This is a genomic window from Streptomyces sp. NPDC029044, assembly GCF_040637495.1.
GTDB lineage: Bacteria > Actinomycetota > Actinomycetes > Streptomycetales > Streptomycetaceae > Streptomyces.
Genome location: NZ_JBEZWN010000005.1, coordinates 1 through 55,295, shown reverse-complemented (window position 1 = coordinate 55,295; position 55,295 = coordinate 1). Strand labels below are relative to the sequence as shown.

Genomic DNA, 55,295 nt, shown 5'->3' with positions numbered 1-55,295 from the left:
CCTTGCGCGCCGCCAGGTCGACGCCGGCCAGCGCCTCGGTCTCCTTGAACCGCTTGACCAGGCCTTCCGCCTCTATCGCGTACGTCATGGGTACCCCCAGGCGTTCGTGGACCCCGGACCGAGCCCACCTCTCCCACAACTGTGACGCACACCACTGACATTCCTCCCGCACCACTTTTACTCGGGAGGAACCGGGGCGAACACCCCGCGTGACGGATCCCACCTCACCATCCGTTCGTACGCCCGTAACAATGGACTGTGATCTCTCCGGTCTCCTCGATGCCCCGGAGCGCCCACCGGCCCCGCCCGGAGGCGACTCCCTACGTCGACCTCACCCGAACCGAGTGGAGCGCGCTGCGTGACAAGACGCCGCTTCCGCTGACGGCCGAGGAGGTCGAGAAGCTGCGCGGTCTCGGCGACGTGATCGACCTCGACGAGGTGCGGGACATCTACCTCCCGCTCTCCCGCCTCCTCAACCTCTACGTCGGTGCCACCGACGGCCTCAGAGGCGCACTGAACACGTTCCTGGGCGAGCAGGGCTCCCAGTCGGGCACCCCGTTCGTCATAGGGGTCGCCGGTTCGGTCGCCGTGGGCAAGTCGACGGTCGCCCGCCTCCTCCAGGCCCTGCTGTCGCGCTGGCCCGAGCACCCGCGCGTCGAGCTGGTCACCACCGACGGCTTCCTGCTCCCCACCAAGGAACTCCAGGCCCGCGGCCTGATGTCGCGCAAGGGCTTCCCCGAGTCCTACGACCGCCGCGCCCTGACCCGTTTCGTCGCCGACATCAAGGCCGGCAAGGACGAGGTCACCGCGCCGGTCTACTCCCACCTGATCTACGACATCGTCCCCGACAAGAGGCTCACGGTCCGCCGCCCCGACATCCTGATCGTCGAGGGCCTGAACGTCCTCCAGCCGGCCCTGCCCGGCAAGGACGGCCGCACCCGCGTCGGTCTCGCCGACTACTTCGACTTCAGCGTGTACGTCGACGCCCGGGTCGAGGACATCGAGACCTGGTACCTGAACCGCTTCCGCAAGCTGCGCGCGACCGCCTTCCAGAACCCGTCCTCGTACTTCCGCAAGTACACGCAGGTCTCGGAGGAGGAGGCCCTCGACTACGCCCGGACGATGTGGCGCACCATCAACCGGCCCAACCTGGTGGAGAACATCGCCCCCACCCGGGGCCGCGCCGCCCTCGTCCTGCGCAAGGGCCCGGACCACAAGGTGCAGCGGCTGAGCCTGCGCAAGCTGTGACGGCAGGGGAAAAGGCGGGTTAGATGGGCGCCATGCTCCACCTGCGCTTGATCACACCGTCCGACCGGACCGGTGAAGTGGTCATGCTGATCGAGAAGACGGTCGGCACCACCCACCTCGTCGTGCTGCCGGGCGCCGCCCGCGACCCCGCCGGTGACGTGGTGATGTGCGACGTCGCGCGTGAGGCGGGCGACGAACTGCTCGCCGGTCTGCGGGAACTGGGCATCGACACCACCGGCTCCATCGCCGTCGAGTCCATCGACCTGTCCCTGTCCGAGCGGGCCGACCGGGCCGAGGCCGACGCACCGGGTGAGGGCGCGGACGCGGTCCTGTGGGAGCAGCTGACCGAGGCGACACACGAGGAGTCGACCCTCTCCGTCACCTACCTCGCCTTCATCACGCTCGCCACCATGATCGCCGCCTGCGGTGTGGTCCTGGACAACGCGATCCTGATCGTGGGCGCCATGGCGGTGGGCCCGGAGTTCGGTCCCCTCACCGGCATCTGCACCGCGATCGTCCGGCGCCGGCCGCGCCTGGCCCTTCGCTCGCTGATCGCGCTGCTGGTGGGCTTCGCGGTGGCGATGGCGGTGACGGTCGGTTTCAGCCTCCTGATGGACGCGGCCGGCCAGTTCACCGAGAGCCGTCTGGAGGCGGACCGCCCCAACACCGGCTTCATCTACGCCCCCGACAAATTCTCCTTCGTCGTGGCGGTCCTGGCCGGCATCGCCGGCACCCTCTCCCTGACCTCCGCCAAGTCGGGCGCGCTGGTGGGCGTCGCCATCTCCGTCACCACGGTCCCGGCAGCGGCGAACGCGGCAGTGGCCCTGAGCTACGGCGACACGAAACAGACGTGGGGCTCGACGGAACAGCTCCTGTTGAACCTCTTGGGCATCATCGTCGCGGGCACGGCCACCCTGCTGATCCAGAAGTGGCTCTGGTCGAGACAACGCGGGAAGGCCAACGCCTAGAGGGGCGCGGGGCTGTGCCGATATATGCGGCTCCGCCGCGTGGGCGCGACAAGCCATGACGGACGGTCAGCCCGCAGCCAACCGCAGCCCCCCACCCCCGAGCCGGTTCCCTAGCCGAGCGCGGACTTCACCGCATCGGCCAACCGCCCCGCGACAGACCGAGCCTGCTCGATATCGGCCGCCTCGACCATCACCCGGACCAACGGCTCGGTCCCGGAGGGCCGCAGCAGCACCCGCCCCGTCTCCCCGAGCTCCCGCTCCGCATCCGCGACGGCCGCCGACAGCTCCGCGGACGTCCCCACCCGCGTCCGGTCGACATCCGGCACATTGATCAGCACCTGCGGCAGCCGCTTCATGACACCGGCGAGATCCGCCAGCGCGCGTCCGCTCCGAGCGACCCGGGCCGCCAGCATCAGCCCGGTCAGCGTCCCGTCGCCGGTCGTCGCGTGGTCGAGGATGATCACGTGCCCGGACTGCTCGCCCCCGAGGGCGAACCCGTGCTCCTTCATCTCCTCCAGCACGTACCGGTCACCGACGGCGGTCTGCACCAGCCGGATGCCCTCGCGCTCCATGGCGAGCTTGAACCCGAGGTTCGACATCACCGTGGCCACGACCGTCTCGGACCGCAGCACGGAGCGCTCCCGCATCGCCAGCGCGAGCACGGCGAGGATCTGGTCCCCGTCCACCTCCGCGCCGGTGTGGTCGACGGCGAGGCACCGGTCGGCGTCGCCGTCGTGCGCGATGCCGAGGTCGGCACCGTGCTCCACGACGGCGGCCTTGATCTTGTCCAGGTGCGTCGAGCCGCACCCGTCGTTGATGTTGAGCCCGTCCGGCTCGGCCCCGATCGTGACGACCTCGGCACCGGCCTGCCGGAACGCCTCCGGCGAGACCCGGGCGGCGGCGCCGTGCGCCTCGTCCAGGACGACCTTCAGCCCGTCGAGCCGGTTCGGCAGGGCACCCAGCAGATGGGCGACGTACCGGTCGGCGCCTTCTCCGTAGTCGCGCACGCGGCCCACGCCCGACCCGGTCGGCCGGTCCCACGGGGCGCCGGTGCGGTGCTCCTCGTAGACGGACTCGATCCGGTCCTCCAGCTCGTCGGCGAGCTTGTGACCACCGCGGGCGAAGAACTTGATGCCGTTGTCGGGCATGGCGTTGTGGCTGGCGGAGAGCATCACACCGAGGTCGGCGCCCAGCTCCCCGGTCAGGTACGCCACGGCGGGCGTCGGCAGCACGCCGACCCGCAGGACGTCCACACCGGCACTGGCGAGACCCGCGACCACGGCGGCTTCCAGGAACTCCCCGGACGCACGGGGGTCACGCCCGACCACGGCGGTCGGCCGGTGTCCCTCGAACGTGCCCGCCTCGGCCAGTACGTGTGCCGCGGCCACGGAGAGGCCCAGGGCCATCTCCGCCGTCAGATCCGCGTTGGCGACACCGCGCACGCCGTCCGTGCCGAAGAGTCGTCCCACAGTGGTGTCCTCCGATATTGCTGAAGAGAATGCGGCTCACATCCCCGATGTGCACCCCTTGAGACTGTCCGGGGGCCGTAGGGGTTGTGTAAACGAAACCGCCCCGGCAGCACAACCGTGCCGCCGGGGCGATCGTTGCGAAGCCAGTCGCAAGGACGGGCGACGCGATTAGCGCTTGCTGTACTGCGGAGCCTTGCGGGCCTTCTTCAGACCGGCCTTCTTGCGCTCGACCGCACGGTCGTCGCGCTTGAGGAAGCCGGCCTTCTTCAGCGGGCCGCGGTTGTTGTCGACGTCCGCCTCGTTCAGCGCACGGGCGACACCGAGACGGAGCGCACCGGCCTGGCCGGAGACACCGCCACCGGCGATGCGGGCGACGACGTCGTAGCGGCCCTCGAGCTCGAGAACCTTGAACGGCTCGTTGACTTCCTGCTGGTGCACCTTGTTCGGGAAGTAGTCCTCGAGGGTGCGACCGTTGATCTTCCACTTGCCGGTGCCCGGGACGATCCGGACGCGGGCGATGGCGTTCTTGCGACGGCCCAGGCCGGCGGCCGGCTGGGGCTCGCCGAAGCGGGACGCCATGGACTCCGAGGTGTACTCACCCTCGACGGGGACCTCGGACTCGGTGGTGTAGCTGTCGATGTCGATCTCTTCGAGCGGCTGCTCGGCAGTGGTCTCGGCCACGATGCTCCTCAGATTCTCTTCAGTCTTAGGGGGTGGCCGGACTTACTGCGCGACCTGGGTGATCTCGAACGGCTGCGGCTGCTGCGCGCCGTGCGGGTGCTGGTCACCCTTGTAGACCTTCAGCTTCGAGAGCATCTGACGGCCCAGCGTGTTCTTGGGGAGCATGCCCTTGACGGCCTTCTCGATGGCCTTCTCGGGGTTCTTGTCCAGCAGCTCGTCGTAGCGGACGGAGCGCAGACCACCCGGGTAGCCGGAGTGGCGGTACGCCATCTTCTGGGTCCGCTTGTTGCCGGAGAGGTGCACCTTGTCGGCGTTGATGATGATGACGAAGTCACCAGCGTCGACGTGCGGCGCGTAGATCGGCTTGTGCTTGCCCCGGAGGAGCGTCGCGGCAGTGGTGGCGAGACGACCCAGGACAACGTCCTGAGCGTCGATGACGTGCCACTGGCGCGTCACATCGCCGGGCTTGGGGCTGTACGTACGCACGGTTCGTAGCCTTCGCTTCGAGTGAATGGTCCATAACTGGTCACCGAAACGATCACGACAGCCTGGACCGCACTGCGGCGACGCATACCGCGTACGTGGGGTCGCTGGTCATCGGCCCGGTGGACCGGTGTAAGGGCCCGTCCCGTGAGAATGAGCAAGCCAATACACAACGAACAAGCAGAATACCGGGGTACACCACAAGGGTCAAAACGCGGGATCACCGAAGCCGCTCGGTCACGGACACGTACAGGACGGCGCAGAGCGTGACGGCCCTGCGCAGCGTCCGCCGCCGCGGCGGCCGTACGTACGGGAACACCACCGAGACCGCGACATCCACGGCGAGGCCCGCACCCCACCGCACCACGGACCGCCCGGCGCGCGGACGACGGCCCGCCCCCAGTGCCCCCACCAGGACCGACGGCCACACCCCGGCCGCGAGGGCCGGCCAGGACAGCAGACACCCCAGCAGCACCACCGCCGGCAGCACTCGCCCCAACCACCCGGAGATGTCGCCTTTGCCCGTGCGCATGGGAGGAACGCTAGGGGCTTCAGAGCCCGTCCGGGCGGACCAGCACACCCCTTGTCCCGTCTAAGATGCGGCCCATGAGCTTTGGGCAGCAGGGGGGACCTCAGTCCCAGTGGGATCCCTGGAAACCGCAGTCGCAGCAGCCCTGGAACAGCGGGGGCGGCCAGTCGCCGGACTGGGCGGCGCTCGCTGAAGCCTCAGAGGCCCGCAACAAGCGACGCCGGCTGCTGCTGATCGGCGGCGGCGCGTTCGCCACCGTCGCGATCGGCACCGCCGTCGCGGTGGCCGTCGTCTCGGCGGGCGGCGACAAGCAGGGGAACCCGACCTCCCTGCCGTCGGCGGACATCCCGAGCCAGACCGCATCGGCCCCGTCCTTCGCCCCGACCAGCGCCCCTCCCCCGCTGGACCCGAAGGACTTCATCGCCAGCGCCAAGAAGGACAAGGCCCCGCTCAGCCCCGACACCCTGTTCCCCGGCACCCAGCTGACCGAGGCCGGGACGCTGTACAAGAAGGGCCCCACCGCCGACACCCGCAACTGCGGCTCGGCGGCCGGCGGCACGCTCCCCAAGATCCTCACGGCCAACGACTGCACGCGCCTGATACGCGCCACCTACGTCAAGGACGGCATCGCGGTGACGGTCGGCGTGGCCGTCTTCGACACCGAGGCGCAGGCCGTGAAGGCCAAGGGCCAGAGCACCAAGAAGAGCTTCGTGAAGTCGCTCTCCGGCGGCGGCGTGAAGCCCTTCTGCGAATCCGGGTTCTGCCGCTTGACCACCAACTCCTACGGCCGCTACGCCTACTTCACCAACGCCGGCTTCACCAACGGCAAGGACGTGACGCCCAAGGACATCCCGGTCTACAAGACCGGGGACGACCTGGCCCAGTTCACGTTCGACCAGATCCGCCGCCGCGGCGAGGTCCAGGCCTCGGCCGCAGCGAACGAATAGCCGGACGTCAGCAGCAGCCCGCCGACGGCAGCGACCGCTTGTTCCGCGCCTCCTTGTTGCGCGCGGCGAGCAGGTCGTCGGCCGGGTAGCCGACCTCCTCCAGCGTCAGCCCGTGCGGCCGTATGACGTGCACGGCCGAGTCCCGCACGCCGGCCGCCAGCACCTTCCCCGGCCAGTCGGCGGGCCGGTGCCCGTCCCCCACGAACAGCAGCGCCCCGATGAGCGAGCGCACCATGTTGTGGCAGAAGGCGTCGGCCCGCACGGTGGCGGTGATGATCCCGTCGTCCCCCCGCACCAGGCTCAGCTCCTGGAGCGTGCGGATGGTGGTCGCGCCCTCCCGCTTCTTGCAGTAGGCGGCGAAGTCGTGCTCGCCCAGCAGGCCGCGGGCCGCCTCGTTCATGGCGTCCACGTCGAGGGGCCAGTCGTGCCACAGCACATGGCCGCGCAGCAGCGGGTCGACGCCCCCGGGGTTGTCGGTGACCCGGTACGCGTACCGCCTCCAGACCGCCGAGAAGCGGGCGTTGAAGCCACTGGGCGCCTCCCTGAGGGCCCAGACCCGGACGTCCCGCGGCAGCCGCCCGGCGAGCCGCTTCAGCAGCTTCTGGTGGTGCTCGTGCCACACCTCACGCGGCAGGTCGACATGGGCGACCTGCCCGCGCGCGTGCACGCCCGCATCGGTACGCCCCGCGACGGTCAGCTCGTAGGTCTCCCGCGACCGCGTCACGGTCCGCAGGGCGTCCTCGATCTCCCCCTGCACGGTCCGCCGCCCCCCGGCCTGCTTGGCCCACCCGGAGAACTCGCTCCCGTCATACGACAGATCGAGCCGGACCCGGACGTGGCCGGCCGCTACTTCGTCACTCACGCACAGATCCTCTCAGCACCACGAAGGCGGGCCCGCTCCTGAAAAGGAACGGGCCCGCCAACGCACCCTCAGGGGCGCGGGGAACCGCGCGAACAACCACGACGAACCCGCAGCCGCCGACGCACAGCTCCCCGGCAGAACGCTTACGCGTCCTTCGACTCCTCGGCGTCCTCGGCCTTGGTCGTGTCGACCTGAGCCTCGGTGGCCTCGGCGTCCTTCGCGGCGCGCTTGGTCGCGGCCTCGGCCTCGCCCGTCGCCTCCTGCGCCACCGTCAGAGCCTCGACCAGCTCGATGACAGCCATGGGCGCGTTGTCGCCACGGCGGTTACCGATCTTGGTGATGCGGGTGTAGCCACCCGGACGGTTCTCGTAGCGCGGGCCGATCTCGGTGAAGAGCGTGTGCACGATGCTCTTGTCCGTGATGACCTGGAGCACCTGACGGCGGTTGTGAAGGTCGCCCTTCTTCGCCTTGGTGACCAGACGCTCGGCGTACGGCCGCAGCTTGCGGGCCTTCGCCTCGGTGGTGGTGATGCGGCCGTGCTCGAAGAGCGACTTCGCGAGGTTCGCGAGCATCAGCTTCTCGTGCGCGGCGCTGCCGCCCATACGGGCACCCTTGGTGGGCTTCGGCATGGTGCTTCTCCTAGGTGTCTGCCCCGGCCGTATCAGGTACCGGGGTCAGTATCCGAGCAGGCGGGTTTGCCTGTCGGAGATCCGAGCAGCCCCGAAGGGGCTGCTCGGAAGGGGCGCGGGGAACTGCGCGACACGCCACAGCGCACCCGCACCCGAGTACGGACCGGAAGGCCCGAGCTCTCAGTACTGCTCGGTCTCGACGAAACCGGCGTCCGCGTCGTCGTCCGCACCGAACGCGTCGGCGGCGGCGGTCGGGTCGAACCCGGGAGGCGAGTCCTTGAGCGCCAGGCCCATACCCGCCAGCTTCGCCTTGACCTCGTCGATCGACTTCGCACCGAAGTTGCGGATGTCGAGCAGGTCCGCCTCGGAACGCGCCACGAGCTCACCCACGGAGTGGATGCCCTCACGCTTGAGGCAGTTGTACGACCGAACGGTGAGCTCCAGCTCCTCGATCGGCAGCGCCAGGTCGGCGGCCAGGGCGGCGTCCGTGGGGGACGGGCCCATGTCGATGCCCTCGGCGTCGATGTTCAGCTCGCGGGCGAGACCGAACAGCTCGACCAGGGTCTTACCGGCGGACGCCATGGCGTCACGCGGGCGCATGGCCTGCTTGGTCTCGACGTCGACGATCAGCTTGTCGAAGTCGGTCCGCTGCTCGACACGCGTGGCCTCGACCTTGTACGTGACCTTGAGCACCGGCGAGTAGATCGAGTCGACCGGGATCCGGCCGATCTCCTGACCCACCTGCTTGTTCTGCACGGCGGAGACGTAGCCGCGACCGCGCTCGACGGTCAGCTCCATCTCCAGCTTGCCCTTGCCGTTGAGCGTGGCGAGGACCAGGTCGGGGTTGTGCACCTCGACACCGGCCGGGGGCGCGATGTCGGCGGCGGTGACCAGACCCGGGCCCTGCTTGCGCAGGTACATCACGACCGGCTCGTCGTGCTCCGAGGAGACGACCAGCTGCTTGATGTTGAGGATCAGGTCGGTGACGTCCTCCTTGACGCCCGGCACGGTGGTGAACTCGTGCAGCACGCCGTCGATGCGGATGGACGTGACCGCCGCACCCGGGATCGAGGAGAGGAGGGTCCGGCGCAGGGAGTTGCCGAGGGTGTAACCGAAGCCCGGCTCCAGCGGCTCGATCACGAACCGGGAGCGGAATTCGTCGACGACCTCTTCGGTCAACGAGGGACGCTGAGCGATCAGCATGTTGTGATCCTTCTGTCAGGGGCGCCCGCTATTTGACGCCCTGATGTGAAACAAGGGTACGGGCGATATGGCCCCGAAGAGCCATACCGCCCGGAAACCTCAGACCAAACGGCCTGCGTCCAAGATCAGACGCGGCGACGCTTGGGCGGACGGCAGCCGTTGTGCGGGGTCGGCGTGACGTCCTGGATCGAGCCGACCTCCAGGCCGGTGGCCTGGAGGGAGCGGATCGCGGTCTCACGACCGGAGCCCGGGCCCTTGACGAAGACGTCGACCTTGCGCATGCCGTGCTCCTGGGCGCGGCGGGCAGCCGACTCGGCGGCCATCTGCGCGGCGAACGGCGTGGACTTGCGGGAGCCCTTGAAGCCGACGTGGCCGGCGGAGGCCCAGGAGATCACGTTGCCGGACGGGTCCGTGATCGAGACGATCGTGTTGTTGAACGTGCTCTTGATGTGCGCGTGGCCGTGAGCGACGTTCTTCTTTTCCTTGCGGCGCACCTTCTTGGCAGCGCCCTGACGACCCTTGGGGGGCATCTATAACTCCTACGGGAGGTGGTCGGTCCTACAGCGAAGACCGTGGACAGGCGTCCGCTGTGGACTACTTCTTGCCCGGCTTCTTCTTGCCGGCGATGGCGCGACGCGGACCCTTGCGGGTACGAGCGTTGGTGCTGGTGCGCTGACCGCGGACGGGCAGACCACGACGGTGACGGAGACCCTGGTAGGTACCGATCTCGACCTTGCGGCGGATGTCGGCCTGGATCTCGCGACGGAGGTCACCCTCGGTCTTGATGTTGTTGTCGACGTACTCGCGGATCGCGACCAGCTGCTCCTCGGAGAGGTCCCGAACACGGGTGTTCGGGTCCACGCCGGTGGCGGCCAGCGTCTGCTGGGAGAGGGTCCGGCCGATGCCGAACACGTAGGTGAGGGCGATCTCCACGCGCTTTTCGCGCGGGATGTCAACACCGGAAACGCGTGCCATTCAATGGCTCCAGTTACTTGTCGGAGGTCTTCCACAGAACCGACTCCCAGCCGCCGTACCAGGTACGAACCGGGTCCCCAGCCTCCGAACCGGGGGTGTCAGGCGAACGCTCGTTCCCCTGGGTCCTGCGTATGAACATATTCAGCTTGCGTCGCGCGAATCTCTGCGATGGCAGAGGGATCGGTCGTGCGTCAGCCCTGGCGCTGCTTGTGGCGCGGGTTGTCGCAGATGACCATGACCCGGCCGTGACGGCGGATCACCCTGCACTTGTCGCAGATCTTCTTGACGCTCGGCTTGACCTTCATTGGGTGAGGTTCTCCGGGTCAGTGCCACCACCCCGCCGGAGGGCAGGATGCGGGCAAGATCTACTTGTAGCGGTAGACGATCCGGCCACGGGTCAGGTCGTACGGAGACAGCTCCACCACGACCCGGTCGTCAGGGAGGATGCGGATGTAGTGCATGCGCATCTTGCCGCTGATGTGTGCCAGGACCTGGTGGCCGTTCTGGAGCTCGACCTTGAACATGGCGTTCGGAAGAGACTCGACGACAGTGCCCTCGATCTCGATGGCACCTTGCTTCTTGGCCACGCTTCGCCCTTCGAATCGACTACCTTGATCGACTCTGTGCGGGCGCATGCAGGCATGCGGGTACACAAGAGCCGACGAGTCAGTCTACGTCAGGGCTCCCGGAAACACGAATCGAGAGAGTCTGCCCCGGCACGAACAGCTTTAAGCGCGTGCCCCAGGGGCGCGGGGGCGCGGGGGAACTGCGCGACGAGCCGCAACGAGCCCGCGGCCGCCGCCCCGCAGAACCGCCCACCCCTGAAGGCGCTCAGCCCAGGGGATCCGGCGCAGCCACGATCCCCAGCTCGGCGAGCTTCGCCTTCCCCCCGTCGGGAGACGTCAGCACCAGCGGGCCCTGCTCCGTCAGAGCGACCGAGTGCTCCCAGTGCGAGGACCACGTACCGTCCGTCGTGATGACGGTCCAGTCGTCCTGGAGGACCTCCGTCTTCGGCGTCCCCAGGGACACCATCGGCTCGATGGCGAGGCAGAAGCCGGGCACCAGCTTCGGACCCTTGCCACGCCGCCGGTCGACGTAGTTCAGCAGGTGCGGGTCCATGTGCATCTCGGTGCCGATGCCGTGCCCGCCGTAGTCCTCGATGATCCCGTACTTGCCGCCGCCCGGCTTGGGCTGGCGACGGATGTACGTCTCGATGGCCCGGGAGACGTCGACCAGACGGTTGCCCTGCTTCATCGCGGCGATGCCGGCCCACATGGACTCCTCCGTCACCCGTGAGAGCTCCACCAGCTCCGGGGAGTGACCGGACCCCACGAAGGCCGTGAAGGCCGCGTCGCCGTGCCAGCCGTCGATGATCGCGCCGCAGTCGATGGAGATGACGTCCCCGTCCTTGAGGACGACGTCGTCGGACGGGATGCCGTGCACGACGACCTCGTTCACCGACGTGCAGATCGTCGCCGGGAAGCCGCCGTAGCCGAGGAAGTTCGGCTTGGCGTTGTGCTCGGCGAGCACCTTGCGGGCGACCTGGTCCAGATCCTTCGTCGTGGCCCCGGGCACGGCGGCCTCACGGGTCGCCGCGTGAATGGCGGCGACGACCAGCCCCGCCTCACGCATCTTGGCGATCTGCTCGGGGCTTTTGATCTGCACCATGGGAGCTACGGCCTTTCTGGACCTTCGACGACAACGAACGCCTTCAACGATACGGGGCCGCGCGACCGGCCCCGTCCACACAGCAGCCGCGGCTCCCCGAGGGGAACCGCGGCCGGAGCTGCGTACGGACGACTACTTCTCGCCCTCGCCACGCTTCAGCGCCTCCATGGCGCGGGTCGTGACGTCCTCCACCTTGCCGAGCGCCGAGATCGTGACCACCAGGCCCTGGGCCTTGTAGTAGTCGATGATCGGCTCGGTCTGGGTGTGGTAGACCTCCAGGCGCGTGCGGACCGTCTCCTCGGAGTCGTCGTTGCGCTGGTACAGCTCACCGCCGCAGACGTCGCAGACGCCGTCCTTGGCCGGCTGCTTGTACGTCACGTGGAAGACGTGCGAGGAGTCGTTGCGGCAGATACGGCGGCCGGCGATCCGCTTGACCACCTCGTCCTCGGGGACCTCCAGGTCCAGCACCGCGTCGAGCTGCATGCTCTCGGTCTCGAGGAGCTCGTCGAGCGCCTCGGCCTGCGACACGTTGCGGGGGAAGCCGTCCAGCAGGAAGCCGTTCTCGGCGTCCGGCTGCTCCATGCGGTCCTTCGCCATGGCGATGGTGACCTCGTCGGGCACGAGATTGCCCGCGTCCATGTAGGACTTCGCCAGTTTGCCGAGTTCCGTCTGCTGGCTGATGTTGGCTCGGAACAGGTCGCCCGTGGAGATGTGCGGGATCGACAGGTTCTTGGCCAGGAACGCGGCCTGCGTTCCCTTACCGGCACCCGGCGGCCCGACGAGGACGATACGCATCAGCGGAGGAACCCTTCGTAATTGCGCTGCTGGAGCTGGCTCTCGATCTGCTTCACGGTCTCGAGACCGACACCCACGATGATCAGGATGCTGGTCCCGCCGAACGGGAAGTTCTGGTTTGCCCCGAAACCTGCCAACGCCATCGTCGGCACGAGAGCGATCAGCCCCAAGTACAGCGAACCCGGCCAGGTGATCCGGTTGAGTACGTAGCTCAGGTACTCAGCGGTCGGTCGGCCAGCCCGGATGCCCGGGATGAAGCCACCATACTTCTTCATGTTGTCGGCGACTTCCTCGGGGTTGAACGAGATCGCCACGTAGAAGAACGCGAAGAAAACGATCAACAGGAAGTACGTGGCGATGTAATACGGGTGGTCGCCCTTGACGAAGTGTTGCTCGATCCAGGTCTTCCAGCCCGAGGTGCCACCGGCGAACTGAGCGATCAGTGCCGGAATGTAGAGCAGCGACGAGGCGAAGATGACGGGGATCACACCCGCCTGGTTCACCTTGAGCGGGATGTAGGTGGACGTACCGCCGTAGGAACGGCGGCCGATCATGCGCTTGGCGTACTGCACCGGGATACGGCGCTGGGCCTGCTCGACGAAGACCACCAGGCCGACCATGGCGAAGCCGACCAGGATGACCGTGCCGAACTCGATCCAGCCGCCGGCCAGGGAGCCCTCCTGCTTGATGGCCCACAGCGCGGACGGGAAGGTGGCGGCGATCGAGATGAACATCAGGATCGACATGCCGTTGCCGATGCCGCGGTCGGTGATGAGCTCACCGAGCCACATCACGGCGGCCGTACCGGCGGTCATGGTGATGACCATGGTGATGGTGACGAAGATCGACTGGTCGGGGACGATCTGGCTGGCCACCGGGCAGCCCGTGAAGAGAGCGCCGCTGCGGGCGGTGGCGACGAGGCCGGTGCCCTGGAGGATGGCGAGGGCGATCGTCAGGTAGCGGGTGTACTGCGTGATCTTCGCCGTGCCGGCCTGGCCCTCCTTCTTCAGGGCTTCCAGGCGCGGAATCACCACGGTCAGCAGCTGCAGAATGATGCTCGCCGTGATGTACGGCATGATGCCCAGCGCGAAGATCGTGATCTGCAGCAGCGCGCCACCGCTGAACATGTTCACCAGGCCGAAGATTCCCTGGTTGGCCTGTGCGTTGTCGATACAGGTCTGGACGTTCCGGTAATCGACGCCTGGGATCGGGATGTGCGTACCGACCCGGTAGACCACGATGATGCCGAGCGTGAAGAGCAGCTTCTTGCGCAGGTCGGGCGTCTTGAACGCCCGGGCGAACGCGGTGAGCACGGTGCCTCCTGCGACCCCCGCGCAACTGCGTCAAGGGTGACGGTCTTGAGGTTCGACGAATAGGTAACGGTCAACTGCCGCTGAGAGTGCCCGAAGTGAAGCACCCAGTGAAAAGTGGGCAGTGCAGGCCACCTTACCGGCGAGACTGCCGCCCTAGGAACGACCAACCGGGGATACCCCATTTGTGGGGTATCCCCGGTCGGGATCGCTCAGGTCATCGAGACGCCTGTGGTGTTCAGACGAGCTCGGTGACGGAACCGCCGGCGGCGGTGATCTTCTCCTTGGCGGAGCCGGAGACGGCGTCGACCGTCACCTGCAGCGCCACGGAGATCTCGCCCTGGCCGAGGACCTTGACGAGGCTGTTCTTCCGAACGGCCCCCTTGGCCACCAGACCCTCGACGGTGACCTCGCCACCCTCGGGGTAGAGCGCGGCCAGCTTGTCGAGGTTCACGACCTGGAACTCGGTCTTGAACGGGTTCTTGAAGCCCTTCAGCTTCGGGAGACGCATGTGGAGGGGCATCTGGCCACCCTCGAAGCGCTCCGGAACCTGGTAACGGGCCTTCGTGCCCTTGGTACCACGACCGGCCGTCTTACCCTTCGACGCCTCACCACGACCCACACGGGTCTTGGCGGTCTTGGCGCCCGGGGCGGGACGGAGGTTGTGGATCTTGAGCGGGTTCTGCTCCGCCATGATCAGTCGACCTCCTCGACCGTCACGAGGTGGCGGACGGTGTGCACCATGCCGCGGAACTCGGGGCGGTCCTCCTTGACGACCTGCGTGTTGATGCCCTTGAGACCAAGGGAACGCAGGGTGTCACGGTGGTTCTGCTTGCTGCCGATGTAGGACTTGACCTGCGTAATCTTGAGCTGCGCCATGATTACGCACCCGCCCCGGCACGCGCACGGAGAAGAGCCGCGGGGGCGACGTCCTCGAGCGGCAGACCACGGCGGGCCGCGATCTCCTCGGGACGCTGCAGACCCTTCAGGGCCTCCACGGTCGCGTGCACGATGTTGATCGCGTTGTCGGAGCCGAGCGACTTCGACAGCACGTCGTGGATACCGGCGCACTCGAGCACGGCACGCACCGGACCACCGGCGATAACACCGGTACCGGGCGACGCGGGCTTCAGGAGCACCACGCCGGCAGCCTTCTCACCCTGGATGGGGTGCGGGATGGTGCCCTGGATGCGGGGGACCTTGAAGAAGTGCTTCTTGGCCTCCTCAACGCCCTTGGCGATGGCGGCCGGCACCTCCTTGGCCTTGCCGTATCCGACACCCACGGTGCCGTCACCGTCGCCCACCACGACCAGCGCGGTGAAGCTGAAGCGACGACCACCCTTCACAACCTTGGCGACGCGGTTGATCGCGACAACGCGCTCAACGTACGCGGTCTTCTCGGCGGCAGCAGCGCCGCCGTCACGGCCCTTCCGGTCCCGCCGCTCGCCGCCACCGGCACCGCCACCGCGGCGCTGGGGTCCAGCCATTGGAATTACCTCTCTCTGTTTCCGCTAGCTACGGCAGGCTCAGAACTTGAGCCCGGCTTCGCGGGCGGCGTCCGCCAGGGCGGCGATGCGCCCCGCGTACTGGTTACCACCGCGGTCGAACACGACGGCCTCGACACCGGCGGCCTTGGCGCGCTCGGCGACCAGGGCGCCGACCTGCTTGGCCTGCGCGGACTTGTCGCCCTCGCCACCGCGGATCGAGGTGTCCAGGGTGGACGCCGACGCCAGGGTGTGACCCTTGATGTCGTCGATCACCTGGGCCACGATGTGGCGGTTCGAGCGGGTAACGACCAGACGCGGACGCTCCGCCGTACCGTTGATGTGCTTACGGATCCGGATGTGGCGGCGCTTGATCGCGGCGCGCTTGTAGGCGTCGCCCTTAAGGATCTTCTGTCCGTATGCCATGGCTTACTTACCCGCCTTTCCGACCTTGCGGCGGATGACTTCGCCCTCGTACTTGACGCCCTTGGCCTTGTACGGGTCGGGCTTGCGCAGCTTGCGGATGTTGGCCGCAACCTCGCCGACCTTCTGCTTGTCGATGCCCTCGACCGAGAAACGGGTCGGGGACTCCACCTTGAAGGTGATGCCCGCGGGGGCCTCGACCAGGATCGGGTGGCTGTAGCCGAGGGAGAACTCCAGGTTGGAGCCCTTGGCCACGACACGGTAACCGACACCGCTGATTTCGAGCTTCTTGACGTATCCCTGGGTCACACCGGTGATCATGTTCGCCACCAGCGTGCGGGACAGGCCGTGCAGGGCCTTGCTCTGCCGCTCGTCGTTCGGCCGCAGCACCTGAAGGGTGCCGTCCTCGGCCTTCGCGATGTCGATCGGCGCGATGACGGTGTGGGTCAGTTCGCCCTTGGGGCCCTTGACCGCGACCGTACGGCCGTCGATGGTGACGTCCACGCCGGCGGGAACCGGGATGGGGAGCTTGCCGATACGCGACATTGCTGTCTCTCCTCCGTTCCCGAATTACCAGACGTAGGCGAGGACTTCCCCACCCACGCCCTTCTTCTGCGCCTGCTTGTCGGTCAGGAGCCCGTGCGACGTGGAGATGATGGCCACGCCCAGGCCGCCCAGAACCTTCGGCAGGTTGGTGGACTTCGCGTACACCCGGAGACCGGGCTTGGAGATCCGCTTGATGCCCGCGATGGAGCGCTCACGGTTGGGGCCGAACTTCAGCTCCAGGACGAGGTTCTTGCCGACCTCGGCGTCCTCGACCTTCCAGCCCGTGATGAAGCCCTCCTGCTGGAGGATCTCCGCGATGTGCGACTTGATCTTGGACGCCGGCATCGTCACGGAGTCGTGGTACGCCGAGTTCGCGTTCCGCAGACGCGTCAGCATGTCTGCGATCGGATCAGTCATGGTCATGAATTGGCCTTCGGCCTCTCTCGCCGGGGTTTCCTGGTGCGCCATCCCTCTCCCCGATCCGAGACGGGACGGGTGCGGCGCGGTGGACCTACGGCGTAGTAAGCATTCAATGAGCGGACAGGTGTCCGCGGCGTAAGGGCGGCGGCAGACGCCCAACCCCACAAGCCTAAGGCATGCGGGTCGGACGTCCTGCCACCCCTACTTGCTTACCGAGAGCCCTGCGAATCCCTGATGAGGGGGATTACCAGGAGCTCTTGGTCACGCCCGGCAGCTCGCCACGGTGAGCCATCTCACGAAGGCACACGCGGCAGAGGCCGAACTTGCGGTACACGGAGTGCGGGCGGCCGCAGCGCTGGCAGCGGGTGTAGCCACGCACACCGAACTTGGGCTTGCGAGCAGCCTTAGCGATCAGAGCCTTCTTCGCCATCTCGCTCACGCCTCCTTGAAGGGGAAGCCGAGGTGACGAAGGAGCGCGCGGCCCTCAGCGTCGTTGGTCGCCGTGGTCACCACGGTGATGTCCATACCCCGGGTGCGGTCGATCTTGTCCTGGTCGATCTCGTGGAACATGACCTGCTCCGTGAGACCGAAGGTGTAGTTGCCACGGCCGTCGAACTGCTTGGGGGACAGGCCGCGGAAGTCGCGGATGCGCGGCAGCGCGAGCGACAGGGTGCGGTCCAGGAACTCCCACATGCGGTCGCCACGAAGCGTGACGTGGGCACCGATCGGCTGGCCCTCACGCAGCTTGAACTGCGCGATGGACTTGCGGGCCTTGGTGACGGCCGGCTTCTGACCGGTGATCGTGGTGAGGTCGCGGATGGCGCCGTCGATCAGCTTGGAGTCGCGGGCGGCGTCGCCCACACCCATGTTGACCACGATCTTGACGAGACCGGGGATCTGCATGACGTTCTCGTACTTGAACTCGTCACGCAGCTTGCCCGTGATCTCCTCACGGTACTTCTGCTTCAGACGCGGAGTGGTGGTGGTAGCCATCAGATGTCCTCACCCGTCCGCTTGGCAACGCGGATCTTGTTGCCTTCGTCGTCGAAGCGGTAACCGACGCGGGTCACGACCTTGTTGCCGTCCTTCTCCACGACCAGCTGGACGTTGGAGACGTGGATCGGCGCCTCGGTGGTGACGATGCCGCCGGCCTGCGAACCGCGAGCCGTCGGACCGGCCTTGGTGTGCTTCTTGACCCGGTTGACACCCTCGACCAGGACGCGCTCGTCGCGCGGGTAAGCGGCAATGACCTTGCCCTGCTTGCCCTTGTCCTTACCGGTGATGACCTGGACCAGGTCGCCCTTCTTGATCTTCATGCTTACAGCACCTCCGGCGCGAGCGAGATGATCTTCATGAACTTCTTCTCGCGCAGCTCCCGGCCGACCGGGCCGAAGATACGGGTGCCACGAGGGTCGCCGTCGTTCTTCAGAATGACGGCGGCGTTCTCGTCGAAGCGGATGTACGAGCCGTCCGGACGGCGGCGCTCCTTGACGGTACGAACGATGACCGCCTTGATGACGTCACCCTTCTTCACGTTGCCGCCGGGGATCGCGTCCTTGACGGTGGCGACGATGACGTCACCGATACCCGCGTAGCGGCGACCGGAGCCACCGAGCACACGGATGCAAAGGATTTCCTTCGCACCAGTGTTGTCGGCGACACGCAGTCGCGACTCCTGCTGGATCACGTCTATCTCCTGATTGTCTGCCGGTTCCCGGGGCGGGTGCGCAACTTACACACCCGCCCCGAGCCTGGCGGAACGATTCCTAGGGGGTCCCCCTAGGAGGGATTACTTGGCCTTCTCGAGGATCTCGACGACGCGCCAGCGCTTGGTCGCGGACAGCGGCCGGGTCTCCATGAGGAGGACGCGGTCGCCGACACCCGCGGCGTTCTGCTCGTCGTGGGCCTTGAGCTTGCTCGTACGGCGGATGACCTTGCCGTACAGCGCGTGCTTGACGCGGTCCTCGACGGCGACGACGACGGTCTTGTCCATCTTGTCGCTGACGACCAGACCCTCACGGGTCTTGCGGAAACCGCGGTCCGTCTTGGTCTCTTCAGTCACGTTGCTCTCGCTCATCAGGCGCTCTCCACCGTCTCGATGCCCAGCTCGCGCTCACGCATCAGGGTGTAGATCCGCGCGATGTCCTTACGGACGGCCTTGAGCCGGCCGTGGTTCTCGAGCTGGCCCGTCGCCGCCTGGAAGCGGAGGTTGAACAGCTCTTCCTTGGCCTCGCGGAGCTTGTTGAGGAGCTCCTCGTTGCCCAGCTCGCGCAGCTCGGACGCCTTGGTACCGGCCGACATCACGCTTCACCTGCCTCGCGCTTGACGATCTTGCACTTCATCGGCAGCTTGTGAGCCGCACGGGTCAGGGCCTCGCGCGCGATCTTCTCGTTGGGGTACGACAGCTCGAACATCACGCGTCCGGGCTTGACGTTGGCGATCCACCACTCAGGAGAACCCTTACCGGAACCCATGCGGGTCTCGGCGGGCTTCTTGGTGAGGGGGCGGTCCGGGTAGATGTTGATCCAGACCTTGCCGCCACGCTTGATGTGGCGGGTCATGGCGATACGAGCGGCCTCGATCTGGCGGTTCGTCACGTACGCCGGGGTCAGCGCCTGGATGCCGTACTCGCCGAACGCGACCTGCGTGCCACCCTTGGACATGCCGTTGCGCTTGGGGTGGTGCTGCTTGCGGTGCTTGACCCTACGGGGGATCAGCATGACGGTCAGGCCTCCGTTCCGGTGCTCTCAGCCGGAGCGGCGGCGGCGGGAGCCTCGGCCTTGGGGGCCTCGGCGCCGGCAGCCTGCTGCGGCTTGCGACCGCGCCCGCCACGCTCGCCACCGCGGCCACCACGGGCCGGGCGGTCGGCGCCACCACGGGCCGGGCGGTTACCCGCACGGGCCGCAGCGTTCTCGGCGCGGACCTCGGCGATGTTCTTGACGTCGCCCTTGTAGATCCAGACCTTCACGCCGATGCGGCCGAAGGTCGTCTTGGCCTCGAAGAAGCCGTAGTCCACGTTCGCGCGGAGCGTGTGCAGGGGCACACGGCCCTCGCGGTAGAACTCCGAGCGGGACATCTCGGCGCCACCGAGGCGGCCACCGCACTGGATCTTGATGCCCTTGGCGCCGGCCTTCATCGCCGACTGCATGCTCTTACGCATGGCGCGGCGGAAGGAGACGCGGGAGGAGAGCTGCTCGGCGACGGCCTGGGCAACCAGCTGAGCGTCGGTCTCGGGGTTCTTGACCTCGAGGATGTTCAGCTGGACCTGCTTGCCCGTGAGCTTCTCGAGGTCACCGCGGATGCGGTCGGCCTCGGCGCCACGGCGGCCGATGACGATGCCCGGACGAGCGGTGTGGATGTCCACACGCACGCGGTCACGGGTGCGCTCGATCTCGACCTTGGAGATGCCGGCGCGCTCCATGCCGGACGTCATCATCCGACGGATGGCGACGTCTTCCTTGACGTAGTCCTTGTACAGCTTGTCGGCGTACCAACGCGACTTGAAGTCGGTCGTGACACCGAGCCGGAACCCGTGCGGGTTTACCTTCTGGCCCATTACCGGGTTCCTTCCTTGCTGCTGACGACCACGGTGATGTGGCTGGTCCGCTTGCGGATCCGGTAGGCACGGCCCTGGGCGCGCGGACGGAACCGCTTCAGGGTCGGGCCCTCGTCGACGTAGGCCTCGGAGACGAAGAGGCTGTCGACATCGGTGTGGTCGTAGTTGTGCGCGGCGTTGGCGATGGCGCTGTCCAGCACCTTGCCGACCGGCTGGCTCGCGGCCTGCGGGGCGAAACGCAGGACCGCCTGAGCCTCCGTGGCGCTCATGCCACGGATGAGGTCCACCACGCGGCGGGCCTTCATGGGCGTGACGCGGATGTACCGCGCCTGGGCCCTGGCTTCCATGGTTGTCCTTCCAGTGTCTGTCATGGTCATTCCACCCCGCGCTTAGCGGCGCTTCGACTTCCGGTCGTCCTTGACGTGACCCCGGAAGGTGCGCGTCGGCGAGAACTCGCCGAGCTTGTGGCCGACCATCGACTCGGTGACGAACACCGGAATGTGGGTCTTGCCGTTGTGCACCGCGAGCGTGTGGCCGAGCATGGCCGGCACGATCATGGAGCGACGGGACCAGGTCTTGATGACGTTCTTGGTGCCGGCTTCGTTCTGGGCGTCCACCTTCTTGATCAGGTGGTCGTCGACGAAGGGCCCCTTCTTCAAGCTACGAGGCATCTCAACCCGTCCTTAGCGCTTCTTGTTCGTCTTGCGGCGGCGGACGATGTACTTGTTCGACGCCTTCTTGGGCGAACGAGTACGGCCTTCCTTCTTGCCCCAGGGGGACACCGGGTGGCGACCACCCGAGGTACGGCCTTCGCCACCACCGTGCGGGTGGTCCACCGGGTTCATGACCACACCACGCACGGTCGGGCGGACGCCCAGCCAGCGCTTACGGCCCGCCTTACCCCAGTTGATGTTGCTCTGCTCGGCGTTGCCCACCTCGCCGACCGTGGCGCGGCAGCGCTGGTCGACCAGGCGGATCTCACCGGACGGCATGCGCAGGTGGGCCATCGAGCCCTCCTTCGCGAGCAGCTGCACCGAGGCGCCGGCGGAGCGGGCGAACTTCGCACCGCCGCCCGGACGCAGCTCGATGGCGTGCAGCGTGGTACCGACCGGGATGTTGCGCAGGGCAAGGTTGTTGCCCGGCTTGATGTCGGCCCCGGGACCGTTCTCGACGCGGTCGCCCTGGCTCAGGCCACGCGGCGCGAGGATGTAGCGCTTCTCGCCGTCCGCGTAGTGCAGGAGCGCGATGCGCGCGGTGCGGTTGGGGTCGTACTCGATGTGCGCGACCTTCGCCGGCACGCCGTCCTTGTCGTGACGACGGAAGTCGATCACGCGGTAGGCGCGCTTGTGGCCACCGCCCTGGTGGCGGACGGTCACACGACCGGAGTTGTTACGGCCACCCTTGCTGTGCAGGGGGCGGACCAACGACTTCTCCGGCGTGGACCGCGTGACCTCGACGAAGTCGGCGACGCTGGAGCCACGACGGCCCGGCGTAGTCGGCTTGTACTTGCGGATTCCCATTTCTCAGTCCTCGTCCGATATCGGACGATCCGGACCGCCCTCAGGCGGTCGGACCGCCGAAGATGTCGATACGGTCGCCCTCAGCGAGGGTCACGATCGCGCGCTTGGTGGACGCGCGCTGGCCGAAGCCGGTGCGGGTCCGCTTGCGCTTGCCCTGGCGGTTGATCGTGTTGACCCCGGTGACCTTGACCGAGAAGACCGACTGCACGGCCTGCTTGATCTGGGTCTTGTTGGCGCTCGGGTCCACGATGAACGTGTACTTGCCCTCGTCGAGAAGCGCGTAGCTCTTCTCGGAGACGACCGGCTTGAGCAGCACGTCACGGGGGTCCGTGAAGGACTTGCTCAGCGGGGTCTCGACGGTGTTCTTGCCCTCGGCGGCGTGGCGGCGCGCCTTGGCGACGCGCGCGGCCTTGGCCTTCTTCGCCGCCTTGGAGGCGATAGCGGGGTGACGGATAGCCATCAGACCTCGCTCCCTTCGGTGTCATTGGCCTTCGGGCCGGACACGAAGGACTCGAAGGCGGCCTGGGTGAAGACCACGTCGTCCGAGACGAGAACGTCGTACGTGTTCAGCTGGCCCGGCTCCAGGATGTGGATCTGGGGCAGGTTGCGGGCGGACAGCCACGCGGCCTCGTCGGCGCGGTCGACGACCAGGAGCAGGTTCTTGCGCTCCGAGATCTTGCCGAACAGCGTCTTGGCGGCCTTCGTGGAGGGGGTCTCGCCCTCGACCACGCCGGAGACGACGTGGATGCGGTTGTGGCGGGCCCGGTCGGTGAGGGCGTGGCGCAGGGCCGCGGCCTTCATCTTCTTCGGGGTCCGCTGCGAGTAGTCACGCGGCTGCGGGCCGTGGACGACGCCACCGCCGGCGAACTGCGGCGCACGGGTCGAACCCTGGCGGGCGCGGCCGGTGCCCTTCTGGCGGTACGGCTTCTTGCCGCCACCGCGAACCTCGCCGCGGGTCTTGGTCTTGTGCGTGCCCTGACGGGCAGCGGCGTTCTGCGCGACGACGACCTGGTGGATCAGCGGAATGCTGATCTTCTCCACGCCGAAGATCTCCGCGGGGAGCTCGACGCTACCGGTCTTCTCGCCCGCAGGCGAAAGGATGTCAACAGTGCTCATCGGTACCTCAGGCCCCCTTGGCCGCGGTGCGGACCAGGACGAGGCCGCCGTTCGGACCGGGAACCGCGCCCTTGATGAGCAGCAGACCCTTCTCCGCGTCAACGGCGTGGACGGTCAGGTTCTGGGTGGTGACACGCTCGTTGCCCATGCGACCCGCCATGCGGAGGCCCTTGAACACGCGGCCCGGGGTGGCGCAGCCACCGATGGAACCGGGGGAGCGGTGCTTGCGCTGGGTGCCGTGTCCGGCGCCGAGGCCCTTGAAGTTGTGACGCTTCATGACACCGGCGAAGCCCTTGCCCTTGCTCTTGCCGGTCACGTCGACCTTGATGCCGGCCTCGAACACCTCGGCGGTGATCTCCTGGCCGAGGGTGTACTCGCTGGCGTCAGCGGTACGGATCTCGACGAGGTGGCGGCGGGGAGTGACGTCGGCCTTGGCGAAGTGGCCCTTGAGGGGCTTGTTCACCTTGCGCGGGTCGATCTCGCCGAACGCGATCTGGACGGACTCGTAGCCGTCGACGTCGTTCGTGCGGACCTGGGTGACGATGTTGGGGCCGGCCTTGACGACGGTGACCGGAACAACGCGGTTGTTCGCGTCCCACACCTGCGTCATGCCGAGCTTCTCGCCCAGGATGCCCTTGATCTGCTTAGCCATCGTTCAGATCACCGGCCTCAGAGCTTGATCTCGATGTCGACACCGGCCGGGAGGTCGAGTCGCATCAGAGAGTCAACGGTCTTGGGGGTCGGGTCGAGGATGTCGATCAGGCGCTTGTGCGTGCGCATCTCGAAGTGCTCGCGCGAGTCCTTGTACTTGTGCGGCGACTTGATGACGCAGTACACGTTCTTCTCAGTGGGCAGCGGCACCGGGCCCGCGACCGACGCACCAGTGCGGGTCACCGTCTCGACGATCTTCTTCGCCGAGGAGTCGATGACCTCGTGGTCGTAGGCCTTGAGCCGGATGCGGATCTTCTGTCCCGCCATGGCTACTCAGTAGTCCTGTCTCTCTAACGCTCTGGAACCCGGCGGATTCCTTCTGCTGCCTTCGTTCCTCCGACCCACGCGGTCGGGCGTGTCGCGCTCCCGCTGACACAGATGTCCCTTGTTCGAACATCCCTGCTGGGAATGCACACGGCCCTTCCGGAACCGCAGGCCGGGGGCGAAGGCCCACCGGGTGCCTGGTCGGTGCCGCGCTGACACTTCCCGGAAGATTCCCGTACGTCCGCCCCAGCGCTGCCGTGGTGGCAGTTAGGGCGACGAGTACTGTGGGACTCGCTTCCGGTCCTCCCGGCGGGAGGCGCGCAGCATCAACACTCGACCGAGCAACTCGGACAGTCTGCCATATGGGGCGGGGGCTACGCCAATCGAGCCGAGGAGAATACCCCGGGGGTGACGTAGGTCAAACCGGTGGACGGGCGCGGTCCGCCGCTGAGCCGCTCCGACCCGGTACCCCGAGTGCTCTGTCAGATGCCCCAAGGGTCGGGGTGTGGCTTGAGGGCCGGATCCTGGGACCAGGTCAGACGCTTCTCGATCTGGTCCCCGGTGAGGTCGACGAGCCGGTCGGCCGCCCAGCCGTTCCACTGGACCGCACCAGGAAACTGCGGCAGCCGGAAGGCGGGAAGACGCGTCGGCAGCGCCTCGACGCGGTACACGGGCTTCTTGACCTCCCCGTCCAGCCGCTTCGGCTTCGACGACCTGCGCAGATCGAGGCAGTCGACCACCTGTTCCACCAGGTAGACGAAGTACTCATCGTGTTTGGCGCCCTTGATGTCGACCGGCACCAGACGACCGGCCGACGACAACGCTTCCCCCAGGCCGTCGGCGAGACGCCGGCTGAGCACGGGAGCGCCCGGTCTGCCGGAGGGGAACTCGCTCCTGGCCCAGCGCCGCTCGCCCATCCACTCCGCGCTCAGCCGTGCGGGCGGCTCCGCACCGGCACCGGCACTCTGCCAGCGCATGAGCTGACGCACTCCGACGCTGTCGAGATGCAGCTGCCGGTACTCACTGAGGCTCGGCAGGAGCCGGTATACCGACAGCGCTCCACCGGGCACGTCAGTCATCGCGTCACCATCCTTGTCCGTCGTCACACCGGCACAGTCCATCACGGTGCCGTCCACACGGCGTTCGCCGCCGGTTGCCCGCTCGCCAGCTCCCTCTCGACCTGCTGTCCGATGGAGCGAAGTTCCGAGCGCAGCGCGCCGCGGATGGCACGGGCTCCGTATCCGGCCGCCGTCATGCGGTCCACCGTGGTCTCCAGATGCGTGTTCAGGCGCAACAGGAACGGCTTGCGGTGTGTGAAGTTGTGCGGCCTCGGATGCCCCAGCGGGATCCCGTTCACCGCGTCGTTGATGTCGACGCCGTACCTCTCCAGCAGGGCCCGGCTCTCCGCCGCCCTGTTGCGCTTCATACCGGACGGCACGATGTGGGCGGCGGCTTCGCCCACACCCTTCCCCCGCCCTTCCCTCGCCAGGTTCTTCGCCAGCAGGTCGGCGTTCTCGGCACAGGTCAGCAACCCGAGGTAGTCGAGCCATGACAGCGGGTTCGGTACGTACGCCCTCGGGTTCGGTCCCGCGTCCAGCCCGAGCGGGTCAGAGCTGATGTAAGCCGCGTTGACCGGGTCGTAGTACCGGAAGAAGTTGTAGTGGAGCTGCGTCTCGGTGTCGAAGTACTGGCCGGGGAAGCGCAGCGGGGTGGAGGTGTCGTACGCCCCGTCCGGTGCCGTGAGTCCCCAGAGGGTGGCATCGGAGCGCCAGGCGATGTCACCGGCCTCCGAGACCAGCTCGGTCGGGGTGCCGACAAGATCGGTGACGATCGCGAAGAACCTCTCGTCGACAACCTCCTGAGGCGCGTCGGCGAGGGTGGTGCGCTCCGTCTGGGTCAGTGGGCGAGTGCCGTCTCGTTCCCAGGTCAGAGTGGACACCTCAGCTGAATCGGCGCGGACGGTCGTCTGCTCCACCAGATGTGCGCCGTCCCAGGTGAACCGGGTCTCCTCGGCGACGCCCTGTCCGTCGGAGGCCGGCCGCTGCTTGGCGATACGGCGTCCCAGCGGGTCGTAGAGGTAGCGCCATTCCGTTCCGTCAGGGGTGATGACCGAGGTGAGACGATCGTCGGCGTTCCAGGTGTAGCGCCAGATGTCGGGCTTGCGTGACAGCCTTGTCCTGCGGCGCAGCACGACCCGCCCGGCGGCGTCGTACTCGTAGTGGACGTCGCCCGCGCGCAGCACGCGGTTGCCCTGGTAGAGGCGTTCGCCGCGGGCCTCCTCGGCACCGTAGCGGTCCGGCCAGGCCGCCCGTGTCTGGTTGCCCTGCCCGTCGTAGGCGTAGGACTCCGTCCACTCCCCCGCGCGAACGCCGAGGACGCGTCCCACCAGGTCGAGGGCGAAGGTACGGCGTCCGGTCGAGCGGTCTTCGCATGCGGTGACGTGACCGTCGGGGCGGTATGTGTAGCTGCGATGCGTGAGCGGTGACAGGCTGCCCAGGGAGGTCAGCTGCTGTGTGCTGAGCCGGTCTCCCGCGTCCCAGCCCTGGGTGAGCGTGAGGGCCGAGTCGATGCTCCGGCTCGTCTCGCGACCGAGGCCGTCGTGGGCGAAGGCGAGGGTGTGGCCGACGGCGGCGAGCCGGATGCGGTGCCCGGCGGGATCGTACGTGTACGTCGTGACGGCACCACTCGGCGTGGTCCGGCGTGTCGGGCGGCCCGCGAGGTCGTACGCCGTGGCGAGGACCCTCCCGTCGACGGTCTCGGCGGTGACCCGCCCTCCACGGTCGTAGTCGTACGCGACCGTGGCGTCCGGCCCCGCGGCTCGCACGAGACGGCCGGAGCGGTCGTGGAGGAATGTGGTCACCTGGCCGTCCAGTACCGCCCGGATCCGGTTGCCGACCTCGTCGTAGGAGAACGCGGCTGTCTGCCCGACTGCGTTGGTGCGGCTCAGCAGCTGGCGGGCGGGGTCATAGGTGTAAGTGAGCGTATGACCGTCGAAGTCCGTCTCCGCCACCGTGTTGCCGACCGCGTCGTAGCGGTAGTCCCAGGTCAGGTCGCGTGCGTCGGTCACGCGGAGGAGCCGCAGTTCCGTGTCGTGAGTGAAGGTGTGACGGACGCCGTCCGGTGTCGTGCGCGAGGTGAGCAGATCGAAGGCACCGTATGTGCAGGTGGTGGTCCGGCCGAGTGCGTCGGTGTGGGTGAGCTGGTTGCCCTCGCCGTCGTAACTCCACCGCTGGACGCTGCCGTCGGGGTCGGTCCGGGACGTGAGGAGGCCTTCCACCGACCAGGTCCGTCGGGTCCGGCCGCCCAAGGGGTCGACGACCGTGGCGCACCGGCCGAACGGGTCGTACACGTACGTGGAGACCGCACCGAGCGGATCGGTGGCCGAAGTCGCCTGCCCGGCACGGTTGTTGGAGAACCGGTAGGTCGCACCTGTCGCATCCGTCAGGGAGGTCAGCGCTCCCGTCGCCTCGCGGGCGAACACAGTGGTGGCTCCGTCGGCGGTCGTCAGCGACGTGCAGTTGCCGCGCGCGTCCCACTCCTGACGGATGACACCGCCGTCGTACTCGGTGATCTCCACCGGCAGTCCGAGCTCGTTGTAGCGGGTCGTCGAGACGGAGCCGTCAGGCAGCCTCACGGTGGTCGGGCGGCCCGCGTCGTCCCACTCGAAGCGGAGCTCGCGGCCCAGTTGGTCGGTGCGCCTGAGCAGCCGGTCCCGGTCGTCCCACTCCTGGGTGACCGTGTGACCGAGCGCGTCGGTCTCCGCGATCAGCTGGTAAGCGCCGTTGAACTGGTAGTGCGTGGCATGCCCGAGCGAGTCGACGGCGACCGTGTGCCGGGCCTCGTCGTCGTACGCGAAGGTGTAGGAGAGAAAACCGTCCTTGCCGTGACCGGCCACGCAGCGGCCCTGCTCGTCGTATTCGAAGCGGTACCGGACTTCGTTGCGGTCCTCCCATCCCGTGATGCGCCGGTTGTCGTCGTAGTCGAAGCGCAGGGGCAGGCCGGAGGAGTTGCGGACGGCTGCGAGGTTGCCGCGTGCGTCGTAGCCGTAGCGGACCAGTGTCGGCCGGTCGGGGTGGCTGTCCAGGGTCAGCTCCGTGATCCTGCCGCTTTCGCAGGTCACGCCGATGCGGTAGCCCCCGTGGTGGACGACCTCCTCCGGTGTGCCGTCCGACCGGTACGTCACGCCGACCGTGTTGCCATTGCGGTCGCGGATCTCCGCCAGCGGAAGTTCGGCGACCGGCCGGTCGGGCAGCGGTCGGAACCGCAAGGTGTGACCGGTCTCGGGCCGGTGCACGACGAGCTCGCCTTGGGCGCTCCCGTCCCAGCTCAGCGGCCAGGCCGGGCCTGCCACCGGCAGGACCGGGGCATCCACGTCAGGGACGGGATAGTGCAGCACCATGCCGTCGTCGACGGTGAACCGCACACCGCTCTCGTCGAGCAGGAGGCGCTGGTCGAGCGTGCAGGTCCAGCTCGGCCCCAGGAGCCGGCCGCTGCGGACGCGGGTACGGTGATGGCGTTCCAGGACGAGCGGGAGCACACCGGCCAGTGTCACGTCCGTGGCGGACATGACCATCTCCCCGGTCGCCAGATCGACGGGGTCGCCGCGGGTGATGAGTTTCTTCATCTGCCGGCCGAAGGCGCTCGCGCCCTTGCCGAAGCCCTTGACGCCCATGGCCATGCCCTTGAGGCCGGTCTTGCCGAGCGCTTTCATGCCCTTGGCGAGTCCGCCGAGGGTGGTCAGGCCCTTCATGCCCGGTATGCAGTCCAGCGCAGCCAGCCCCACATCCCACAGGGACGCTTGGCCTTTCGAGTATTTGTAGAGCGTGTCGGCAAGCACCACGAGCGCCGCGATCAGCACGATCGCGCCCAGGATCGGACCGCCGATGATCATCGCCACAATGCCGACGACCGCGACGACGATCTTGCAGGCGGCGACGATGCTGTCCCAGTTGTCGGTGAACCAGTCGCCGCACCACGACCGGTTCTGGATACCCGCGTCGGAGGCCTCGTCGATCTTCGACTTGGCTTCCCGCGCCGCGTCGTCACGCATCTTGCGCGCGTCCTCGGCCATCTTCTTCGCGGCGGCGAGCGCGTCCTGCGCGTCGGATACGTCCGACTGCGCCTTGCTCTGGGCGGACTTGGCATGCTGCACGTCCCGCGTCGCCGACCGCACCTTGGCCTCATCAGGCTTCTCGGCGCCTTTGCTGCCGGTCGGGTCGTCCTTGTACTTGTCCGCCTCCTTGCCGGCCCGCGTCACCCACGAGTCGGCCGAGGTGAGACGGGACTGCGCCGAGGAAAGGCTGTCGCGCGCCTCCCGGCCCTTGCGCAGCGCCTTGTCCGCCAGCGACTGCGCACGCTCCAGCTTCGGCCAGAAGTCCGCCAGCGCATCCCCGCACATCTCATAGGACTTCTTCCGCTTCTTGAGGTTCTTCGGGACGTCGGCGAAGTCCTCCTTGAAGACATCCGCCGACTTGCCCGCCCACTCCAGAAGCGTGCCCTCCCCCGCCATGCCCTTGACCAGACGCAGCGCGTCGGAGACGTCGTCGGCGAAGTCGTGCAGGTGCTTCGCGAGTGTGCGCACCCGCTGCGGATCGCCAGGGGTCGGATCCTTGTCCAAGTCCAGGACATGCCAGTCCGCAGGCCTGTGCCCCGCCATACCGCAACCCCCGCCACGCGTACACCAACGTCAACAACCGTATGCACACGTGAACTTACAAGGCACAGCCGTTCGACGGAAAGGCGGTACTGTCGGCGGAGACTGCGGAGACCGGCGTCAGGAGATGTGTCCGCGTACCGCCCGCCGGGCATCCGCGACGGCGTAGGCGCACCGCAGCCACCAGACCTCCAGCCTGTCCCGCACCGCCACGTACACCCACCGCCGCTTGAACCACGGCGGCAGCTTCCGGAACGGTACGAAGGTCAAGGTGTCCCTGATGGGGTGCTCGGCGACTCCGCCGGGTCCCTCCGCGCGCAGGGCCGCGTACAGCTCGGGCGTCAACTCCCCGTTCAGGCGGGCCGCGTGACCCGCCGCCGTGAAGGCGAACCCCCGCTGGGCGGCGTCCGGCAGCCGCATGGCCCGGGCGATCCGCGGAGATGCCTCCGCCGGTGAGCAGTGGAACGCCAGGCCGATCACCGCCGTCCCGAGATGCGCCTCGCCACGCTCGAAGGCCACGTCCCACTCCCCCGGGTCGTCCAGCCCCAGCAGGCCCTCACCGCTGTCCCAGTCCCAGCCGAGAGACACGGGCGCGTCAGTCCGTGAAACGGAACGTCGACGTGATCGCGTCGAAGATGTCGAAGAAGGAGTCCGCGAGATCCAGGACCTGGCTGCTGCCGGCGACCAGGGCGACCTTGCCCTCCTGGCCAGGCACGGGGATGTACGTCTGCATCAGCACAGCCCTGATCGTGCGGTTGAGCGCGTCGCCCGGTACGGCGATGTCCTCGATGCCCTGCGTGCGCGCGGCCGGGCCGACACCCGGGATGTCCACCGTCGTCACCTTGCGCCAGGAGTCGCCCTCTCGCTTGGCCTCCTTGACCGCGAGCTGACTCGCGATGACGGCCGGGTCGTTCGACAACGGCTCACCGCGCTCGTTGCGGCCGCCCACGAGTGAAACGGTCACCGAACCCGTGATCGGCGTGTCCCCGCCGAAGCTCTCCGCCATACAGCCGCAGTACATCGCGCCCGACTTCCACGCGTCCGCGGCGGCCCTCCGGAGGAAGTCGACATACGCGTCCCGGTACTGCTCCAACTCCGGTCGCTGCTGCACCCGTTCGTTCACCATCCGCCGGATCGAGTCGTCGCGCGACTCCGGCCGTACGTCGAACTCCCACCACGACTCCGGCACCTTGATCCGGAAACCGCCCCGCTCGACGGTCAGGGTCTCCATGTAGCGGGCCATGGCGCCGGCCTCCCGTTCACTCGATCACAAGTCCGACCATCGTCCCACTGCGCGAGGACGAGGTACGACAAGATCAGCGGCGTGAGACGGACGAGACAGGCGATAGCCATGGACATGGCCGGTGCGGAGATCGAGCGGCGCAGGTCGCAGTGGAATACGGACGGGATCCAGGTGTCCTCCGTGCCCTGGGCCGACGATCGCGAGTGGCTGGTAGTGCACTTCAGCGCTGCGTGCTGGGCCGTGCGGCTGCTGGTGGAGGTGCACCGCAGCGGTCACGCGCGCCTGCACTTCGCTTCGACGAGCGAGAGCGAGCTCGGAGGCGAGGGCCAGGCCGTCCAGGAGCCCCGCCGGGTCGCCTCCGTGGAGGCGGTCGGTGCGCTGCTCGACGAGGCGGTGGCCCGGGCCGGGCGGATCAGCCTTCAGCCGGCGCAGCTCATCGCCCGTACCTGCACGACCGGCTGGCTGGACTGGATCCACGGCGAGCTGTGGCTGCTCCCCGATCAGCTGCTCCGCATCCGCGGCGGCATACCGGCCACCCTGACGGTCGGGCTCCTCGGGCCCGAACTGGCGACCCCGGCCACGTTCCGGACGCTCGCCCACGACCCCGACGCCATCCGCTCCGCCCACCGCACCAACAAGGTGCTCCCCCTCGCCGAGATCACGCACGTCCGGATCCACGGCGGCCTGACCACCTCCGGAATGTCGCTCTCCATGGCCGACGGGTCGCGCCACAAACTGCTCTGGATGTCCATGGAGCCCGCGCGCGGCCTCCTCAGGGACCGGCTTCTGCCGCTCCTGGGCCCTCGACTGGCTCACTGAGCTCCCGAAGCTGCCCCCACGTCCAGAAGGGGGAGTCCTTCGGCGGTGCCGGGCACCGCTCGGGCCGGACCTCCGACGGCACCGGCATCCTTCGGAACGCCGACTAGACGGAGGCCAGAAACTCAGACCAGGCCTCCGGCGTGAGCGCGAGCCGGGGACCTTCGGTGTGCTTGGAGTCCCGGACGTGGATGGTGTGGGGGCTATGGCGATCTCGACGCAGGAGTCGCCGTCGGGCCCACTGCTGTAGCTGCTCTTGAACCACGCCGGTTCAGCGTTGCGGATCATGTCTCTCCCAGCAGTTGCTCGATGAAGGCCAGCGACTCCCGCGGGGGAAGGGCCTGACCGCGGATGGTGCCGTAGCGCAATTCGAGGATCCGGATGTGCTTCGGATCAGTGGTCGGCCGGCCGGTGAAAGCGCCGTCGGACCGGCCCACCGCAGTGCCGTCCCCGAATTTCAGCACCTCGACCCTCCCGTTCAGACCGGGGTGTGCCTCGCTGCTCGTCGGCATCAGCTGAAGCCTGACGTTACGCAACCGCCCCACCTCCAGCAGACGCTCAAGCTGCTGACGCCACACCAATGTGCCTCCGACCGGTCGGAGCAGCGTCGCCTCCTCCTGGACGAAGCTCAGCGCAACACGTCACCACACAACCGCAGACATGCGACGGCCCCCGCCGGGACGGCAATCCGGCCGGCGCCCGCATCGACATCAAGTCCCTCGCGGCCCGCTTCCCGGAGGGCACGACCCGCATCGCCGCGGCCCTGCGCGAGCTGGAGGCACACGGCTACCTGCGCCGCACCCGCGAACGCGTCCCGGACGGCCGGATCATCACCCGAACGACCTCCTGCAACCAGCCGGGGCACAGCGGTCCCGACACCCCCCGCCCAACTGTGAGGAAGCGACCGAGGCACCCCAGGGGGCAAGCCCCTCCCCGCCGTACCGCGCCCGCCCCACCCCGCCCCCGCCCTCCTCCAGCAGGCCACGGACCTCCTCGGCCGGCTCCGCCGCGAAGACCCCCGCCTCCTCCTCTCCGCGACCGACACCGCCCACCTCGCCCCGGGCGTCGCCGCCTGGCTGGAGTGCGACGTCTCCCCGGCCGCCGTACGGCACGCCCTGACGACGGACCTCCCACCCGAGCCCCTCCACCGCCCGGCGGCCCTCCTGGCCCACCGCCTCACAGCCCAACTGCCACCCCCACCGCCCTTCGCCCCACCGCAGGCACCCCCTCCGCCCGCCCGTCACTTCCTCCAGACCTGCGACGGCTGCGACCGCGCCTTCCGCGCACCTCGATCCGGCCACTGCCGCGACTGCCGCGCCAGTCGAACCGAACCCGTATCAGGTCGTCGTCCGCAGCGAGCGGATCTACGTCGTCCAGATCACATACGTGGGCTTCTGACTCGCCACACGAGACGCAGCTCGCCGGCGCCCGTTGCAGGACAACGCAAAAGGGCCCGCACGACCGAAGTCGTGCGGGCCCCTTCGAGCCACTCAGGTCAGTGGACCCTCAAGCCAGTCCGAAGACTTACTTGTTGATCTTGGTGACCTGGCCGGCGCCCACGGTCCGGCCACCCTCACGGATGGCGAACTTCAGGCCCTCTTCCATGGCGACGGGCTGGATGAGCTCCACCTTCATCTCGGTGTTGTCACCCGGCATGACCATCTCGGTGCCCTCGGGGAGGGTCACCACGCCGGTCACGTCCGTCGTGCGGAAGTAGAACTGCGGGCGGTAGTTGTTGAAGAACGGCGTGTGGCGGCCACCCTCGTCCTTGGACAGGATGTAGGCCTGCGCCTCGAACTCGGTGTGCGGGGTGACCGAGCCCGGCTTGATGATGACCTGGCCGCGCTCGACGTCCTCGCGCTTGATGCCACGGAGGAGCAGACCGACGTTCTCACCGGCCTGGCCCTCGTCGAGGAGCTTGCGGAACATCTCGATGCCGGTGACCGTGGTGGTGGTCTTCTCCTGCTTGATGCCCACGATGTCAACGGTCTCGTTGACCTTGAGGACACCACGCTCGATACGACCGGTGACGACGGTGCCACGACCGGTGATCGTGAAGACGTCCTCGATCGGCATCAGGAACGGCTTGTCGACGTCGCGCTCGGGCTGCGGGATGTTCTCGTCCACGGCCTTCATGAGCTCGAGGACGGAGTTGCCCCACTCCTTGTCGCCCTCGAGCGCCTTGAGCGCCGAGACCTTGACGACCGGCAGGTCGTCGCCCGGGAACTCGTACTCGGAGAGGAGCTCACGGACCTCGAGCTCGACGAGCTCCAGGATCTCCTCGTCGTCCACCATGTCGGCCTTGTTCAGGGCGACGACGATGTACGGAACGCCGACCTGGCGGGCCAGGAGCACGTGCTCCTTGGTCTGCGGCATCGGGCCGTCGGTGGCGGCGACCACGAGGATGGCGCCGTCCATCTGCGCCGCACCCGTGATCATGTTCTTGATGTAGTCCGCGTGACCGGGGCAGTCGACGTGGGCGTAGTGACGCGTCTCGGTCTGGTACTCGACGTGCGCGATGGAGATGGTGATACCGCGCTGGCGCTCCTCAGGAGCCTTGTCGATCTGGTCGAAGGCCGAGGCCTCGTTCAGGTCCGGGTACGCGTCGTGCAGCACCTTGGTAATGGCGGCCGTGAGGGTCGTCTTACCGTGGTCGATGTGACCGATGGTGCCGATGTTGACGTGCGGCTTAGTCCGCTCGAACTTCGCCTTCGCCACTGGGGTCCTCCTGTGGAGTGGTTCTGGTACGCCTTACTCATCGGCGCCAGGTGATCTTTGCTGGAAAGCCCGGGCCCCGGGGCACTCTCACCGCGATTGCGGCGGAATGCCCCTCAAGGCTCCGGAGTCAAGCCTACGGCGTGTAGACGCGGTGCGTTACTCGCCCTTGGCCTTCGCGATGATCTCCTCGGCGACGTTCCGGGGAACCTCGGCGTAGGAGTCGAACTGCATGGAGTAGCTCGCACGGCCGGACGTCTTGCTGCGCAGGTCGCCGACGTAACCGAACATCTCCGAGAGGGGCACGAGGCCCTTCACGACGCGGGCACCGGCCCGCTCCTCCATGGCCTGGATCTGACCACGGCGGGAGTTGATGTCGCCGATGACCTCACCCATGTAGTCCTCGGGCGTGGTGACCTCGACGGCCATCATCGGCTCAAGGAGCACGGGGGACGCCTTGCGCGCGGCCTCCTTGAAGGCCTGCGAACCGGCGATCTTGAACGCGAGCTCGGAGGAGTCGACCTCGTGGTAGCCACCGTCGATGAGCGTGACGCGGACGCCCGTCATCTCGTAGCCCGCGAGGATGCCGAACTGCATGGCCTCCTGCGCACCGGCGTCCACCGAAGGGATGTACTCCTTCGGGATACGGCCACCGGTGACCTTGTTCACGAACTCGTACGACGCGTCGCCGCCCTCGATCGGCTCGATCGCGATCTGCACCTTGGCGAACTGGCCGGTACCACCAGTCTGCTTCTTGTGCGTGTAGTCGACGCGCTCGACGGCCTTGCGGATCGTCTCGCGGTAGGCGACCTGCGGCTTGCCGACGTTGGCCTCGACCTTGAACTCACGGCGCATACGGTCGACCAGCACCTCGAGGTGCAGCTCGCCCATACCACCGATGATGGTCTGGCCGGTCTCCTCGTCCGAGTGGACCTGGAAGGACGGGTCCTCCTCGGCCAGGCGCTGGATGGCGACACCCAGCTTCTCCTGGTCGCCCTTGGACTTGGGCTCGATGGCGACCTGGATGACCGGCGCCGGGAAGTCCATGGACTCCAGGATCACCGGGTTCTTGTCGTCGGACAGCGTCTCACCGGTGGTGGTCTGCTTCAGGCCCATGACGGCGACGATGTCGCCGGCGCCCACCGAGTCGATCTCCTCACGCTTGTTCGCGTGCATACGGTAGATCTTGCCGATGCGCTCCTTCTTGCCCTTGACGGAGTTCAGCACGGCGGTGCCGGACTCCAGGCGGCCCGAGTAGACCCGGACGAAGGTGAGCTTGCCGAGGTGCGGGTCGCTCATGATCTTGAAGGCGAGCGCGGCGAGGGGCTCGTCCTCGGACGGCTTGCGCGCGATGACCTGCTCCGGGTCCTTGACGTCGTGGCCCTCGATGGCCTCGACGTCGAGCGGGGTGGGCAGGTAGCGCACGACCGCGTCGAGCAGGGGCTGAACGCCCTTGTTCTTGAACGCGGTGCCGCAGAACACGGGGGTGACGGTGGTGCCGCCGCTCTTGCCCGACGCGATGGTGATACGACGGATCGCGGCGTAGAGCTGCTCCACGGTGGGCTCGGTGCCCTCCAGGTACAGCTCCATCAGCTCTTCGTCGTTCTCGGCAACGGCCTCGAGCAGCTTGCCGCGGTACTCCTCGGCAGCCTCGGCGTGGGTGTCCGGGATGTCGACGGTGTCGTACATCTCGCCCTTGGTCGCCTCGGCCGACCAGACCAGGGCCTTCATCGTCACGAGGTCGATGACGCCCTTGAAGTCCGCCTCCGCACCGATCGGCAGCTGCATGACCAGCGGCTGCGCGCCCAGGCGGTCCGAGATCATGTCCACGCAGCGGTGGAACTCGGCGCCGGTACGGTCCAGCTTGTTGACGAAGCAGATGCGCGGCACGCCGTAGCGGTCGGCCTGACGCCACACCGTCTCGGACTGCGGCTCGACACCGGCGACACCGTCGAACACCGTCACGGCACCGTCGAGCACGCGCAGGGAGCGCTCCACCTCGACGGTGAAGTCGACGTGACCCGGGGTGTCGATGATGTTGATGGTGTAGTCGTTGTCTTCGAGCGGCCAGTGACAGGTGGTCGCAGCAGACGTGATCGTGATGCCACGCTCCTGCTCCTGCTCCATCCAGTCCATGGTGGCAGCGCCGTCGTGGACCTCACCGATCTTGTAAGACACACCGGTGTAGAACAGGATCCGCTCGGTGGTGGTCGTCTTGCCCGCGTCGATGTGGGCCATGATCCCGATGTTGCGGACCTTGGCCAGGTCAAGTGAAGTGGTAGCCATAAGGCTTCAGTCTTCTCTCGGTCTCGATGTGGGTAGCGACTACCAGCGGTAGTGCGCGAAGGCCTTGTTGGACTCGGCCATCTTGTGGGTGTCCTCGCGCTTCTTCACAGCGGCACCGAGGCCGTTGGAGGCGTCGAGAAGTTCGTTGAGCAGACGCTCGGTCATGGTCTTCTCGCGACGGGCGCGGGAGTAACCGACCAGCCAGCGCAGCGCGAGCGTGTTGGCGCGACCGGGCTTGACCTCGATCGGAACCTGGTACGTCGCACCACCGACACGGCGGGACTTGACCTCGAGGGTCGGCTTGATGTTCTCCAGCGCGCGCTTCAGCGTGATGATCGGGTCGTTGCCCGTCTTCTCACGCAGACCCTCCATGGCGCCGTAGACGATGCGCTCGGCGGTGGAGCGCTTGCCGTTCAGCAGCACCTTGTTGATGAGGGAGGTCACCAGAGGAGAACCGTAGACCGGGTCGATGATGACCGGGCGCTTCGGGGCGGGGCCCTTACGAGGCATTCTTACTTCTCCTTCTTGGCGCCGTAGCGGCTGCGGGCCTGCTTGCGGTTCTTGACACCCTGGGTGTCGAGCGATCCGCGGATGATCTTGTAGCGAACACCCGGCAGGTCCTTCACACGGCCGCCGCGCACGAGCACGATGGAGTGCTCCTGCAGGTTGTGTCCCTCACCCGGAATGTAAGCTGTGACCTCGATCCCGCTGGTCAGACGCACACGCGCGACCTTACGCAGGGCCGAGTTCGGCTTCTTCGGGGTGGTCGTGAACACACGCGTGCAGACGCCGCGACGCTGAGGGGAACCCTCGAGTGCGGGCGTCTTGTTCTTCTCGACCTTGTCCTGCCGGCCCTTGCGGACCAGCTGCTGGATCGTAGGCACTACTTCTCCGGTTTCTGTGTGCCGAATGGTGAAGCTAACCTGGAACGTCGCCGACCCACGCGGTCGGGTGTGTCGAATCCCGCGGACTCCCGCCGCCAGGCAGAAAACACGCAGATTGCGGTGGCCGGTATCAGGCTCGCCGTGCGGTTCATGGCACACACGCAAGCCAGGGCACACCCCAGGCACAAGGTCTGAGCGTACCTACCGCATTCGCTGCGGTCAAAACAAATGGGCACCGCCCGCATCGCCAGGCGGGACATGTCAAGCCCCTCGGCCGTTGTCGATCTTCAATTCGTCGGCGAGTGTCCGATATGCATACCTTCAGGATGCTACGACAGACACCACTGTCAGCAACACCAGAACGAGTGCCCAACCTGCCGTCGACAACCACCCGAGCACCAGGCCGGTCAGCGCGAGCCCGTCCCCCAGCTCCCCCCGGTTGCGGATCTCGGCCCGGGCCACATGCCCCAGCACGACGGCCGGGATCCCTGTCAGCCCCATGGTGGGCACACACAGCAGCCCGCACACCCCGGCCGCGACGGCCTTCCCGTTGGTCCGTGGCCGCGGCACGGGCAGGTACGACGCCGGCACGGGCGCGAACGAGGCCGGGCGCGGCAGCGGCCCCTGCGGCAGATCCGCGACGAGCAGCGCCAGCTCCCCCACCGTCCGCGCCGCGTAGGCCCGCCCCACCCGCTTCTCGAACTCACCGTGCTCCAGACGCCCCTCGCCGTACCCGGCTCTGAGCACGTCCACGGCCCGCTCCCGGTCGGCGTGCGACGCGAGCATCGACGGGGCACCGGAGCCCTGCCAGGGCTGCCAGGACGGATAGGGCTGCGACACGGAGCACCTCCCCGGGGCCGGACGTCCTTCCATCATGCGCCGAAGCGGGGATTCCGGCACAGGTGGCGTCCACGACAGGGCACCGCCTGTCGGCCGGACGGCGGACACGCCGAAGGGCGGCCACCCCGCAGGGTGACCGCCCTTCGACTCAAGCGACTCGCTTACTGGTTGTACGGACCGTAGTCGTAGTCCTCCAGCGGAACGGCCTGGCCGGAGCCCGTGCCGAACGGCGAGTAGTCGATGTCGTCGTAGCCGACGGCCGAGTACATCGCGGCCTTGGCCTCCTCGGTCGGCTCGACCCGGATGTTGCGGTAGCGGGACAGACCCGTACCGGCCGGGATGAGCTTACCGATGATGACGTTCTCCTTGAGGCCGATGAGGCTGTCGGACTTGGCGTTGATCGCCGCGTCCGTCAGGACTCGGGTCGTCTCCTGGAAGGAGGCGGCCGACAGCCAGGATTCCGTCGCCAGCGAGGCCTTGGTGATACCCATGAGCTGCGGACGACCCGAAGCCGGGTGACCGCCCTCCTGGACCACACGACGGTTCTCGTGCTCGAACTTCGAGCGCTCGACCAGCTCGCCGGGCAGCAGCTCGGCGTCGCCCGACTCGATGATCGTCACGCGGCGCAGCATCTGCCGGATGATGATCTCGATGTGCTTGTCGTGGATCGACACGCCCTGCGAGTTGTAGACCTTCTGGACCTCGCCGACCAGGTGGACCTGGACGGCACGCTGACCCAGGATGCGCAGCACGTCGTGCGGGTTGGTGGCACCCACGGTGAGCTTCTGGCCCACCTCGACGTGCTCACCCTCGCTGACCAGGAGACGGGCACGCTTGGAGATCGGGAACGCCGTCTCGTCGCTGCCGTCGTCCGGGGTGACGACGATCTTCTTGGTCTTCTCGGTCTCCTCGATCCGCACGCGGCCCTGGGCCTCGGAGATCGGGGCGACACCCTTCGGGGTACGGGCCTCGAAGAGCTCGACGACACGCGGCAGACCCTGGGTGATGTCGTCACCGGCCACACCACCGGTGTGGAAGGTACGCATCGTCAGCTGGGTACCGGGCTCACCGATGGACTGGGCGGCGATGATGCCGACCGCCTCACCGATGTCGACCAGCTTGCCGGTGGCCAGCGAACGGCCGTAGCACATCGCGCAGGTACCGACGGCGGACTCGCAGGTCAGGACCGAGCGGGTCTTGACCTCCTCGACGCCGCGCTGGACGAGCTCCTCGATGAGGACGTCGCCCAGGTCGGTGCCGGCCGGGGCCAGCACCTGACCGTCGACCACGATGTCCTCGGCGAGGCAGCGCGCGTACACGGACGTCTCGACGTCCTCGGTCTTGACCAGACCGCCCTCGGCGTTCCGGTCCGCGATCTTGAGGCGCAGACCGCGCTCGGTGCCGCAGTCCTCCTCGCGAATGATGACGTCCTGGGAGACGTCGACCAGACGACGGGTGAGGTAACCCGAGTCGGCGGTACGCAGAGCGGTGTCCGCCAGACCCTTACGGGCACCGTGCGTGGAGATGAAGTACTCCAGCACGGACAGGCCCTCACGGAAGGACGCCTTGATCGGACGCGGGATCGTCTCGTTCTTCGCGTTCGACACCAGACCACGCATACCGGCGATCTGACGCATCTGCATCATGTTGCCTCGTGCACCCGAGTTCACCATCATGAAGATCGGGTTGGTCTTCGGGAAGTTGTCGTTCATCGCCTCGGCGACCTCGTTGGTCGCCTTGGTCCAGATCGCGATGAGTTCCTGCGTGCGCTCGTCCTTGGTGATCAGACCGCGCTCGTACTGCTTCTGGACCTTCTCGTCCTGCGCCTCGTACCCGCGGACGATCTCCTTCTTCGCCTCGGGAACGACGACGTCGGAGATGGCCACGGTGACGCCGGAACGGGTCGCCCAGAAGAAGCCGGCCGCCTTCAGGTTGTCGAGCGTCGCCGCCACGATGACCTTCGGGTAGCGCTCGGCGAGGTCGTTGACGATCTCGGAGAGCTGCTTCTTGCCGACCTCGTAGTCGACGAACGGGTAGTCCTCGGGCAGCAGCTCGTTGAAGAGCGCGCGGCCCAGGGTGGTGTTCAGCCGGAAGCTGTCACCCTGCTGCCACTCGGGCTCACCCTCCTCGCGCGCCGGCGGGGTCCAGCCGCGCGGCGGGATGGTGCCGACCGGGAAACGGACGTCGATCTTCGACTGGAGCGACAGCTCGCCCGCGTCGAAGGCCATGATCGCCTCGGCGACCGAGGCGAAGGAACGGCCCTCGCCCTTGAGGTCGCGCATCTCGCCGTCGGTGGTGAGGAAGAACAGACCGAGGACCATGTCCTGGGTCGGCATCGTCACCGGACGGCCGTCGGCCGGCTTGAGGATGTTGTTCGAGGACAGCATCAGGATGCGGGCCTCGGCCTGCGCCTCCGCGGACAGCGGCAGGTGCACGGCCATCTGGTCACCGTCGAAGTCCGCGTTGAACGCGGTGCAGACGAGCGGGTGGATCTGGATGGCCTTGCCCTCGACCAGCTGCGGCTCGAAGGCCTGGATGCCGAGGCGGTGCAGCGTGGGCGCACGGTTCAGCAGAACCGGGTGCTCCGCGATGACCTCTTCCAGCACGTCGTACACGACCGTGCGGCCGCGCTCGACCATGCGCTTGGCGCTCTTGATGTTCTGCGCGTGGTTCAGGTCGACCAGGCGCTTCATCACGAACGGCTTGAAGAGCTCCAGCGCCATCGCCTTCGGCAGACCGCACTGGTGCAGCTTCAGCTGCGGACCGACGACGATCACGGAACGCGCGGAGTAGTCCACACGCTTACCGAGCAGGTTCTGGCGGAAGCGACCCTGCTTACCCTTCAGCATGTCGCTGAGGGACTTCAGCGGGCGGTTACCGGGACCGGTGACCGGACGGCCACGACGACCGTTGTCGAACAGCGCGTCGACGGCCTCCTGGAGCATGCGCTTCTCGTTGTTCACGATGATCTCGGGCGCACCGAGGTCGAGAAGCCGCTTCAGGCGGTTGTTCCGGTTGATCACACGGCGGTACAGGTCGTTCAGGTCGGAGGTCGCGAAGCGGCCACCGTCCAGCTGCACCATCGGACGCAGGTCCGGCGGGATGACCGGCACGCAGTCGAGCACCATGCCCTTGGGGCTGTTGCTGGTCTGCAGGAACGCGGAGACGACCTTCAGGCGCTTGAGCGCACGGGTCTTCTTCTGGCCCTTGCCGGTACGGATGATCTCGCGGAGGCGCTCGGCCTCCTCGTCGAGGTCGAAGGACTCCAGGCGCTTCTGCAGCGCCGCGGCACCCATCGAGCCGTCGAAGTACGTGCCGAAGCGGTCACGCAGCTCGCGGTAGAGCAGCTCGTCGCCCTCCAGGTCCTGGACCTTGAGGTTCTTGAAGCGGTTCCACACCTCGTCGAGCCGGTCGATCTCGCGCTGCGCACGGTCGCGCAGCTGCTTCATCTCACGCTCGGCACCCTCGCGCACCTTGCGGCGCACGTCGGCCTTGGCGCCCTCGGCCTCCAGCTCGGCCAGGTCGGTCTCGAGCTTCTTGGCGCGGGCCTCCAGGTCGGCGTCGCGGCGCTGCTCGATCTGCTGGCGCTCGACGGAGACGTGGGCCTCCAGCGAGGGCAGGTCGCGCGTACGGCGCTCCTCGTCGACGTACGTGATCATGTACGCCGCGAAGTAGATGACCTTCTCGAGGTCCTTGGGAGCCAGGTCGAGCAGGTAGCCCAGCCGGCTCGGGACGCCCTTGAAGTACCAGATGTGCGTGACCGGGGCGGCCAGCTCGATGTGGCCCATCCGCTCACGGCGCACCTTGGCGCGGGTGACCTCGACGCCACACCGCTCACAGATGATGCCCTTGAAGCGGACACGCTTGTACTTGCCGCAGTAGCACTCCCAGTCCCGGGTCGGACCGAAGATCTTCTCGCAGAAGAGTCCGTCCTTTTCGGGCTTGAGCGTGCGGTAGTTGATCGTCTCGGGCTTCTTGACCTCGCCGTGGCTCCACTGACGGATGTCGTCAGCGGTGGCCAGACCGATCCGGAGCTCGTCGAAGAAGTTGACGTCGAGCACTATGCGTCAATCCCTCTCAGGGTTGTAAGTCATGGGGTCTGATACGGGGGTCCTGGGGCCGGCGGCCTTCATGACGAAGGCCGCCGAACTCCCGTCAGACCTCTTCGACGCTGCTCGGCTCACGCCGGGACAGGTCGATGCCAAGCTCCTCCGCAGCGCGGAAGACGTCCTCGTCGGTGTCGCGCATCTCGATGGACATGCCGTCCGAGGACAGCACCTCCACGTTGAGGCACAGGGACTGCATCTCCTTGATGAGCACCTTGAAGGACTCGGGGATGCCGGGCTCGGGGATGTTCTCGCCCTTGACGATGGCCTCGTAGACCTTCACGCGGCCGGTCACGTCGTCGGACTTGATGGTCAGCAGCTCCTGGAGGGCGTACGCGGCGCCGTAAGCCTCCAGCGCCCACACCTCCATCTCACCGAAGCGCTGGCCACCGAACTGGGCCTTACCACCCAGCGGCTGCTGGGTGATCATCGAGTACGGACCGGTCGACCGGGCGTGCAGCTTGTCGTCGACCAGGTGGTGCAGCTTGAGGATGTACATGTAGCCGACCGAGATCGGCTCCGGGAACGGCTCGCCGGAGCGGCCGTCGAACAGCGGTGCCTTACCGGTCGGGAGCACCATGCGCTCGCCGTCGCGGTTCGGGATCGTGTGGTTCAGCAGACCGGCCAGCTCGTCCTCACGCGCACCGTCGAAGACGGGGGTGGCGACGTTGGTGCCCGGCGCGACCTGGTCGGCCTCGATGGCCTGGAGGCGCTGCGCCCAGTCGTCCGCGAGGCCGGAGACGTCCCAGCCGCGGCTGGCGAGCCAGCCGAGGTGGATCTCCAGGACCTGACCCGGGTTCATTCGGGACGGCACACCGAGCGGGTTGAGGATGATGTCGACCGGGGTGCCGTCCTCCAGGAACGGCATGTCCTCGATCGGCAGGATCTTCGAGATGACGCCCTTGTTGCCGTGCCGGCCGGCGAGCTTGTCACCGTCGGTGATCTTGCGCTTCTGCGCGACGTAGACGCGCACCAGCTGGTTCACACCGGGGGGAAGCTCGTCGCCCTCCTCGCGGTCGAAGACGCGGACGCCGATGACCTTGCCGGTCTCGCCGTGCGGCACCTTCAGCGAGGTGTCACGGACCTCACGGGCCTTCTCACCGAAGATCGCGCGCAGCAGGCGCTCTTCCGGCGTCAGCTCGGTCTCACCCTTGGGCGTGACCTTGCCGACGAGGATGTCACCGGCGATGACCTCGGCACCGATGCGGATGATGCCGCGCTCGTCGAGGTCGGCGAGGACCTCCTCGGAGACGTTCGGGATATCCCGGGTGATCTCCTCGGGGCCGAGCTTGGTGTCACGGGCGTCGACCTCGTGCTCCTCGATGTGGATCGAGGAGAGGACGTCGTCCTGCACGAGGCGCTGCGACAGGATGATCGCGTCCTCGTAGTTGTGACCCTCCCACGGCATGAACGCCACGAGCAGGTTCTTGCCCAGCGCCATCTCGCCGTTCTGGGTGGCCGGACCGTCGGCCAGGACCTGGCCCTCGATGATCCGGTCGCCCTCGTTGACGATGACCTTCTGGTTGACCGAGGTGCCCTGGTTGGAGCGGGCGAACTTGGCCAGCCGGTACGTGATGTACGTGCCGTCGTCGTTGGCGGTGGTGATGTAGTCCGCGGAGACCTCCTGGACCACACCGGGCTTCTCGGCCTTGACCACGTCGCCGGCGTCGACCGCGGAGCGGTACTCCATGCCGGTGCCGACGAGCGGGGACTCGGACTTAATCAGCGGCACGGCCTGACGCATCATGTTCGCGCCCATGAGGGCACGGTTGGCGTCGTCGTGCTCGAGGAAGGGGATCATGGCGGTCGCGACCGACACCATCTGGCGCGGCGAGACGTCCATGTAGTCCACGTCTTCACCGGTGACGTAGTCGACCTCGCCGCCCTTGCGGCGGACCAGCACCCGGGCCTCGGCGAAGCGGAGGTCGTCCGTCAGCTGCGCGTTGGCCTGCGCGATGACGAAGCGGTCCTCCTCGTCGGCGGTCAGGTAGTCGACCTCGTCGGTGACCTGGCCCTCGAACACCTTGCGGTACGGGGTCTCCACGAAACCGAACGCGTTGACCCGGCCGTAGGAGGCGAGCGAGCCGATCAGACCGATGTTCGGGCCTTCGGGCGTCTCGATCGGGCACATGCGGCCGTAGTGCGAGGGGTGCACGTCACGGACCTCGAAGCCGGCCCGCTCACGGGAGAGACCACCCGGGCCAAGAGCCGACAGACGGCGCTTGTGGGTGAGACCCGACAGCGGGTTGTTCTGGTCCATGAACTGCGACAGCTGGCTGGTGCCGAAGAACTCCTTGATGGAGGCGACGACCGGCCGGATGTTGATCAGGGTCTGCGGCGTGATCGCCTCGACGTCCTGGGTCGTCATCCGCTCGCGGACGACTCGCTCCATACGCGCCAGACCCGTACGGACCTGGTTCTGGATGAGCTCGCCGACGCTGCGCAGGCGGCGGTTGCCGAAGTGGTCGATGTCGTCGGTCTCGACGACGATCTCCGTACCGCTGTCGCCGACCGTCTCGGTCTCGCCCGCGTGCAGCTTCACCAGGTACTTGATCGTCGAGATGATGTCCTCGACGGTCAGGATGCCCGCGTCCAGCGGAGCGTCCGCACCCAGCTTCTTGTTGACCTTGTAGCGGCCGACCTTGGCCAGGTCGTAGCGCTTGGGGTTGAAGTAGAGGTTCTCGAGCAGCGTCTGCGCGGCCTCACGCGTGGGGGGCTCGCCCGGACGCAGCTTGCGGTAGATGTCGAGCAGCGCGTCGTCCTGGCCCTGGGTGTGGTCCTTCTCCAGGGTGGCGCGCATGGACTCGTACTCGCCGAACTCCTCGAGGATCTGCTCGGTGGTCCAGCCGAGCGCCTTGAGCAGGACGGTGACGGACTGCTTGCGCTTGCGGTCGATGCGGACACCGACCATGTCGCGCTTGTCGATCTCCATCTCCAGCCAGGCACCCCGGGACGGGATGATCTTCGCGGAGAAGATGTCCTTGTCGGACGTCTTGTCGATGGAGGAGTCGAAGTAGACACCGGGCGAACGGACGAGCTGCGACACCACGACACGCTCGGTGCCGTTGATGACGAAGGTGCCCTTGTTCGTCATGAGCGGGAAGTCGCCCATGAAGACCGTCTGGGACTTGATCTCGCCGGTCTCGTTGTTCGTGAACTCAGCGGTGACGAAGAGCGGGGCCGCGTACGTGAAGTCGCGCTCCTTGCACTCGTCGATGGAGTTCTTCGGCGGCTCGAAGCGGTGGTCGCGGAAGGTCAGCGACATCGACCCGCTGAAGTCCTCGATCGGGGAGATCTCCTCGAAGATCTCCTCGAGCCCGGACTTGGTGGGGACGTCCTGACCGTTCTCGAGAGCCTCCTCGACCCGACTCTGCCAGGCGGTGTTGCCGAGCAGCCAGTCGAAGCTCTCGGTCTGCAGCGCGAGCAGGTTCGGAACCTCGAGAGGCTCCTTGATCTTTGCAAAAGAGATGCGCAGCGGGGCAGTGCTGGCGGCGTTGTTCGTATTCGCGGTCGAGGCGTTGCGCGAGGCGGCCAAGAGGGGGTCCTTCCGAGGGCTCGGACTCACTACGCGCGTACCGGCCCCTCTCCCGTACACGGAGACAAGCTGTGCCTTGAGGGCCGAAAGGCCAGGTCAGGCATGTCTTGTCATCGATGCTCGGGCGAGGGCAGACCCCTGGTGACGGGCAGGGGACAGCTAACAGGCAGCGCAAAGGGTCAGTGTAGCCACTTGGCACACTGATGTCCAGTGCGGGTCCTGGAACCCGTGTTCACCCTCGTTGTTCCACTCCTGCGACAAGGCGCTGCCCTCAACGCACGTTAGTACTGCCCTCTTCGTCGTCGATCCATGCCTCGGATTCGGATCCTGTGACGACGCGTCCTGAGAATTGCGCGCTGCGTGCGGTTCGTCAAGGCCCCTCTGCCCGATCCGGGGCCGCCCGGAGACACGACGAAGATCACCATACCCCCCGTCACCGGGGCTTCAAGGCAACCGTGGCCCACCCCCGAGAACGCCGAAGAGCGACCACCCGGATGGATGATCGCTCTTCCGCGCTTACGCGTTACACGTCCGGCGGGACGTGTTGTGGATCCTGACGGATCCGAGGGTCTTACTTGACCTCGACGGAGGCGCCGGCGCCCTTGAGGGACTCGGCGGCCTTCTCGGCGGCGTCCTTGGCGACCTTCTCGAGAACGGGCTTCGGGGCGCCGTCCACGAGGTCCTTGGCCTCCTTCAGACCCAGGGAGGTCAGCTCACGCACGACCTTGATGACCTGGATCTTCTTGTCGCCGGCACCCGTGAGGATGACGTCGAACTCGTCCTGCTCGGCCTCGGCCTCGGCCGGGGCGGCGGGGCCGGCCGGGCCGGCGACGGCGACGGCCGCGGCGGCGGTGACGTCGAACTTCTCCTCGAACGCCTTCACGAACTCGGAGAGCTCGATGAGGGTCATCTCCTCGAACTGCGCGAGCAGGTCTTCCTGGCTGAGCTTCGCCATGATGGCGGTCCTTCCACTAAATCGGCAGGTGCCGGATGTACATGTGAGGCGGGCGTACGTTCGGCCCGCGACGGTCGCCGCGTTCAGGCAGCGGCGGCCGGGATGCGAGCCGAGTTACTCGGCACCGCCCTGCTCGTCCTGCTTGGCACGGAGCGCGTCCACGGTGCGGACGAGCTTCGAGGGAAGCGCCTGGAAGAGCTGAGCAGCCTGGGACTGCTTGCCCTTGAAGGCACCCGCCAGCTTGGAGAGCAGAACCTCGCGGGACTCGAGGTCCGCAAGCTTCTTGATCTCATCGGCGGACATCGCCTTGCCGTCAAGGACGCCGCCCTTGATGACGAGGTTGGGGTTGTCCTTGGCGAAGTCACGGAGACCCTTCGCCGCCTCGACCGGGTCACCGGTCACGAAGGCGACGGCCGACGAACCCGCAAAGAGGTCGTCCAGCGTCGTGATCCCGGCCTCGTTGGCCGCAATCTTGGTCAGCGTGTTCTTCGCCACACGGTACTGAGCGTTCTCACCGAGTGAACGACGCAGCTGCTGGAGCTGCGCGACGGTGAGACCGGTGTACGCGGTAACGACAGCAGCGTTGGAGTTGCGGAACTTGTCCCGCATCTCCTCGACGGCATCGACCTTGTCAGGCCTCGCCATGAGCCTCGGCCTCCTTCCGGGTGATTCGGACCGCGCGGACCCGAAGGAGGACTGGGGAAAACGAAACGCCCCGGCGCAAGCGCACGGGGCGTAGCTCGACCGGTCTCACGCACGCACGGGGCGGGCGGTTTCCGGGAGCTTCTCCAGTGTCACCTGCGCGGGTCGTCCGCCGTTCAGCGGATCCTTCGGCCACCGCGCCCTCAGATGAGCGCGCGGTAACGACCAGCGGTCTTTGGCTTCTGTAGGAGAGTACGGGAACGGATCGCCGTCAAGCAAATCCGCCCGTACGGCTGATCAGCGCCGGGCGGTTCAGCCCTGCCCCAGCTCCTTGAACATCTCGCCCAGGTCCGCGACTTCCTTCGTGGGCGGGGCCTCGACGGTGACCGGCTTGTTGTAGTCGAGGAAGGTGATGGTCATGTCCATCGGGCCCTTGTCGGCCTGGCCCTTCATGCGGAACTGCTTGGTGTGGTCCTCGCCGTCGACCCACATGTCCATCGTGAGCTTGTCGACGCCGAGCTTCTCGTACTGCTTGATGCTCTTCTCGCGCTGCTCGCGGGTCTCGCCCTTGCTGTCCTTGAGCGAAGCACGCAGGTCGGCGAGGGTGACCGTGCCCGTGTAGTGGGTGGTCTCGACGCCGTCGACCTTCTCGCTGCCGACCTCCTTCACGTCCTTGGCGCCCGTGAGGAAGGTGGACTCCGCCGCCGGGTTCTGCTCGGCCTGGCTCGTGGACCCCATCTTGTCCAGGTCCTTGGCCGCGTCGGAGCCGGAGAGGTCGAACTTCAGCCAGCGCTTGCCGTCCATCTCCTTGGCCATCTCGGCTCCCCCACCGAGATACATGGCCTTGTCGACGAGACGGATCTCCACGGTTTCACCGGCGGCCTGATCGGGCGCCTGCATCTTCATGCTCATGGCGATCGTGGGCTTCAGACGCATGGACGCCTCGCCCTCGACGCGGCCCGACTCCGGGACCGTGCCCTTCATGCGGTACTGGAGGGACGTGATGTCCTCCGTGTTCTTCGCCGCCTTGGCGACGGCCGCCGCGGGCGTCATCTCGGGCGACTCCTCGGAGCCGCAGCCGACAGCGCCGGCGGCGAGAAGCAGAGCGCCCAGGCCGGCGGCAGGTATGGATGTCCTCATTTGATTCCCCCCAAGGAATACATGCTTGCTTCACAGCAAGGCCGTGAGCCTATCCCAGAGGGGCACAAGTGATCTATCCGAATTGACGGAGGCCTCAGGGCGTACCGGTCCGCTTGCGCATCAGGTCCTCGAAGTCCCCGGTGTCGGACTTCGGGGGCCGCTCGGCCCGGACCGCGGCGCCGTAGTCGGCGTAGTGCGCGGTCTGGGTCATCAGGCCCGTGGTCATCCGCGCCTTCTCGACCTTCTTGACCAGGAGGTTCCGCTGGTCGACCCAGATGTCGACGGTCTCCGTGGTGACCCCGGCCTCGGTGAGCTGCTTCCGCAGTCCGGCATCGGCGACATCGGCCGCCGCCACGGTGCCGGACCAGTGCGTGGCGGCCTTCCCGCGGACGGTCTCCTCGCCGACCTTCCTGACGTCGCCCGACGACAGCAGGAGCTTCACCGACTGGTTGGGGGTGGTGCTGCGCATCTGGTCGCCGAGGTGGGGACCGGAGCCGCCGGCGAGGGCTTCGAGGTCGTCGTACGCGTACCGGATCCAGTGCTTGCCGCCGGTCTGTTCGGCGAACTTCTCGCCCAGGCGCGCGTAGTACGCGTCGGGCAGGTAGCGGGCCTCCATCGAGGTGGTGCCGAGTCGGCGCATGGTGTCGGCCACGGTGCCGCCGGTGTACGTGATGGTGAGGGTGCCGGTGATGCCGTCGCTCCAGCCGAGGGTGCCGTCGGCGGTCATGGACATCAGCGAGCCCATGGTGGTCGTGGACTCGACCCGGGCGGACCCGGCCCGCTCGGTGGCGCGCTCGGCGGAGCGCAGGGCCGCCAGGGACCGGCCGTGCGCGGCGCGGTCGTCCCGCCCTGGCTCGTCGGAGGAGTCCTGGGACGTGCAGGCCACCACCCCCGTCAGCGCGGTCGCCACCGCGAGCACCAGGCCCACGCGGCGCACGGTCGTGCCCTGCATACGTCCCCCCGTTCGCATCCGGTTCCCGCACGTTAACCCAGGCCACCGGCGTACGTACCGGAAAAGGGAACGGGCCCCGCACCTGTGAGAGGTGCGGGGCCCGTGACCGGTTGCGTGAGCCTCAGGCTCAGACCGCGGCCGGGTCCTCCTCGACGAGGAGGTTGCGGGTGCGGTTCGGGTCGACCGGAATGCCGGGGCCCATCGTGGTGCTGATGGCGGCCTTCTTGATGTAGCGACCCTTGGCGGCGGACGGCTTCAGACGGAGGATCTCCTCCAGCGCGGCGCCGTAGTTCTCCACCAGCTTGGTGTCGTCGAAGGACGACTTGCCGATGATGAAGTGCAGGTTCGAGTGCTTGTCGACGCGGAACTCGATCTTGCCGCCCTTGATCTCGGTGACGGCCTTGGCCACGTCGGGGGTGACGGTGCCGGTCTTCGGGTTCGGCATCAGACCACGCGGACCGAGCACGCGGCCGAGGCGGCCGACCTTGCCCATGAGGTCCGGGGTGGCGACGACGGCGTCGAAGTCCAGACGGCCCTTCGCCACCTCGTCGATCAGTTCGTCGGAGCCGACGATGTCGGCGCCCGCGGCCTCCGCGGCCGCAGCACGGTCACCGGTCGCGAAGACCAGGACCCGGGCGGTCTTGCCGGTGCCGTGCGGAAGGTTCACGGTGCCACGGACCATCTGGTCGGCCTTGCGCGGGTCGACACCCAGGCGGAAGGCGACCTCGACGGTGCCGTCGAACTTGGTCGTGGAGGTGTCCTTGGCGAGACGGACGGCCTCGAGCGGGGCGTAGAGCTTCTCCCGGTCGACCTTGGCGTCCGCAGCGCGAAGGGACTTGCTGCGCTTGCTCACTACTGCTCCTGTGGATTCTTAGGAGTCGTGGTCCGGGCCGAGCAGGCCCTGCCACTTCTGCTGATGGAGGTTGGGGCTCAGCCCTCGACCGTGACGCCCATGGAACGGGCGGTGCCGGCGATGATCTTCTCGGCGGCGTCCAGGTCGTTGGCGTTGAGGTCGGGCATCTTCGTGGTGGCGATCTCACGGACCTGGTCACGCGTGATCTTCGCGACCTTGGTCTTGTGCGGCTCGCCGGAGCCCTTCTCGATGCCCGCGGCCTTCAGGATCATCTTCGCGGCCGGCGGCGTCTTGGTGATGAAGGTGAAGGAACGGTCCTCGTAGACCGTGATCTCCACCGGGATCACCCAGCCACGCTGCGACTCGGTCGCGGCGTTGTAGGCCTTGCAGAACTCCATGATGTTCACGCCGTGCTGACCCAGCGCGGGGCCGACCGGCGGGGCCGGGTTGGCGGCACCGGCCTGGATCTGGAGCTTGATGAGCCCCGTGACCTTCTTCTTCTTGGGAGGCATAGCTCTCCGGGTCCTTTCGATTCGGGTCCTGCCTGCGCCCGGGGACCACCCGGATGCAGGCATACCGCACAACGATAACGGGTATAGATGCGCGGCCAAAAACCGAGCAGGTCAGGCAAGCGCCGGAGCGATCGCCTGACCTGCGCGGAAGCGGTGAGTCCGGAAGTTAGTTCTTCTGGATCTGGTCGAAGGAGAGCTCGACCGGCGTCTCGCGACCGAAGATCTCGACGAGGCCCTTGACCTTCTTCGAGTCCGGGTTGATCTCGTTGATGGTCGCCTGAAGCGTGGCGAACGGGCCGTCGGTGACGGTGACCGAGTCGCCGACCTCGAAGTCCAGCACCTGGACCTCGACCTTGCGCTGCGGAGCCGGCTTGCCCTCGGCCTCGGCGGCCTCGCGGGCGGCCTTCTCCTCGGCCTCGGGGGCGAGCATCTTGACGATCTCGTCCAGGGTCAGCGGGTACGGGTCGTAGGCGTTGCCCACGAAGCCGGTGACGCCGGGGGTGTTGCGGACGACGCCCCAGGACTCGTTCGTCAGGTCCATGCGGACGAGGACGTAGCCCGGGAGCTTGTTCTGCTTGATCGTCTTGCGGTCGCCGTTCTTGATCTGGACGACCTCTTCCTGCGGCACCTCGGCCTGGAAGATGTAGTCCTCGACGTTCAGCGAGACGGCGCGCTGCTCCAGGTTGGTCTTCACGCGGTTCTCGTAGCCGGCGTAGGTGTGGATGACGTACCACTCGCCGGGCAGGACGCGCAGTTCCTCGCGGAGCTTCTCGATCGGGTCGCGGTCGTCCTCGGGCTCTTCCTCGACGAGTTCTTCCGCGGCCTCTTCGCCGTCCTCGGTCTCCGCCTCGGCGGCGTCGCCCTCGACGGCGTCGGCAGCCTCGACCTCGGCGGAGGCCTCGGTGTCCTCGTTGTCCGCGCCCTCGACGATGTCGAGCTCGTCCTCGACGGACTCGACCGGCTCGATGGCGTCGTTCACGTTCGGGTCAGACACGGTGGCTGCTTCTTCCTGGATACATGGGGGTGGAACATGCGAAAGGAGCGCCGGGTACCTCGGCGCTCTTCGCGGACTGCTCAGCCGAACACGTACTTCGCGGCGTTGCTGAGCCCATAGTCAATCACGGTGACCAGGCCGATCATGATGACGACGAAGATGATCACCACGGTCGTGTAGGTCGTCAGCTGGTTGCGGGTCGGCCAGACGACCTTGCGCAGTTCCGCGACGATCTGGCGGTAGAAGAGGGCAAGGCGCTTCAGCGGGCCCTTCTTGCCACGCTTACCACCCTTGCGGGTCTTCTTCGACTCCGGCGCCTCGTCCTGGGCATCAGGCATGTCGATGGAGCCCACGGCGTCCGTCACTCGTCCTCACCTGATTCCGGGTCGTGGCCGTGCCGCGCCCGGTCTGAGCCGCACGGCGGTGCATTGCTGTACGTACATGCGCACACATCCTGGCGAAGGTGTGTGTAGCAGGGCCGGAGGGACTTGAACCCCCAACCGCTGGTTTTGGAGACCAGTGCTCTACCAATTGAGCTACGACCCTTTGTGTGCCACCCAACGTACCGCATCCGTCCGGATGCTTGGTGTGCACCGAACGGGCGCGGCCTGCGAGAGGCCAACGAGGTGAGAGTGTACGTGCTCCGCGGCCGGTCGTCGAACAGAAAGGGCCCGCGGCAGGGCTCGTTGGCGGAAGATCGCCTCCGGAACGGCGGGCGGACTGACGGGATTCCGCTGAAGATCGCGCAGGCCGCGCAGGAGATCCGCACTGTTGTTCAGGGGTTTGCCCGAGGTTGTTCAGTCTGTGAAACCCCCGTGCCGCGCGCGTTTCCGGTCTGAAACGATGGGCCCCATGAGCGCTGCAACCCCTCCCACCGAGCGCCGGGTCTCCGCCCGAGTCGGCGCGATCTCCGAGTCCGCCACCCTCGCCGTGGACGCCAAGGCCAAGGCCCTCAAGGCCGCCGGGCGGCCGGTGATCGGCTTCGGCGCCGGTGAGCCCGACTTCCCGACTCCGGACTACATCGTCCAGGCGGCCATCGATGCCTGCTCGAACCCGAAGTACCACCGCTACACGCCGGCCGGCGGCCTCCCCGAGCTGAAGGCCGCGATCGCCGCGAAGACGCTGCGCGACTCGGGCTACGAGCCGGACGTCTCGGAGATCCTGGTCACCAACGGTGGCAAGCAGGCCATCTACGAGGCCTTCGCCGCGATCCTCGACCCGGGCGACGAGGTCATCGTGCCCGCGCCGTACTGGACGACGTACCCGGAGTCGATCCGGCTGGCCGGGGGTGTCCCGGTGGAGGTCGTCGCCGACGAGACGACCGGCTACCGGGTGACCGTCGAGCAGCTGGAGGCGGCCCGTACGGAGAAGACGAAGGTCGTCCTCTTCGTCTCGCCGTCCAACCCGACCGGCGCGGTCTACAGCGAGCACGAGACCGAGGCGATCGGCCGCTGGGCCGTCGAGCACGGCCTGTGGGTGATGACCGACGAGATCTACGAGCACCTCGTCTACGGCGATGCCTCCGCCGTGTCGCTGCCTGCGGTGCTGCCGGAGCTGCGCGACAAGTGCGTCGTGGTCAACGGCGTCGCGAAGACGTACGCGATGACCGGCTGGCGCGTCGGGTGGATCATCGGCCCGAAGGACGTCGTCAAGGCCGCGACCAACCTTCAGTCGCACGCCACGTCGAACGTGTCCAACGTCGCCCAGGCCGCCGCGCTGGCCGCTGTCTCCGGTGACCTGGACGCCGTGGCGACCATGCGTGAGGCCTTCGACCGACGCCGCAAGACCATCGTGCGGATGCTGAACGAGATCGACGGCGTGCTGTGCCCGGAGCCGGAAGGCGCGTTCTACGCGTACCCGTCGGTGAAGGCGCTGGTCGGCAAGGAGATCCGGGGCAGGCGGCCCGAGAACACGGTCGAGCTGGCCGCGCTGATCCTGGAGGAGGCCGAGGTCGCGGTGGTCCCCGGTGAGGCGTTCGGCACGCCCGGGTACCTGCGGCTGTCCTACGCGCTGGGTGACGAGGACCTGATCGAGGGCGTGAGCCGGATCCAGAAGCTGCTGGCGGAGGCCAGGGACTGATCCAACCTACTCATGTGAGTAGCTTGAGCGGGCCGTTCCCCTTCCGGGGAGCGGCCCGTTCTTGTCGTGTGTGCGTGCGAGCAAGACCACGTTCGGGGAAAACGCTGTCGGGACTGCTGAGGCATGCGGCAGGATCTTTGGATGGAGCGTGTACGTGATGTCTCTGAGCTGCCGAAAGCCCATCTGCACCTGCACTTCACCGGGTCGATGCGGCCCTCGACCGTGCTGGAACTGGCCGACAAGTACGGGGTGCGGTTGCCCGACGCGCTGACCGAGGCGCTGGTCGGCGGGGAACCGCCGAGACTGCGGGCCACGGACGAGCGGGGCTGGTTCCGCTTCCAGCGGCTGTACGACGCGGCGCGTTCGTGTCTGCGGGAGCCGGAGGACATCCAGCGGCTGGTGCGGGAGGCCGCGGAGGAGGACGTGCGGGACGGGTCGGGGTGGCTGGAGATCCAGGTCGACCCGACGTCGTACGCACCGCGGCTGGGCGGGCTGATCCCGGCGCTGGAGGTCATCCTGGACGCGGTGGAGACCACGTCGCGGGAGACCGGGCTCGGGATGCGGGTGCTGGTCGCGGCCAACCGGATGAAGCACCCTCTGGACGCGCGGACGCTGGCGCGGCTGGCGGTGCGGTACGCGGACCGGGGCGTGGTCGGGTTCGGGCTGTCGAACGACGAGCGGCGGGGGATGGCGCGGGACTTCGACCGGGCGTTCGGGATCGCGCGCGAGGCCGGATTGCTGTCGGCGCCGCACGGGGGTGAGCTGGCGGGACCTTCGTCGGTGCGGGACTGTCTGGACGACCTCGGAGCGAACCGGGTGGGGCACGGGGTGCGGGCCGCGGAGGACCCGCGGCTGATGAAGCGGCTGGCGGACCGGCAGGTGACGTGCGAGGTGTGCCCCGCGTCGAACGTGGCGCTCGGGGTGTACGAGAAGCCGGAGGACGTGCCGCTGCGGACGCTGTTCGAGGCGGGTGTGCCGCTTGCCCTGGGCGCGGACGACCCGTTGTTGTTCGGGTCGCGGCTGGCTGCGCAGTACGAGATCGCGCGGCGGCATCACGGGTTCACGGACGCGGAGCTGGCGGAGGTGGCCCGGCAGTCGGTGCGGGGGTCGGCGGCACCGGAGGATGTGAAGACGAAGCTGCTGGCGGGGGTGGACGACTGGCTGGCGTCGTAGCGGGCTGACGCGGGGCGCGTGGCGCCGGGTGGTGGGTCGGGGCCGCGCCGGGGGGTGTCCGTCCTCGGAACGTCGCGATGGGCTTGCACGCCGACTGACTGTTCGTTGAC

61 protein-coding genes, 1 tRNA gene and 3 pseudogenes (1 of these 65 running past the window's edge) are annotated in these 55,295 nt (G+C 67.5%); 7 read left to right on the top strand and 58 right to left on the bottom strand.

Annotated features, from left to right (window positions below; genetic code table 11):
- Window positions 1–88 carry the start of an ATP-binding cassette domain-containing protein gene (locus tag AB0E85_RS06575; protein WP_361923190.1) on the bottom strand. It extends 920 nt beyond the left edge of the window, so 88 of the gene's 1,008 nt are visible here — the first part of the coding sequence; the start codon lies at window positions 86–88; the stop codon falls past the left edge of the window.
- A 191-nt stretch (window positions 89–279) separates the two neighbouring features.
- On the opposite strand from AB0E85_RS06575, the gene coaA reads away from it, so the two are divergent.
- Window positions 280–1,248: a type I pantothenate kinase gene (gene coaA, locus AB0E85_RS06570; protein WP_184560359.1), complete on the top strand. Its 969-nt coding sequence runs from the start codon at window positions 280–282 to the stop codon at window positions 1,246–1,248.
- 32 nt (window positions 1,249–1,280) lie between these two features.
- On the top strand, window positions 1,281–2,216 hold the full coding sequence (locus tag AB0E85_RS06565; RefSeq protein WP_361923689.1) for a DUF389 domain-containing protein: 936 nt from the start codon (window positions 1,281–1,283) through the stop codon (window positions 2,214–2,216).
- A 110-nt stretch (window positions 2,217–2,326) separates the two neighbouring features.
- Here AB0E85_RS06565 and glmM read toward each other — a convergent pair whose 3' ends face one another.
- The 4 genes from glmM to AB0E85_RS06545 form a co-directional block, all read right to left on the bottom strand.
- Window positions 2,327–3,685, bottom strand: a complete 1,359-nt coding sequence (glmM, locus tag AB0E85_RS06560; protein ID WP_361923187.1) for a phosphoglucosamine mutase — start codon at window positions 3,683–3,685, stop codon at window positions 2,327–2,329.
- Between the two features lie 168 nt (window positions 3,686–3,853).
- Window positions 3,854–4,366 (bottom strand): 30S ribosomal protein S9, encoded by a 513-nt coding sequence (gene rpsI, locus AB0E85_RS06555; protein WP_053674532.1) that lies wholly within the window; start codon window positions 4,364–4,366, stop codon window positions 3,854–3,856.
- 42 nt (window positions 4,367–4,408) lie between these two features.
- The gene (rplM, locus tag AB0E85_RS06550) at window positions 4,409–4,852 is read right to left on the bottom strand and encodes a 50S ribosomal protein L13 (protein ID WP_033308956.1); all 444 of its coding nucleotides are present in this window, start codon (window positions 4,850–4,852) and stop codon (window positions 4,409–4,411) included.
- 217 nt (window positions 4,853–5,069) lie between these two features.
- Window positions 5,070–5,381 (bottom strand): hypothetical protein, encoded by a 312-nt coding sequence (locus AB0E85_RS06545; protein WP_361923183.1) that lies wholly within the window; start codon window positions 5,379–5,381, stop codon window positions 5,070–5,072.
- Between the two features lie 74 nt (window positions 5,382–5,455).
- Between AB0E85_RS06545 and AB0E85_RS06540 the strand changes: the two genes are divergently transcribed.
- Window positions 5,456–6,325 (top strand): hypothetical protein, encoded by an 870-nt coding sequence (locus tag AB0E85_RS06540; protein ID WP_361923180.1) that lies wholly within the window; start codon window positions 5,456–5,458, stop codon window positions 6,323–6,325.
- Window positions 6,326–6,332: 7 nt separating this feature from the next.
- Here the strand turns inward: AB0E85_RS06540 and truA are convergent, their stop codons facing one another.
- The 35 genes from truA to AB0E85_RS06365 all read right to left on the bottom strand — a co-directional run bounded on the left by truA (window position 6,333) and on the right by AB0E85_RS06365 (window position 30,703).
- Window positions 6,333–7,187 carry a tRNA pseudouridine(38-40) synthase TruA gene (gene truA / locus AB0E85_RS06535; RefSeq protein ID WP_361923177.1) on the bottom strand — a complete coding sequence of 285 codons (855 nt, stop codon included), beginning with the start codon at window positions 7,185–7,187 and terminating at the stop codon, window positions 6,333–6,335.
- A 143-nt stretch (window positions 7,188–7,330) separates the two neighbouring features.
- Window positions 7,331–7,816, bottom strand: coding sequence for a 50S ribosomal protein L17 (gene rplQ / locus AB0E85_RS06530; protein ID WP_361923174.1), 486 nt, complete (start codon window positions 7,814–7,816; stop codon window positions 7,331–7,333).
- 180 nt (window positions 7,817–7,996) lie between these two features.
- Window positions 7,997–9,019: a DNA-directed RNA polymerase subunit alpha gene (locus AB0E85_RS06525; RefSeq protein WP_003966937.1), complete on the bottom strand. Its 1,023-nt coding sequence runs from the start codon at window positions 9,017–9,019 to the stop codon at window positions 7,997–7,999.
- A 125-nt stretch (window positions 9,020–9,144) separates the two neighbouring features.
- Entirely contained in the window at window positions 9,145–9,549 is a 405-nt protein-coding gene (gene rpsK, locus AB0E85_RS06520; RefSeq protein ID WP_003956432.1) for a 30S ribosomal protein S11, read from the bottom strand.
- Between the two features lie 64 nt (window positions 9,550–9,613).
- Window positions 9,614–9,994 (bottom strand): 30S ribosomal protein S13, encoded by a 381-nt coding sequence (rpsM, locus tag AB0E85_RS06515; protein ID WP_004984507.1) that lies wholly within the window; start codon window positions 9,992–9,994, stop codon window positions 9,614–9,616.
- 191 nt (window positions 9,995–10,185) lie between these two features.
- Window positions 10,186–10,299, bottom strand: a complete 114-nt coding sequence (rpmJ, locus tag AB0E85_RS06510) for a 50S ribosomal protein L36 (protein WP_003974245.1) — start codon at window positions 10,297–10,299, stop codon at window positions 10,186–10,188.
- A gap of 60 nt (window positions 10,300–10,359) precedes the next feature.
- Entirely contained in the window at window positions 10,360–10,581 is a 222-nt protein-coding gene (gene infA, locus AB0E85_RS06505) for a translation initiation factor IF-1 (protein WP_003948620.1), read from the bottom strand.
- Window positions 10,582–10,825: 244 nt separating this feature from the next.
- On the bottom strand, window positions 10,826–11,662 hold the full coding sequence (map, locus tag AB0E85_RS06500) for a type I methionyl aminopeptidase (RefSeq protein ID WP_361923171.1): 837 nt from the start codon (window positions 11,660–11,662) through the stop codon (window positions 10,826–10,828).
- A gap of 132 nt (window positions 11,663–11,794) precedes the next feature.
- Entirely contained in the window at window positions 11,795–12,457 is a 663-nt protein-coding gene (locus tag AB0E85_RS06495; protein WP_361923168.1) for an adenylate kinase, read from the bottom strand.
- Complete coding sequence (gene secY, locus AB0E85_RS06490) at window positions 12,457–13,770, bottom strand: preprotein translocase subunit SecY (protein ID WP_361923165.1); 1,314 nt, start codon at window positions 13,768–13,770, stop codon at window positions 12,457–12,459. Before secY ends, AB0E85_RS06495 begins: the two co-directional genes overlap by 1 nt.
- A gap of 235 nt (window positions 13,771–14,005) precedes the next feature.
- On the bottom strand, window positions 14,006–14,461 hold the full coding sequence (gene rplO / locus AB0E85_RS06485) for a 50S ribosomal protein L15 (protein ID WP_030839644.1): 456 nt from the start codon (window positions 14,459–14,461) through the stop codon (window positions 14,006–14,008).
- Between the two features lie 2 nt (window positions 14,462–14,463).
- On the bottom strand, window positions 14,464–14,646 hold the full coding sequence (rpmD, locus tag AB0E85_RS06480; RefSeq protein WP_003974250.1) for a 50S ribosomal protein L30: 183 nt from the start codon (window positions 14,644–14,646) through the stop codon (window positions 14,464–14,466).
- A gap of 2 nt (window positions 14,647–14,648) precedes the next feature.
- Window positions 14,649–15,254 (bottom strand): 30S ribosomal protein S5, encoded by a 606-nt coding sequence (gene rpsE, locus AB0E85_RS06475; RefSeq protein ID WP_009190144.1) that lies wholly within the window; start codon window positions 15,252–15,254, stop codon window positions 14,649–14,651.
- 39 nt (window positions 15,255–15,293) lie between these two features.
- Window positions 15,294–15,677, bottom strand: coding sequence for a 50S ribosomal protein L18 (rplR, locus tag AB0E85_RS06470; protein ID WP_007494754.1), 384 nt, complete (start codon window positions 15,675–15,677; stop codon window positions 15,294–15,296).
- Between the two features lie 3 nt (window positions 15,678–15,680).
- Window positions 15,681–16,220, bottom strand: coding sequence for a 50S ribosomal protein L6 (gene rplF / locus AB0E85_RS06465; RefSeq protein ID WP_033308964.1), 540 nt, complete (start codon window positions 16,218–16,220; stop codon window positions 15,681–15,683).
- Between the two features lie 24 nt (window positions 16,221–16,244).
- Window positions 16,245–16,643, bottom strand: coding sequence for a 30S ribosomal protein S8 (gene rpsH, locus AB0E85_RS06460; RefSeq protein ID WP_030839654.1), 399 nt, complete (start codon window positions 16,641–16,643; stop codon window positions 16,245–16,247).
- Window positions 16,644–16,884: 241 nt separating this feature from the next.
- Window positions 16,885–17,070, bottom strand: coding sequence for a type Z 30S ribosomal protein S14 (locus AB0E85_RS06455; protein WP_003948630.1), 186 nt, complete (start codon window positions 17,068–17,070; stop codon window positions 16,885–16,887).
- A gap of 5 nt (window positions 17,071–17,075) precedes the next feature.
- Window positions 17,076–17,633, bottom strand: coding sequence for a 50S ribosomal protein L5 (rplE, locus tag AB0E85_RS06450; protein ID WP_361923160.1), 558 nt, complete (start codon window positions 17,631–17,633; stop codon window positions 17,076–17,078).
- Window positions 17,633–17,956 carry a 50S ribosomal protein L24 gene (rplX, locus tag AB0E85_RS06445; RefSeq protein ID WP_053674523.1) on the bottom strand — a complete coding sequence of 108 codons (324 nt, stop codon included), beginning with the start codon at window positions 17,954–17,956 and terminating at the stop codon, window positions 17,633–17,635. The genes rplE and rplX overlap by 1 nt, the downstream gene beginning before the upstream one ends.
- Before the next feature lie 2 nt (window positions 17,957–17,958).
- Window positions 17,959–18,327 carry a 50S ribosomal protein L14 gene (gene rplN / locus AB0E85_RS06440; RefSeq protein WP_003992364.1) on the bottom strand — a complete coding sequence of 123 codons (369 nt, stop codon included), beginning with the start codon at window positions 18,325–18,327 and terminating at the stop codon, window positions 17,959–17,961.
- Between the two features lie 102 nt (window positions 18,328–18,429).
- Window positions 18,430–18,717 (bottom strand): 30S ribosomal protein S17, encoded by a 288-nt coding sequence (gene rpsQ, locus AB0E85_RS06435; RefSeq protein ID WP_030839660.1) that lies wholly within the window; start codon window positions 18,715–18,717, stop codon window positions 18,430–18,432.
- A complete protein-coding gene (gene rpmC / locus AB0E85_RS06430) occupies window positions 18,717–18,941 on the bottom strand; it encodes a 50S ribosomal protein L29 (RefSeq protein WP_010036720.1) in 225 nt (74 codons plus the stop codon). The genes rpsQ and rpmC overlap by 1 nt, the downstream gene beginning before the upstream one ends.
- Window positions 18,941–19,360, bottom strand: coding sequence for a 50S ribosomal protein L16 (gene rplP, locus AB0E85_RS06425; protein WP_003992362.1), 420 nt, complete (start codon window positions 19,358–19,360; stop codon window positions 18,941–18,943). The genes rpmC and rplP overlap by 1 nt, the downstream gene beginning before the upstream one ends.
- 5 nt (window positions 19,361–19,365) lie before the next feature.
- On the bottom strand, window positions 19,366–20,196 hold the full coding sequence (gene rpsC / locus AB0E85_RS06420; RefSeq protein WP_030317320.1) for a 30S ribosomal protein S3: 831 nt from the start codon (window positions 20,194–20,196) through the stop codon (window positions 19,366–19,368).
- Window positions 20,196–20,543 carry a 50S ribosomal protein L22 gene (gene rplV / locus AB0E85_RS06415; RefSeq protein ID WP_033308966.1) on the bottom strand — a complete coding sequence of 116 codons (348 nt, stop codon included), beginning with the start codon at window positions 20,541–20,543 and terminating at the stop codon, window positions 20,196–20,198. The genes rpsC and rplV overlap by 1 nt, the downstream gene beginning before the upstream one ends.
- Window positions 20,544–20,585: 42 nt before the next feature.
- Window positions 20,586–20,867: a 30S ribosomal protein S19 gene (gene rpsS / locus AB0E85_RS06410; protein ID WP_003992359.1), complete on the bottom strand. Its 282-nt coding sequence runs from the start codon at window positions 20,865–20,867 to the stop codon at window positions 20,586–20,588.
- Window positions 20,868–20,879: 12 nt separating this feature from the next.
- The gene (gene rplB, locus AB0E85_RS06405; RefSeq protein WP_031141294.1) at window positions 20,880–21,716 is read right to left on the bottom strand and encodes a 50S ribosomal protein L2; all 837 of its coding nucleotides are present in this window, start codon (window positions 21,714–21,716) and stop codon (window positions 20,880–20,882) included.
- 40 nt (window positions 21,717–21,756) lie between these two features.
- Window positions 21,757–22,176, bottom strand: a complete 420-nt coding sequence (gene rplW / locus AB0E85_RS06400) for a 50S ribosomal protein L23 (protein WP_033308967.1) — start codon at window positions 22,174–22,176, stop codon at window positions 21,757–21,759.
- Window positions 22,176–22,832: a 50S ribosomal protein L4 gene (rplD, locus tag AB0E85_RS06395; protein WP_184559326.1), complete on the bottom strand. Its 657-nt coding sequence runs from the start codon at window positions 22,830–22,832 to the stop codon at window positions 22,176–22,178. Before rplD ends, rplW begins: the two co-directional genes overlap by 1 nt.
- 7 nt (window positions 22,833–22,839) lie before the next feature.
- Complete coding sequence (gene rplC / locus AB0E85_RS06390; protein WP_184559324.1) at window positions 22,840–23,484, bottom strand: 50S ribosomal protein L3; 645 nt, start codon at window positions 23,482–23,484, stop codon at window positions 22,840–22,842.
- Window positions 23,485–23,501: 17 nt separating this feature from the next.
- Window positions 23,502–23,810, bottom strand: coding sequence for a 30S ribosomal protein S10 (gene rpsJ, locus AB0E85_RS06385; RefSeq protein WP_003948644.1), 309 nt, complete (start codon window positions 23,808–23,810; stop codon window positions 23,502–23,504).
- A gap of 479 nt (window positions 23,811–24,289) precedes the next feature.
- Window positions 24,290–24,886: a hypothetical protein gene (locus tag AB0E85_RS06380; RefSeq protein ID WP_361923151.1), complete on the bottom strand. Its 597-nt coding sequence runs from the start codon at window positions 24,884–24,886 to the stop codon at window positions 24,290–24,292.
- 41 nt (window positions 24,887–24,927) lie between these two features.
- Window positions 24,928–29,463 carry a DUF6531 domain-containing protein gene (locus tag AB0E85_RS06375; protein ID WP_361923148.1) on the bottom strand — a complete coding sequence of 1,512 codons (4,536 nt, stop codon included), beginning with the start codon at window positions 29,461–29,463 and terminating at the stop codon, window positions 24,928–24,930.
- A gap of 117 nt (window positions 29,464–29,580) precedes the next feature.
- A complete protein-coding gene (locus AB0E85_RS06370) occupies window positions 29,581–30,048 on the bottom strand; it encodes a hypothetical protein (RefSeq protein WP_361923145.1) in 468 nt (155 codons plus the stop codon).
- A 7-nt stretch (window positions 30,049–30,055) separates the two neighbouring features.
- The gene (locus AB0E85_RS06365; RefSeq protein ID WP_361923142.1) at window positions 30,056–30,703 is read right to left on the bottom strand and encodes a hypothetical protein; all 648 of its coding nucleotides are present in this window, start codon (window positions 30,701–30,703) and stop codon (window positions 30,056–30,058) included.
- 81 nt (window positions 30,704–30,784) lie between these two features.
- Between AB0E85_RS06365 and AB0E85_RS06360 the strand changes: the two genes are divergently transcribed.
- Window positions 30,785–31,522 carry a hypothetical protein gene (locus AB0E85_RS06360; RefSeq protein ID WP_361923139.1) on the top strand — a complete coding sequence of 246 codons (738 nt, stop codon included), beginning with the start codon at window positions 30,785–30,787 and terminating at the stop codon, window positions 31,520–31,522.
- 103 nt (window positions 31,523–31,625) lie between these two features.
- Here the strand turns inward: AB0E85_RS06360 and AB0E85_RS06355 are convergent.
- A pseudogene (locus tag AB0E85_RS06355) lies at window positions 31,626–31,807 on the bottom strand (DUF397 domain-containing protein).
- A pseudogene (locus AB0E85_RS06350) lies at window positions 31,804–32,154 on the bottom strand (DUF5753 domain-containing protein); the annotation flags it as partial. The pseudogenes AB0E85_RS06350 and AB0E85_RS06355, both read right to left, overlap by 4 nt.
- A gap of 53 nt (window positions 32,155–32,207) precedes the next feature.
- Between AB0E85_RS06350 and AB0E85_RS06345 the strand changes: the two are divergent.
- Window positions 32,208–32,838, top strand: a pseudogene (locus tag AB0E85_RS06345) (helix-turn-helix domain-containing protein); the annotation flags it as partial.
- Window positions 32,839–33,043: 205 nt separating this feature from the next.
- Here the strand turns inward: AB0E85_RS06345 and tuf are convergent.
- The 16 genes from tuf to AB0E85_RS06265 form a co-directional block, all read right to left on the bottom strand.
- Window positions 33,044–34,237, bottom strand: a complete 1,194-nt coding sequence (gene tuf / locus AB0E85_RS06340; RefSeq protein WP_030839706.1) for an elongation factor Tu — start codon at window positions 34,235–34,237, stop codon at window positions 33,044–33,046.
- A 156-nt stretch (window positions 34,238–34,393) separates the two neighbouring features.
- Window positions 34,394–36,520 carry an elongation factor G gene (fusA, locus tag AB0E85_RS06335; protein WP_184848994.1) on the bottom strand — a complete coding sequence of 709 codons (2,127 nt, stop codon included), beginning with the start codon at window positions 36,518–36,520 and terminating at the stop codon, window positions 34,394–34,396.
- A gap of 39 nt (window positions 36,521–36,559) precedes the next feature.
- The gene (rpsG, locus tag AB0E85_RS06330; protein ID WP_003992340.1) at window positions 36,560–37,030 is read right to left on the bottom strand and encodes a 30S ribosomal protein S7; all 471 of its coding nucleotides are present in this window, start codon (window positions 37,028–37,030) and stop codon (window positions 36,560–36,562) included.
- 2 nt (window positions 37,031–37,032) lie between these two features.
- Window positions 37,033–37,404: a 30S ribosomal protein S12 gene (gene rpsL / locus AB0E85_RS06325; protein WP_003948652.1), complete on the bottom strand. Its 372-nt coding sequence runs from the start codon at window positions 37,402–37,404 to the stop codon at window positions 37,033–37,035.
- Window positions 37,405–37,725: 321 nt separating this feature from the next.
- Entirely contained in the window at window positions 37,726–38,244 is a 519-nt protein-coding gene (locus tag AB0E85_RS06320) for a DUF1707 and DUF4190 domain-containing protein (protein WP_361923136.1), read from the bottom strand.
- A 161-nt stretch (window positions 38,245–38,405) separates the two neighbouring features.
- On the bottom strand, window positions 38,406–42,305 hold the full coding sequence (locus AB0E85_RS06315) for a DNA-directed RNA polymerase subunit beta' (protein ID WP_184559310.1): 3,900 nt from the start codon (window positions 42,303–42,305) through the stop codon (window positions 38,406–38,408).
- Window positions 42,306–42,399: 94 nt separating this feature from the next.
- Window positions 42,400–45,885 (bottom strand): DNA-directed RNA polymerase subunit beta, encoded by a 3,486-nt coding sequence (gene rpoB / locus AB0E85_RS06310; RefSeq protein ID WP_361923133.1) that lies wholly within the window; start codon window positions 45,883–45,885, stop codon window positions 42,400–42,402.
- A gap of 571 nt (window positions 45,886–46,456) precedes the next feature.
- Window positions 46,457–46,840 carry a 50S ribosomal protein L7/L12 gene (gene rplL / locus AB0E85_RS06305; RefSeq protein ID WP_030839722.1) on the bottom strand — a complete coding sequence of 128 codons (384 nt, stop codon included), beginning with the start codon at window positions 46,838–46,840 and terminating at the stop codon, window positions 46,457–46,459.
- Window positions 46,841–46,954: 114 nt separating this feature from the next.
- A complete protein-coding gene (rplJ, locus tag AB0E85_RS06300) occupies window positions 46,955–47,485 on the bottom strand; it encodes a 50S ribosomal protein L10 (RefSeq protein ID WP_361923130.1) in 531 nt (176 codons plus the stop codon).
- 309 nt (window positions 47,486–47,794) lie between these two features.
- Complete coding sequence (locus tag AB0E85_RS06295) at window positions 47,795–48,622, bottom strand: DUF1396 domain-containing protein (protein WP_361923127.1); 828 nt, start codon at window positions 48,620–48,622, stop codon at window positions 47,795–47,797.
- A gap of 94 nt (window positions 48,623–48,716) precedes the next feature.
- A complete protein-coding gene (locus tag AB0E85_RS06290) occupies window positions 48,717–49,574 on the bottom strand; it encodes a hypothetical protein (RefSeq protein WP_361923124.1) in 858 nt (285 codons plus the stop codon).
- Window positions 49,575–49,701: 127 nt separating this feature from the next.
- Window positions 49,702–50,427 carry a 50S ribosomal protein L1 gene (gene rplA, locus AB0E85_RS06285; protein ID WP_352101227.1) on the bottom strand — a complete coding sequence of 242 codons (726 nt, stop codon included), beginning with the start codon at window positions 50,425–50,427 and terminating at the stop codon, window positions 49,702–49,704.
- A 77-nt stretch (window positions 50,428–50,504) separates the two neighbouring features.
- Complete coding sequence (gene rplK, locus AB0E85_RS06280; RefSeq protein WP_003992325.1) at window positions 50,505–50,939, bottom strand: 50S ribosomal protein L11; 435 nt, start codon at window positions 50,937–50,939, stop codon at window positions 50,505–50,507.
- A gap of 166 nt (window positions 50,940–51,105) precedes the next feature.
- Window positions 51,106–51,933, bottom strand: coding sequence for a transcription termination/antitermination protein NusG (nusG, locus tag AB0E85_RS06275; RefSeq protein WP_191846368.1), 828 nt, complete (start codon window positions 51,931–51,933; stop codon window positions 51,106–51,108).
- 80 nt (window positions 51,934–52,013) lie between these two features.
- Window positions 52,014–52,298, bottom strand: a complete 285-nt coding sequence (gene secE / locus AB0E85_RS06270; RefSeq protein WP_030839741.1) for a preprotein translocase subunit SecE — start codon at window positions 52,296–52,298, stop codon at window positions 52,014–52,016.
- 108 nt (window positions 52,299–52,406) lie between these two features.
- Window positions 52,407–52,479, bottom strand: a tRNA-Trp gene (locus AB0E85_RS06265).
- Between the two features lie 306 nt (window positions 52,480–52,785).
- On the opposite strand from AB0E85_RS06265, the gene AB0E85_RS06260 reads away from it, so the two are divergent.
- Window positions 52,786–54,012, top strand: a complete 1,227-nt coding sequence (locus AB0E85_RS06260; RefSeq protein WP_361923119.1) for a pyridoxal phosphate-dependent aminotransferase — start codon at window positions 52,786–52,788, stop codon at window positions 54,010–54,012.
- Between the two features lie 141 nt (window positions 54,013–54,153).
- Window positions 54,154–55,185 (top strand): adenosine deaminase, encoded by a 1,032-nt coding sequence (locus AB0E85_RS06255; protein WP_361923116.1) that lies wholly within the window; start codon window positions 54,154–54,156, stop codon window positions 55,183–55,185.
- Window positions 55,186–55,295 lie beyond the last annotated feature (110 nt).

Excerpts from the sequence above, each read along its gene's own strand:
- coaA (WP_184560359.1), top strand. The coding sequence starts at position 280 with ATGCCCCGGAGCGCCCACCGGCCCCGCCCGGAGGCGACTCCCTACGTC.
- AB0E85_RS06565 (WP_361923689.1), top strand. The coding sequence starts at position 1,281 with ATGCTCCACCTGCGCTTGATCACACCGTCCGACCGGACCGGTGAAGTG.
- AB0E85_RS06545 (WP_361923183.1), bottom strand. The coding sequence starts at position 5,381 with ATGCGCACGGGCAAAGGCGACATCTCCGGGTGGTTGGGGCGAGTGCTG.
- AB0E85_RS06540 (WP_361923180.1), top strand. The coding sequence starts at position 5,456 with ATGAGCTTTGGGCAGCAGGGGGGACCTCAGTCCCAGTGGGATCCCTGG.
- rplQ (WP_361923174.1), bottom strand. The coding sequence starts at position 7,816 with ATGCCGAAGCCCACCAAGGGTGCCCGTATGGGCGGCAGCGCCGCGCAC.
- AB0E85_RS06525 (WP_003966937.1), bottom strand. The coding sequence starts at position 9,019 with ATGCTGATCGCTCAGCGTCCCTCGTTGACCGAAGAGGTCGTCGACGAA.
- rpsK (WP_003956432.1), bottom strand. The coding sequence starts at position 9,549 with ATGCCCCCCAAGGGTCGTCAGGGCGCTGCCAAGAAGGTGCGCCGCAAG.
- rpsM (WP_004984507.1), bottom strand. The coding sequence starts at position 9,994 with ATGGCACGCGTTTCCGGTGTTGACATCCCGCGCGAAAAGCGCGTGGAG.
- rpmJ (WP_003974245.1), bottom strand. The coding sequence starts at position 10,299 with ATGAAGGTCAAGCCGAGCGTCAAGAAGATCTGCGACAAGTGCAGGGTG.
- map (WP_361923171.1), bottom strand. The coding sequence starts at position 11,662 with ATGGTGCAGATCAAAAGCCCCGAGCAGATCGCCAAGATGCGTGAGGCG.
- AB0E85_RS06495 (WP_361923168.1), bottom strand. The coding sequence starts at position 12,457 with ATGCGTATCGTCCTCGTCGGGCCGCCGGGTGCCGGTAAGGGAACGCAG.
- rplO (WP_030839644.1), bottom strand. The coding sequence starts at position 14,461 with ATGGCGGAGCAGAACCCGCTCAAGATCCACAACCTCCGTCCCGCCCCG.
- rpmD (WP_003974250.1), bottom strand. The coding sequence starts at position 14,646 with ATGGCGCAGCTCAAGATTACGCAGGTCAAGTCCTACATCGGCAGCAAG.
- rpsE (WP_009190144.1), bottom strand. The coding sequence starts at position 15,254 with ATGGCTGGACCCCAGCGCCGCGGTGGCGGTGCCGGTGGCGGCGAGCGG.
- rplR (WP_007494754.1), bottom strand. The coding sequence starts at position 15,677 with ATGGCATACGGACAGAAGATCCTTAAGGGCGACGCCTACAAGCGCGCC.
- rplF (WP_033308964.1), bottom strand. The coding sequence starts at position 16,220 with ATGTCGCGTATCGGCAAGCTCCCCATCCCGGTTCCCGCCGGCGTGGAC.
- rpsH (WP_030839654.1), bottom strand. The coding sequence starts at position 16,643 with ATGACCATGACTGATCCGATCGCAGACATGCTGACGCGTCTGCGGAAC.
- AB0E85_RS06455 (WP_003948630.1), bottom strand. The coding sequence starts at position 17,070 with ATGGCGAAGAAGGCTCTGATCGCTAAGGCTGCTCGCAAGCCCAAGTTC.
- rplE (WP_361923160.1), bottom strand. The coding sequence starts at position 17,633 with ATGGCTACCACCACCACTCCGCGTCTGAAGCAGAAGTACCGTGAGGAG.
- rplX (WP_053674523.1), bottom strand. The coding sequence starts at position 17,956 with ATGAAGATCAAGAAGGGCGACCTGGTCCAGGTCATCACCGGTAAGGAC.
- rpsQ (WP_030839660.1), bottom strand. The coding sequence starts at position 18,717 with ATGAGCGAGAGCAACGTGACTGAAGAGACCAAGACGGACCGCGGTTTC.
- rpmC (WP_010036720.1), bottom strand. The coding sequence starts at position 18,941 with ATGTCGGCCGGTACCAAGGCGTCCGAGCTGCGCGAGCTGGGCAACGAG.
- rplP (WP_003992362.1), bottom strand. The coding sequence starts at position 19,360 with ATGCTGATCCCCCGTAGGGTCAAGCACCGCAAGCAGCACCACCCCAAG.
- rpsC (WP_030317320.1), bottom strand. The coding sequence starts at position 20,196 with ATGGGCCAGAAGGTAAACCCGCACGGGTTCCGGCTCGGTGTCACGACC.
- rplV (WP_033308966.1), bottom strand. The coding sequence starts at position 20,543 with ATGGAAGCCAGGGCCCAGGCGCGGTACATCCGCGTCACGCCCATGAAG.
- rpsS (WP_003992359.1), bottom strand. The coding sequence starts at position 20,867 with ATGCCTCGTAGCTTGAAGAAGGGGCCCTTCGTCGACGACCACCTGATC.
- rplB (WP_031141294.1), bottom strand. The coding sequence starts at position 21,716 with ATGGGAATCCGCAAGTACAAGCCGACTACGCCGGGCCGTCGTGGCTCC.
- rplW (WP_033308967.1), bottom strand. The coding sequence starts at position 22,176 with ATGGCTATCCGTCACCCCGCTATCGCCTCCAAGGCGGCGAAGAAGGCC.
- rplD (WP_184559326.1), bottom strand. The coding sequence starts at position 22,832 with ATGAGCACTGTTGACATCCTTTCGCCTGCGGGCGAGAAGACCGGTAGC.
- rplC (WP_184559324.1), bottom strand. The coding sequence starts at position 23,484 with ATGGCTAAGCAGATCAAGGGCATCCTGGGCGAGAAGCTCGGCATGACG.
- rpsJ (WP_003948644.1), bottom strand. The coding sequence starts at position 23,810 with ATGGCGGGACAGAAGATCCGCATCCGGCTCAAGGCCTACGACCACGAG.
- AB0E85_RS06380 (WP_361923151.1), bottom strand. The coding sequence starts at position 24,886 with ATGACTGACGTGCCCGGTGGAGCGCTGTCGGTATACCGGCTCCTGCCG.
- AB0E85_RS06375 (WP_361923148.1), bottom strand. The coding sequence starts at position 29,463 with ATGGCGGGGCACAGGCCTGCGGACTGGCATGTCCTGGACTTGGACAAG.
- AB0E85_RS06365 (WP_361923142.1), bottom strand. The coding sequence starts at position 30,703 with ATGGCCCGCTACATGGAGACCCTGACCGTCGAGCGGGGCGGTTTCCGG.
- fusA (WP_184848994.1), bottom strand. The coding sequence starts at position 36,520 with ATGGCTACCACTTCACTTGACCTGGCCAAGGTCCGCAACATCGGGATC.
- rpsG (WP_003992340.1), bottom strand. The coding sequence starts at position 37,030 with ATGCCTCGTAAGGGCCCCGCCCCGAAGCGCCCGGTCATCATCGACCCG.
- rplL (WP_030839722.1), bottom strand. The coding sequence starts at position 46,840 with ATGGCGAAGCTCAGCCAGGAAGACCTGCTCGCGCAGTTCGAGGAGATG.
- rplJ (WP_361923130.1), bottom strand. The coding sequence starts at position 47,485 with ATGGCGAGGCCTGACAAGGTCGATGCCGTCGAGGAGATGCGGGACAAG.
- AB0E85_RS06295 (WP_361923127.1), bottom strand. The coding sequence starts at position 48,622 with ATGAGGACATCCATACCTGCCGCCGGCCTGGGCGCTCTGCTTCTCGCC.
- AB0E85_RS06290 (WP_361923124.1), bottom strand. The coding sequence starts at position 49,574 with ATGCAGGGCACGACCGTGCGCCGCGTGGGCCTGGTGCTCGCGGTGGCG.
- rplK (WP_003992325.1), bottom strand. The coding sequence starts at position 50,939 with ATGCCTCCCAAGAAGAAGAAGGTCACGGGGCTCATCAAGCTCCAGATC.
- AB0E85_RS06260 (WP_361923119.1), top strand. The coding sequence starts at position 52,786 with ATGAGCGCTGCAACCCCTCCCACCGAGCGCCGGGTCTCCGCCCGAGTC.
- AB0E85_RS06255 (WP_361923116.1), top strand. The coding sequence starts at position 54,154 with ATGGAGCGTGTACGTGATGTCTCTGAGCTGCCGAAAGCCCATCTGCAC.